Here is a 40980-nt window from a genome sequence, read left to right as displayed (position 1 = left end):
GGAACTCTGAGGGATAGGGCTTGGGCACTGTGACATCCTTCCAGGCCGCCCGCAGGCAAGCCAGAGTAGATGTCACCTACCGGTGCAGCAGACCCGTAGGTCCTTAGAAGCCTGAAAAGCATCATAGCCAAGAGCTCTATACCGACCTAGATGTGGCTTGGCGATCCACAGGATCCTCCAAGGGTTCTTTAGTCTGAAAGGACCGCACAACGTTTGCAGCTATCAACGCGCCGACGAGAAGGCCGAGGAGCGTCGACGTTGGACGGCCATTAGCGATGGGGGCGACGAATGAAGCCGCCATCAGCCCGGCAACCGTGGCCGCAAGGACAAGCTGCTTGGCCGGTGGTCTATCGAGCGACCGGACGACCGGGAAAATGCACACTACGACGAAAAGTATGAGTCCCACAGCACCCGTCTTGACGAGTAACCACAAGTAGTAATTGTGCGCGTAGTAAGGGGCCCGCTCGGCGGTGAAGCTCCCTGGTGGACCGTGTGCGGCTTTGTAGGCGTACCCGAAGCCGTGCCCCACCCCTGGAGAATCGGCGATTGCGGGGCGAAGGAAGACTCCTTCGGCAGTTTCACGGAATTGTGTCGACCCGTCCCGGCTCTGAACCGTAGGATCAAGACCGGTTAGAACACGATTCTGGAATCCTTCCACCTGGACATTCACCCATTGACCCGCGCTTGTCTGCTCAAGACTCGGTGCGGCGGCGTTCAGCAAGAGACCTCCGCAGACGAGCGTTGCCGCGAGCGCCATCGCTGTAGCGAACGCCTTGACACTCCGACTGGCAATTATCGCGAACAGGACAGCAACCCCGATCGCCAGAATGCTATTGCGGGAGAAGCCCAGAGTGACGATGAGGATAGCTGGAAATAGGTAAGACAGAGTTGCCACACTGAGCTTCGCGTGTCGACCGATTAGTAGGGCCACGACTATGCAGATCACAGCAACTGCAAGAAAGTTTGTTTGGGTGAGCAAGCGCGTGGCTTCACTCGAAGTGCCACTTGTATAGAGCGTTGCCTGCTCGCTGCGCCCTTCGAGGGGAAGGCCTGTGGCGCTAGATAGGACCATCATCGAAGCAGAGAACCAGAGAATCCAAGGTATTAGACGCATAGCTCGATCCGCTTTGGCGGACCCAAAGACGAGACCGCTGGTAATGACGGCGCAAATGAGCCAGACAAGTGGTCGCACATCAGTCACGATCTCGCCCAAGGGGTTGTTGCTCAGCAACCCGACCGAGACGCCCAACGCTAGTATTGCGAAGAGAAGAAGGCCGGACCGAAGCACGGCTTTGCGTTGTGGGGGGCGAAGAGTGGCCACTGCCCAGAACGTAGCCACCAGTAGCGTAGGTTCGTAGGCTGCGAAGCTGATCGAGCTGACACTGAAGTTCGTAGGGACCGCAGAAGGGAATGCAGTGAATGCAAGAATCATGGTGGCATAGAGCGCAACTGCCGGCAGTCTCAGCAGAGTTAAGACTGCCGCTAGCGCGAGGATGATCCCCAGGCTGAGGGCAGGACCTGCGGCAACTACCAGGCAGAATGTCAGGACTGTCGCGGCTATCACCATCGGCCAACCCGCCGCTATCCCCTTCATGGCCTCGAGCTGGTTCGGGAGTCGCGTCACCGCGAGCGACTCGTTCCCTGCGAGATCAGCCCGCGGAGCTGTTCAATTCGCGATTCCTGTTCGACGAGCTTTTTATCTTTTAACAACTCCATTCTTTCGGCTAGAGCTTTTCGATTCCTAAGTGCCTCAGTGACACGTTCCGAGAGTTCCCCTGATGTCGGCTCAGCAGCGACGTACAACGCGGCGTCCCCGAAATAGGATCTCAGGTCACCCATATCGCTCGTGATGAGTGGAAGCCCTCGCTCAATGGCTTCGTAGCCTGCGCGTTGCATCGTAAATGGACGGTTTGTCAGACCGACGACGACACCAGCGCTAGAAAGTAGCTCTTCGTAGCGCTCTCGGCTTACGAATCCGGGGAACTCTACATTCGATGGCGCCCGCTTTTTCAGTTCCTCAGGAGCCCGACCGGTCAAGACGAACGTTGTGTCGGATGCCAACCTTGCCGCTCCGATTATCTGGTCAATTGGCTCGTCATTCGCGTACGTGACGGGAAAGAGCGCGTAGCTACCGGGATCGCCCGCTTCTAGGTCCCCGAGTGGATCGTGCAACTCCAGGACTTCCGACAGACCGAACTGCCGGCATCGCGCTGCCAGCGAGTCATTCGTGACGACAGCCGTTACATCGTTCGCACGCATTCGCTTCATCGTGAAAGGTAGGAATCGTCGCCATTTGGGATCTTCAAACACGCCCGTGTGGAGATCAGCGATCACATTCTTCACCCGCCCACTCTTCTTGAGGGAGATGCACGCCAACAGAGCGGGCAGGGGTGGCATCATCACTACTACCGTGTCGTAGTTGTTGACGGCAACGGTGTGAATGGTCTTGCGGTACTGCCGGAGATAGCGAAGGGCAAGGTTCCCTTTTTCCTCGATGAAGACGGCATCCGCTCCTACGCGCTCTGCGATTGCAGCGCTGCGCCCGTGGTACCCGAGCCATGAGACGACGACGGTTGGGTTGTGTTCCTCACTCATGGACGCGCTCCCCGGCTAGTGTTTCAGATGTTATTTCTGGCACTTGAAGTACTTTTAACAGCCCTCGACGCTCGAACTCCTTCGCGATCTGCAACTGATGGCTGTCCACGTGCTCATTATGTGTAGCGCGACGTGGAACCGCGATAACCTCGGCACCGGACTCGAGAAGAGCGATGAGCGACCCGACGCCCGCATGTGAGATCACGACGTCTGCAGCGTGGACCTCCCGCGCAAATGCAGCGCCGTCGAGGTGTTCATACACGGTACCGCGCGATGGTCGCGCAGTAGTGACACCTGTCTGCCACACAATTTCCGCATCTGGCGGGAGGTGTTGGTCGAGCGCTTCCACTAGTGCACCGAATTCGTAGGGTCGAATCGTGCCGAGCGTGACGAAGAAGCGCTTTGCTTCGGCAAGATGACGTTGGGATTCCACTGGTTCGAAAGTGTCTAGGATCGAGAACTCCTGCCTCCATCCGCGGCGCGTACGGCCCCAGGTGTGCTGGGAGAATCTCGTCACGCCTGGCATCCGCTCGAGGATAAGTCCAGATAGGGAAGGCCCTTCGACCCGCGACACCGACTCAATGTAGACGGGTCGGCTTCCGGACAGTGCGAGATGCGGATGGCTCGCGAGTGCGATACCCGCCCCAGTGCTGACTACGACATCAAAGTCTTCTTCTTTGAGAATCCCCCGGATGGTCCGAGACGCTTTGAATATCTGCTTCCAGCCACGAGGTGGAATGTAGTCGACATACTCGACACGCTTGCCGTCGAGCAGCGAGATTGACTGTGGATTCTCGAAGGTCACCCATTTGGAGTCTGAGGCAGGCTCCGCCGATCTCGATAAGCGATGGAGCTGAGCGAGGTGGCCACCGGTTGAGGCCACAAGAAGCGCCTTTTTTCCGTGTAGAAGGCTATTTAGCACTTCCATTTAAGATACTGCTCCTTTATCCGGAGGCATTACCCGCCTGCTACTGAGGGAATTGCCGGGGGTTGCCGTAGAGGTTTCGGGCTCCGAACCGAACCTTGCGGCACGGTGGTTCAAACGTAACCCACGCAGACGAGTGGCGCGAAGTTGAAGTGACTGGTGAACCTAAGATCTTCTCGACTTGGTAATGCAAGCCGACGGGGGATCGAGAACCATCCACGTCGAGTACTAGCGTCGAGAAGGGCTCTCACAGAAGTATGATCGGCGGAACTTAGGTGTGTGCCAGCGACGCTCACTAGGACAGATACGAGTTGAGCATCTCAAACTGGTCTGCCGCGGAGAAACCCGTGGCCTCGAGTTTATCGAGGTGCAATGCGCTATGCGTGGGTCGTGGGGCGGCCATATCATTCCCCGCGAAAAAGTCTGCGGTCGTGACCGATTTCACACTAGTTGACTCGCGACCGGTCAATTCAAACACCCTTTTTGCTACATCTGACCAGCTCACGACATCTCCAGAGTTGGTCACGTTATAGGTCCCGAATTTCGCGCCACTCGTGAGGAGATGGTCAATGGCTCGTGCAATCTCCGATGCGAAGGTGAGCCTGCCGAATTGGTCGTCGACGACTGAGGGGCTGATTCCCCGGTCTGCCAGCGATGCCATAGTGTGTACAAAATTTTTGCCTTCACCGATGACCCATGACGTTCGCAGAATGTAGTGCCGTCGGGTTGTGCTCACGGCGTGGTCACCTGCGGCTTTGGACTGGCCGTAAACCCCGAGTGGGGTGAAGGGCTCGTTTTCGCTGTGCACGTCAATTGTCCCGTCGAAGACGTAATCCGTGGAGATGTGCACCAACGTCAGGTTGTGCTCTGAGGCCAGTCGCGCCAGATGAGATGGCCCCGCAGCGTTTGCGGACCAAGCTTGAGCGCGTCCTACGGCCGTTTCCGCCTCATCCACAGCTGTGTACGCAGCCGCATTCACGATGGTGCGGTAAGCCTGCCAGTTGATGGCCTCGAGCGTCTCCGGTCGCGCCAAATCGACAACGTCGCGCCCGATAAACTCCACGTCCGTTCGTCCAGACCACAGCTCAGTCAAAGCTCGGCCGAGTTGACCCTTTGCGCCGATGACCAGTGTCTTGAGAGGGGGCATCGGTGTGACGTTCTCGAGTCTTGGATGGGCGAGGTCCTTCTGGGACAGTTCACCATCGTCCAGGTCCAATGGCCACGGAATGGAGGCTGTCTCGTCTGCCAGGTTCAGGAAGGTGTACTCGCTCTGCGCCTCCGCTGACCAATGGTCATTGACGAGATATGTGTAGGCAGTGTTCTCTTCCAGAGCTTGGAAAGCATTGCCGACGCCGCGCGGAACGAAGACTGCCACGGATGGATCGATTTCGCACCAGTAGGTTGCTCCGAATGAGTCGCCCTCCCTCAAGTCAACCCAAGCGCCGAAAACGCGGCCCGTGGCCACGGAAATGTACTTGTCCCACGGCTCGCCGTGAATGCCTCGGGTGACTCCTAGTGAGGCGTTGAAGGAGATGTTGTTCTGGACTGGGCCAAAGTCTGGAAGACCGAGAGCGAGCATCTTCTGACGCTGCCAATTCTCCTTGAACCAACCCCGATTGTCTCCGTGGAGTGGAAGGTCGATCACCTTGAAGCCGGGGATGGGGGTCTCTCGGACGGACAGGGTCTTAGGCGTGGGCGATTGAGTCATGTCGTGGACGCTTCCGTTCAGCTCTGGCGGGGTCAATGGCCTGTGTTCGCGTACTTGGCCTCTGCGGCAGCTTTCTGCTCTCGCCACCAGGATTCGTTGTTGCGATACCACTCGATCGTGTCCCTGAGGCCTGCTTCGAAGTCAGTAAACTCCGGCCTCCAGGCGAGCTCATCTCGAAGTTTGCTGGCATCGATCGCATACCGAAGGTCATGTCCTGGACGGTCCGCAACATGGTCGTAGGCATCGGCGTCCTCTCCCATTTCGGAGAGGATGGCTCGGATGACCTCCATATTGCTCTTTTCACCGTCTGCGCCGATGAGATATGTCTCGCCCGTGTTCCCGTGCTCGAGGATTCTGAGGACTGCAGAAGAGTGGTCGTCAGCGTGGATCCAGTCACGGACATTTTTCCCTTGGCCGTAGAGCCGAGGGCGCACGTCGTCGATGATGTTGGTGATCTGACGGGGGATGAACTTCTCGACGTGTTGCCGTGGTCCATAGTTGTTGGAGCAGTTTGAGATGGTCGCTTCCAGCCCGAATGACCTGACCCACGCGCGCACCAATAAGTCCGAGCCAGCTTTGGTGGAGGAGTACGGTGACGACGGGTTGTACGGCGTCTCCGCCGTGAACTTAGCGGGATCATCAAGAGGCAAGTCCCCGTAGACCTCGTCGGTGGAGATGTGGTGGAAGCGGGTCCCATGGAGTCGCGCCGCCTCAAGCAGCGTGTACGTCCCTACGACGTTGGTTTGGAGGAAGGGCGAGGGGTCAATCAATGAGTTGTCATTGTGTGTCTCGGCAGCATAGTGGACCACTGCATCCGCCGTAGCTACGAGGTCTCCTACGAGACTGGCGTCATTGATGTCCCCGACAACCAATTCAACCCGATCAGAGGGCAGATCCTGAAGTGAGGACTCTGAACTTGCATAGGTGAGCTTATCGAGGACGACCACGCGATGACTGGTGTGATTTACGACGTAGTGGACGAAGCTCGAACCTATGAATCCGGCACCGCCGGTGACCAATAGTGTGCTCATGTTATCCACCCTAAGGTGCTTGAGGAGGGTTCTAGGTCCAACACATCGTCGACGGACCGAAGTAGCATGTGATCGTTGGTGGTGAAAGCAATTTTTGGGGGAAGCAAGCGACATGACGCGCAAAGGCATAATACTCGCGGGAGGTTCCGGAACCCGACTGCACCCAGTGACGAGGGGCGTTTCGAAGCAGCTTCTGCCGGTGTACGACAAGCCTATGATCTACCACCCAATATCGGTGCTGATGTTGGCGGGTATTCGTGAGATTTTGATCATCTCGACTCCCGAAGATATGCCGCAATACAAGAAGCTGCTCGGTACCGGTGAAGATTTTGGAATCCACCTCGAGTACGCGGTGCAGCCGAGTCCTGACGGATTGGCGCAGGCATTTCTCATCGGAGAAGAGTTCATCGGAGACGACCCGGTCTGCCTCGTCCTCGGCGACAACATCTTCCATGGGCAGCACTTCTCCGAACAGCTGAGTCGAGCTTCCGCCCGGAAATCCGGCGCCACAGTTTTCGGGTACCTCGTCAAGGACCCGGAGCGCTTCGGTGTTGTCGAGTTCGATCAGCATGGTCGGGCCTTGTCGATCGAAGAGAAGCCCACCTCACCCAAGTCGCCCTACGCGGTGACAGGGCTGTACTTCTACGACAATGACGTGGTTGAGATTGCTAAAGGTGTGGAGCCCTCCGCTCGGGGAGAGCTTGAAATCACCAGCGTCAACAATGCCTACCTGGAGCGAGGCGAACTCACCGTGGAACGCCTTGGGCGAGGGTTCGCCTGGCTGGACACCGGTACGCACGACAGCCTGATCGAGGCGGGGCAGTACGTTCAAACGGTCGAGCACCGGCAGGGGCTCAAGATCGCCTGCTTGGAAGAGATCGGATGGCAACAGGGCTGGCTGACTCGTGACCAGTTGCGGGCCGCAGGAGAAGCGCTGAAAAAGACCGATTATGGACAGTATCTGATCGAGCGTGCTGACGGGCCGACCTTCTGACACCTGGTCGCTGTGGTGGCGACCGCTAGGTGTATCATCATCCAAGCGTGGGGCAGTATCCCTAACACTGTGCTCGTCAGCACGTGGGGCATCGTCGCCTCGCCGGACACAGAGGCCTGGATCCAGGCGGAGAGACTCGCGATGACATCGCTGTACCCTCTGTCGCGAAAGGCTCCTCCATGGAGATCTCCCCCCTGATCTGGACCGTCACGCTGGCGCTGATCATCGGCCTGCTGCTCTTTGACTTCGTCTTCCACGTGCGCAAAGCCCACACCCCCACCATCAAAGAGGCCGCCCTCTGGTCCGCCTTCTACGTGGGTGTCGCGTTGCTGTTCGGGCTCGGCTTCTTCGCCCTGGGCCACCCGGAGATGGCCACCGAGTACTACGCCGGCTACGTCACCGAGAAGGCGCTCTCGGTGGACAACCTGTTCGTCTTCCTGGTCATCATCGGCAGCTTCAATGTGCCTCGCGAATACCAGCAGAAGGTGCTGCTCTTCGGCATCGTGTTCGCGCTGATCGCGCGCAGCGGGTTCATCTTCATCGGCGCCGGGCTGATCAACCTCTGGAGCGATGTCTTCTACCTCTTCGGCATCATCCTGCTGATGACCGCGGGCCAGCTGCTCAAGAAGGAGCTCGCCGGGGACACCGGGGGAGACGAGGCGAACAACTTCTTCATCCGCTTCGCCCGCAAGCATCTGAACACCACCGAGGAATACCACGGGGACAAGATCACCACCACGGTGAACGGCAAGCGTATGTTCACTCCCATGCTGCTGGTGATGCTCGCCATCGGCGGCACCGACCTGCTCTTTGCGGTGGACTCGATCCCGGCCATCTACGGGCTCACCCAGGAGCCGTTCATCGTCTTTGCCGCCACCGCGTTCTCCCTGATGGGTCTGCGTCAGCTCTACTTCCTCATCGACGGCCTGCTGGACCGGCTCATCTACCTCTCCTACGGCCTGGCCCTCATCCTGGGCTTCATCGGCGTCAAGCTGATGATCCACGCCCTGCACGAGAACAACCTGTTCTTCATCAACGATGGCGAAGACGTCTCCGTGGTGGAGATCGAGACCGGCTTCTCGCTGCTGGTGATCGTGGGCGTGCTGATCTTCACCGTGGTCTCCTCCCTGCTGGCCCCCAAGGGCCGGGCGCTGCGGGCCATCCAGAACGCCGAGAAGTACTCCCAGCGCTACGTGGACCTCTCCGAGAAGGCCCCCGAGGACCGTGAGTTCAATCTGATCCACACCGCAGAGAAGTACGACTACTGGGCCGCGAAGGTCGCGAAGGTCCCGGAGAAGTACCAGGCGGACCTGATCGAGCACCGTGGCCAGTACCTCGCTCTGCTGGAGAAGGCGCGCGGGCTGCGCTCCGGCGTCCGCTGAGCCTCGGTTCCGAGGCCTGCCACGCACACTGGCCGGGCCCGCTGACGTGACGTCAGCCGGGCCTGGCCACCTGCGTGTCGCTCAGGTGCGTTTCAGCAGCTCAGCGAAGACCCGGGCGCCGTCGTCGCCCAGGCCGTCGTGGTGAAACTCGGAGGTCTCCCACACGCTGATCCCGCCGACCAGGTCCGCGGTCTCCCAGGAGAGCTCCCGCGCGACATACACGTCATCGGTGTAGAGCGCCGCGGCGGTGGGGACCCGGTTGCGGCGCAGCTGCGTCAGGTCATAGAGCGGCTCCCAGTCCTCGACTGCGGCCAGCAGATCCGCGACCTCCACCAGGTCGTGGAGGGTCGGGTCCAGGAGCAGGTGCTCGCGCAGGATCATCTCGCCCAGCAGCAGGGGAGAGGCGCCCGCGGCGTCGAACTCGGGGAACTCAGCACCCACTCGCTGCGCCGCCCAGCCGGTGGCGGCCCGCCCTTCGGTCAGCTCCGCGGGCTGGCCGTAGATGGACTCATGCATCACCGCGTACATCGGGTTCCCCGCGAAGGAGAGCTGCTGCCCCACGGTGGCCAGGAACGTGTCTGAGAGCGCGGTCTGGTCCGGACCGGTGAACGCCTCCTGGAGCAAGTAGTGCAGCGAGTCGGCTCGGGTGTTGCCGCCCAACAGCATCCCCACCAGCTGGAGTCGGGCGGGGGTCAGCGCAGAGCCGTCGAGCAGTGCCACCTGGTGGGCGCGCAGGTGCGCGAAGACCGCATCGAGGATCTCGCGGTCCTGCGGGAACCGGGCGAAGTGCTCATAGTTCCGCGCCCGCATCTTGGGGTAGGTGGCGCGATAGACCCGGTCCGCGTGGCCCTGCAGCGGGGCCAGCCCTCCGGTGATCAACGCCCGGTCCAGGGACTCCGGAGCGAAGGAGAGGTAGCTCAGTGTGGCGAACCCGCCGAAGCTCTGCCCCAGCACGCTCCAGGACCTCAGGCCCAGCGCACGCCGGAACGCCTCCGCATCCTTGACGATCGAATCGGCGCGGAAATGGCGCATATGTGCGGCCTGGGCAGCCGGGTCGCCCTTGGCGGCGAGGGAGTCCCGGGTGAGCGGCGCGGAGAGTCCGGTGCCGCGCTGATCCAGCATCAGGATCCGGAAGGCGGCTCCGGCCTCGCTCATCCACCCGCCGAGCTTCGCCGGACGGCTGCCCTTCCCGCCGGGCCCACCCTGCAGGAACAGCAGCCACGGAAGTGACTCCACGTGCTCCCGACCCTGCCGGACGGCCTCTGCGGCGACGAACTCTCGGGCGTAGAGGCTGATCGTTTCGCCCTCGGCCGCCGCGTGATCCAGCGGGGCCTGGTGGTCCCGCGGCACCTGGTGGTCCAGCGGCACACCGAGCCGATGATCGGTGATCTGGGTGCCGTCGATCAGCGTGGACCGGGTGCCGGCGGTCTCGGTCCGGGCGGGCCTCACCCCAGTTCGCCGACCCGGTCCATGATCACCACGGGCGCCCCGGTCTCATCCGAGGCGGTGAGGTCGATCCAGGCGTGGATGCCCCAGTCGTGGTGGCCTTCCGGGTCATCCAAGACCTGCACGGCCCGCCAATACCGGCGCTCCGGGTCCGGAGTGTCCTTCGGGGCCACCTCGATCCGGACCAGGGACGGCCCGCGGGACTGCGCATCGGTGTAGAGGTCCTCGTAGGCGTTGAAGTAGCCGTCCAGCGCCTGGCCCCAGCGGTCCTTGTCCCAGCCGTGCTCGGCGTCGAGCTCTGCCAGCTTCGCCTCCTTCTCCTGCGCGAAGAGTTCCGCGCGCAGGAACAGCGCGTTGCGCACCATGACCTTGAAGGCCCGCGGATTGGACGTGACCCGATCCGGGTGGTCCAGCGCGGAGATGTCGGCCTCCATGGCGGCGAGCTCGGCCAGCTTCTCCGGGTCATCGCCGGCCTGCAGCCGCTCCCATTCCTCCAGCAGCGAGCTGTCGGTCTGCCGCACCACTTCGCCCAGCCAGGCCAGCAGGTCCTCGAGCTCCTCGGTGAGCCGGTTCTCCGGGACCGTCTGCTTCAGCGCCTTATAGGCGTCGCTGAGGTAGCGCAGCAACACCCCCTCGGAGCGGGCGATCTGGTAGTGATTGACCATCGTGGTGAAATCGAAGGCGCGCTCGAGCATGTCCCGGACCACCGATTTCGGCTGCAGCGCGTGGTCCGAGACCCAGGGCGCTCCGGTCCGGTAGATCTCGAACTGCTGGGTCAGCAGCTCGGCGAGCGGCTGCGGGTGGGTGAGCTCGTCGAGGATCCGCATCCGGTCCACATAGTCCACCCCCTCGGCCTTGAGCTCGCCGATCTTCTCCGACTTCAGCTGCTTCACCTGCGCGCCGGTGATCTGGTGCGGGGTCTCCAGGATGGACTCGATCACGCTGATCACGTCGTGGGCGTAGGACTCGGACTCGGTGTCCAGCAGCTCCACCGCGGCCACGGCGAAGGGGGCCAGCGGCTGGTTCAGCGCGAAGTTGTCCTGCAGGTCCAGCGTCAGGTCCACGGTGCGGCCGTCTTCATCGGGGCGTTCCAGACGCTCCAGCACCCCGGCGGTGAGCAGCTCGCGCAGGATCTGCAGCGCTTGGCGCTGCAGCTGGGCCTTCCGGGCCGGGGTCTCATCCGCGGCCAGGATCATCCGGCGCATCGCCCGGATCGGGTCCTCCGGCCGTTCCAGCAGGTGCAGCATCATCGAGTAGCTGACCTTCATCCGGGAGACCATCGGCTCCGGGGTCGCGGCGATGATCCGCTCGAAGGTCTTGTCGCTCCAGGAGACGAAGCCCTCGCGGGGCTTCTTCTTCCCGGCCGAGCGGATCGCCTGCGAGACCTTCTTCTCATCATCGCCGTGCTTGGCGCGGGCCTTCTCGATGGACGCGTTGTTCTCGATCACGTGCTCCGGCGCCTGGACCACCACGGTGCCGTGGGTGTCATACCCGGCCCGGCCGGCGCGACCGGCGATCTGATGGAACTCACGGGCGTTGAGCTGCCGGGTGCGGGTGCCGTCATACTTGCTCAGCGCGGTCAGCAGCACCGTGCGGATCGGCACGTTGATCCCGACGCCGAGGGTGTCGGTGCCGCAGATGACCTTCAGCAGACCCTGCTGGGCGAGCTGCTCCACCAGCCGGCGGTACTTGGGCAGCATGCCCGCGTGGTGGACCCCGATCCCGGCGCGCAGCAGCCGGTTCAGCGTCTTGCCGAAGCCCTTGGCGAAGCGGAAGGTCTCCAGCTTCACCCGGATCAGCTCGCGCTCCTCCTTGGAGACCACATTGAGCGAGGCCAGACCGACGGCGCGCTCGGCCGCCTCCCGCTGCGAGAAGTGCACCACATAGACCGGGGCCTGATGTGTGCTGACCAGCTCCTCGAGCTTGGTCTGCAGCGCGGTGGTGGAGTACTCGTAGCTCAGCGGCACCGGGCGCTCGGCGCTGGAGACAGTGACGACGTCGCGTCCGGTCCCTTCGCTGAGCCGGGCCTCGAACCGGGAGGTGTCCCCGAGGGTGGCGGACATCAGCAGGAACTGCGCCCGGCTTCCGGCGGCGCCGCGGCCCGCGGTGCCCGGTTCGGCACGTCCGGTGAGCTCCAGCAGCGGGACCTGCCAGGCCCAGCCGCGCTGCGGATCGGCGTAGAAGTGGAACTCGTCCATGATCACCGGGCCGACGTTCGCGTCGCGGCCGTCGCGCAGCGCCTCATTGGCGAGGATCTCCGCGGTGCAGCACACGATCGGTGCTGCCGCGTTGACCGAGGAGTCACCGGTGACCATGCCGACGTTCTCGGCCCCGAAGATCTCCACCAGGGAGAAGAACTTCTCCGAGACCAGCGCCTTGATCGGGGCGGTGTAGACGCTGCGCTCCCCGCGGGAGAGCGCGAAGAAGTGCGCGGCGGTGGCCACCAGGGACTTGCCGGAGCCGGTGGGGGTGGCCATGATCACGTGCTGGCCGTCGGCCAGCTCCAGGATGGCGTCCTGCTGGGCAGGGTAGAGCGTGAGCCCCTGCGCCTGGGTCCAGGATTCGAAGGCCGCATAGAGCTCCTCCGGCTCGGCGGGGCCTGCGGTCTCGGCGGAGCTTTCCAGCTTGTGCAGCCGCTTGGACGGGCTGAGGGCGGTCACCGCGCTCACCAGCCGCGTTCCCGCCATGCGGGGAGCGAGGCACGTTCCGCGCCCAGCGTGGTGGGGTCACCGTGGCCCGGGTGGATGATCGTGTCATCCTCGTACTCGGCGAAGAGCCGAGCCTCCACGTCATCGATGAGGGAGCTGAAGTCCTCTTTCCCCCAGGTCTTGCCGACCCCGCCGGGGAAGAGCGAGTCTCCGGTGAAGATATGCGTGGGGCCGTCTTCCACCCGGTAGACGAAGGCCACGGACCCGGGGGTGTGGCCGCGCAGGTGGATCACGTTGAGCGCGATGCCGTCATAGGACAGGCTCTCGCCGTGGCTCAGCCGCCGGTCAATGGTGACGTTCTTCTCGGCCTCGATGGTGCCGGCGTCCTCGGCACCCGCCGCGGATTCCGGGCGGGAGGAGATTCCGGCGCCGGATCCGCTGGCGGGGGAGCCGAGCAGCTCCTCCAGGGCCCGGATGTGATCCCAGTGCGAGTGCGTGGTGAGCACCGCGGAGAGCTCCAGCGGGCAGGGCGTGTCCTGGGCGGCTTCAGCGAGCAGGCCCCGGATGGCCCCGGCGTCGTCGGCGGCATCGATCAGCACCTGGACCCCCGACTTCTTGGCGGTGAGCAGATACACGTTGTTGCTCATCTCGGAGACCGAGATGCGGCGCAGCGTGATCGCAGGGAGATCGTAGAGCAGAGAACTGTCAGAGGCCATAGGGGTCAGTCTATGGTCTGGCGACTCCGCGGGGCCACGAAGCGGACGGACCCGGGGGCGTGGGCCTTCTGCGGGGTGGGGTTCAGGATTCCGGCGGAAGCCAGCGCGTCTTCGAGGTGCTCGGCGGTGCTGACGATCGGGTACGCGCCGGCGGCTTCCAGCTCTCCGGCCGGGGCGTAGCCCCAGCGCACCCCGATGCAGCGCAGTCCGTGGTCTGCGGCGCCGTCCACGTCGAAGATCCGGTCACCGACCATGACCACCGAGGCCTCGGGGGAGGTCTCCGCGAGCGGACCGGCTGCGGGGTCCAGGCCGATAGCTTCCAGTGCGGCGCCCAGGATCGGGCCCTTCCCGGCGTGCGGGATCGACTCGTCCTCCGGGGAGCCGTGCACCGCGGCGAAGTGCTCGCGGATGCCCTGGATCTCCAGCAGCCGCTCGGCCAGACCGGTGGGCTTGGAGGTGGCCACCGCGCAGACCACGCCGGCCGTGTTGAGCGTGCCCAGCAGCTTCTCGATCCCGGGGTATACCCGGCTGGCCGCCATTCCCTCGGCCAGGTAGCGCTGCCGGTACTCCTCCACGATGGAGGGGATCAGTGTCTCGGTGACCCCGGGCAGGCTGGCCAGCGAGGTGGCCAGCGGCGGGCCCACGAAGGAGTCCAGCACCTCCTGGTCCGGGATCTCGATGCCGTGGACGTTCAGTGCATGCACGATGCCCAGGGTGATCGCTCCCGCCGGATCCACCAGGGTGCCGTCGAGATCGAAGAGCACCGCCCGGGTATCGGGTGCTGCCACGGCGCTCTCGGCGGGGCGGACGGCGGCGGATGCGGTGGGGGAGTCAGAGTTCACCGCGTCATTCTGACACGGGCCGGTGTGGCGCCGGCGTCGTCGTGATGAACGCCACCCTGCGTTGAGGGGCGGATTCTCCGAACAGTTGGGCCCGAGAACCGCATGAGATGCCCGGAGAATCAGCCCCTCGACGAAACGGCGGCACCCACCCCGCTCTCGCTTCGAACGTTTGTTCGAACCCGTCAGGGGTTCTACACTGAACGACGTGTCAGAACGAGCCGCCGAAACAGCCATCATCGAATCCGTCGACGACTATTACGCCGAGGGTGCGCGAGAGAAGTCCGCCGCCAACGGCACGATCGGCCGTGCCGAGGCCGACCGGATCGTGGTCCAGGGGGCGCGCGAGCACAACCTCAAGGACGTCACCGTCGAGCTGCCGCGCAACTCGTTCATCGTGTTCACCGGCCTCTCCGGCTCCGGCAAGTCCTCGCTCGCGTTCGACACGATCTTCGCCGAGGGCCAGCGCCGCTATGTCGAATCGCTCTCCGCCTACGCCCGCCAGTTCCTCGGCCGGGTGGACAAGCCCGACATCGACTTCATCGAAGGCCTCTCCCCGGCGGTCTCCATCGATCAGAAGTCCACCTCCAAGAACCCCCGCTCCACCGTGGGCACGGTCACCGAGATCCACGACTACCTGCGCCTGCTCTGGGCCCGGATCGGGATCCCGCACTGCCCCACCTGCGGGGAGAAGATCGAACGCCAGACCCCGCAGCAGATCGTCGACCAGGTCCTGGGATTCCCCGAGAAGACCCGGTTCCAGGTGCTGGCCCCGGTGGTCCGCGGCCGCAAGGGCGAGTTCAAGGACCTGTTCCGCGACCTCGCCTCCGAGGGCTTCTCCCGCGCCATCGTCGACGGGGAGATCATCCAGCTCAGCGAGCCGCCCACGCTGGAGAAGACCTATAAGCATCAGATCGAGGTGGTCATCGACCGCCTGGTGATCCGCGAGGGCATGCGCCAGCGGCTCACCGACTCGGTGGAGACCGCCCTGAAGCTCGCCGACGGGCGCCTGGTCATCGACCTGGTCGACCTCGACGAGGACGGCGAACCCACCAACGATCGGGTGCCCGAAGGCCTGAAGGGCCCCAAGCAGCGGCCCTTCTCCGAGAACCTGGCCTGCCCGAACGAGCACCCGCTCGCGCTGGACGAGATCGAGCCGCGCTCCTTCTCCTTCAACAACCCCTTCGGCGCCTGCGAGGTCTGCTCCGGCATCGGCTCCAGCCTCGAGGTGGACATCGACCTGGTCATCCCCGATGACACGCTCTCCCTCGAAGGCGGCGCCATCGCGCCCTGGGCGCTGGGCAAGGCGTCCAAGGACTACTGGCTCCGGCTGATCACCGCGCTGTCCAAGGAACTGGACTTCTCGGTGCGCACCCCCTGGAAGGACCTGCCCAAGAAGGCGCAGAAGGCGCTGCTGCACGGGCGCAACCACAAGGTCGTGGTGCAGTACCGCAACCGCTTCGGTCGGGAACGCACCTACTCCACCGGTTTCGAAGGCGTGCTCTCCTACATCTCGCGCAAGCACCTCGAGGTGGAGTCCGACAACGCCCGGGACCGCTACGCGCAGTACATGCGCCAGGTCCCCTGCCCGGCCTGCAACGGCCAGCGGCTGAACCCGGCCGCGCTCGCGGTCACCGTCCAAGGCGCCTCCATCGCGGAGATCGCCCGGCTCCCGCTGGACAAGTGCGCCGAGTTCTTCTCCACCGTGGAGCTCTCCAGCCGTGACGCCGCCATCGCCGACCAGGTGCTCAAAGAGATCCTGGCCCGGCTGAACTTCCTGCTCGACGTCGGCCTGAGCTACCTGAACCTGGAGCGCGCCGCCGGCACGCTCTCCGGCGGCGAGGCCCAGCGGATCCGGCTCGCCACCCAGATCGGCTCCGGCCTGGTCGGGGTGCTCTACGTCCTGGACGAGCCCTCCATCGGGCTGCACCAGCGCGACAACGCCCGGCTGATCCAGACCCTCACCCGGCTGCGCGACCTCGGCAACACCCTGATCGTGGTGGAGCACGACGAGGACACCATCGCCGAGGCCGACTGGATCGTGGACATCGGCCCCGGCGCCGGTGAGCGCGGCGGCGAGATCGTGCACTCCGGCTCCGTCCAGGGCCTGCGCGAGAACACCCACTCGATCACCGGCGACTACCTCTCCGGACGGCGCAGCATCCCGGTCCCGACCAACCGCCGCCCGGTGGACAAGACCCGGATGCTCAAGGTCATCGAGGCCCAGGAGAACAACCTGGACAAGGTCTCGGTGGAGATCCCGCTGGGGATCTTCCTCTCGGTCACCGGGGTCTCCGGGTCGGGCAAGTCCACGCTGATCAACGAGATCCTCTACAAGTCCCTGGCGAACAAGCTCAACGGCGCCAAGCAGGTCCCCGGTCGGCACCGCCGGATCGACGGGATCGACGATCACCTGGACAAGGTGATCCATGTGGACCAGTCACCGATCGGGCGCACCCCGCGCTCCAACCCGGCCACCTACACCGGGGTCTTCGACCACGTCCGCAAGCTCTTCGCCCAGGCCCCGGAGTCCAAGACCCGCGGCTACCAGCCGGGCAGGTTCTCCTTCAACATCAAGGGCGGCCGCTGCGAATCCTGTTCCGGCGACGGCACGCTGAAGATCGAGATGAACTTCCTGCCCGACGTCTACGTGCCCTGCGAGGTCTGCCACGGTGCCCGGTACAACCGCGAGACCCTCGAGGTGAAGTACAAGAACAAGAACATCGCCGAGGTCCTCGACATGCCGATCGAGGAGGCCGCGGAGTTCTTCGCAGCCTTCGCCCCGATCGCCCGGCACCTCAACACCCTGGTCGAGGTCGGCCTGGGCTATGTGCGGCTCGGCCAGTCCGCCACCACGCTCTCCGGCGGTGAGGCCCAGCGGGTGAAGCTCGCCTCCGAGCTGCAGCGCCGCTCCAACGGGCGCAGCGTGTATGTGCTGGACGAGCCCACCACCGGGCTGCACTTCGAAGACATCCGCAAGCTGCTCCAGGTGCTCCAGGGACTGGTGGAGAAGGGCAACAGCGTGATCACCATCGAGCACAACCTCGACGTGATCAAGTCCTCGGACTGGGTGATCGACCTCGGGCCCGAGGGCGGCAGCGGCGGCGGGCTCGTCGTCGCGCAGGGCACCCCGGAGAAGGTCGCCGCCACGGCGGAGAAGACCGGCTCCCACACGGGCGCATTCCTTGCCGCACTGCTAAAGTGAGTGGGCCAGTTCACAGACCGGCACCCACGTCATCACGCAGGACAACGACGCTGATCAGCGAGTAAGCGGAGGCACATCAGGTGAGCACCACCCCCGAGGCGCAGGGTTCCGAGCGGGTCGCCACCAATGATGCCGTCCGCAAGACCTTCGAGATCGCCGTGAAGCTCTCCTGCCGCCCGGTGATCACCGGTTTGGAGAACACCCCGGCCGAGGGCGGGTTCATCGTCGCGTCGAACCACCTGTCCTTCCTGGACTCCGTGCTGATCCAGGCGCTGTTCCCACGCACCGTGAGCTTCTTCGCCAAGGCCGAGTACTTCAACCAGACCGGGGTGAAGGGCCGCGCCATGAAGCTGTTCTTCGAATCCGTGGGCTCGGTCCCGGTGGAGCGGCAGCGCCAGTCCGCCTCGGTGGAGGCGCTCTTCGAGCTGGGCTCGATCGCCCAGGCCGGCCACGGCGTCGGAATCTACCCCGAGGGCACCCGCAGCCGCGACGGCCGGCTCTACCGCGGCAAGAACGGCGTCGGCTGGCTCGCGGTGGCCACCGGTCTGCCCATCGTCCCGGTCGGGCTGCGCGGCACCGAGGCGCTGCAGAAGCCGGACTCCCGGATGATCCGGCCCACCAAGTTCGAGATGCACGTGGGGGAGCCGCTGCAGTTCGAGCAGCTGGGCAAGAAGCACCCGCTGCCCGCCCGCCGGGCCGCCACCGAGCAGATCATGGACGCCATCGCCGCGCTCAGCGGCCAGGAACGGGTGGCCCGGTACAACGCGCCGCCCGCCGAGGCCGATGGCTGACCCCACCACCTACCGCCCGCGCACCGGAGAGATCCCCACCACCCCCGGGGTCTACCGCTTCATCGACCCGCATGGCCGTGTGGTCTATGTCGGCAAGGCCAAGAACTTGCGCGCCCGGCTGAACTCCTACTTCGCCCGGGTTGCCACGCTGCACCCGAAGACCTACGCCATGGTCCACGCCGCCTCCAGCGTGGAATGGACCGTGGTCGGCTCCGAGCTGGAAGCGATCCAGCTGGAATACACCTGGATCAAGCAGCACACCCCGCGGTTCAACATCATGTACCGCGACGACAAGTCCTACCCCTACCTCGCGGTCACCATGAACGAGAAGTACCCGCGGGTCCAGGTGATGCGGGGGGACAAGAAGCCCGGAGTGAAGTACTTCGGCCCGTTCTACCCGGCCAAGGCGATCCGCGAGACCGTGGACACCATGCTGCGGGTCTTCCCGGTGCGCAGCTGCTCCGCCGGGGTGTTCAAGCGCGCCAAGGCCTCCGGCCGACCCTGCCTGCTGGGCTATATCGGCAAATGCGCCGCGCCCTGCGTCGGGGAGATCAGCGAGGAGGACCACCGGAAGCTCGCCGAGGAGTTCTGCGAGGTGATGGCCGGGCGCCCCGGCCCACAGGTGCGCCGGATCGAGAACGAGATGAAGGCCGCTGTGGCCGAGCTGCGCTATGAGGACGCCGGCCGGCACCGCGACGACCTCGAAGCCATCCGCCGGGTGTTCGAACGCAACTCCGTGGTGCTCTCCGAGGACACCGAGGCCGATATCTTCGCCTTCGCCGAGGATGAGCTCGAGGCCGCCGCCCAGGTCTTCCACGTCCGGCAGGGCCGGATCCGCGGCCAGCGCGGCTGGGTGGTGGAGAAGGTCGAGGACACCGACGCCGGCGCGATGGTCGAGCAGCTGCTGATGCAGGTCTACGGCTCCATGGCGGACACCGAACGTATCCCGCCCGAGGTGTTGGTCCCGGCGCTGCCGGACAACGCCGAGGAGATGACCGCCTGGCTGCGCCAGCTGCGCAGCGACTCCGGTGAGGGCCGGGCGCAGATCAGCCTGCGCGTGCCCCAGCGCGGGGACAAGGCCGCCCTGCTGGGCACCGTGCAGGAGAACGCCTCCCAGGCGCTGGCGCTGCACAAGGCCCGGCGCAACTCCGACATCACCACCCGCTCGGCGGCGCTGCGCGACCTGCAGGAGGCGCTCGGCGCGGCCGAGCCGCTGCTGCGCATCGAATGCTTCGACATCTCGCACACCTCCGGCACCAACGTGGTCGCCTCGATGGTGGTGCTCGAGGACGGGCTCGCCAAGAAGCGCGACTACCGGCGGTTCTCGGTCAAGGGCGACGCCGCCCGGGATGACACCTCGGCGATGTACGACGTGATCAGCCGCCGCTTCGCCCGGCACCTGAAGGACCAGGCCCGGTCCGAGGCCGCAGTGCCCGAGCTTGCTGAGGGTGTGGGGGCTGAGGCTGCAGTGACTGAGGCTCCGGTGACCGAGGCTGCAGAACTCGCGGCGGGGGAGACCAAGGACTCCACCGTGGTCGAGCGTGAGGCCGAACGCTTCGCCTACCCGCCCAGCCTGGTCGTGGTCGACGGCGGCCAGCCGCAGGTCAACGTGGCCCGGCAGGCGCTGGATGACCTCGGGATCACCGACCTGCCCGTCGTCGGACTGGCCAAGCGGCTCGAGGAGGTCTGGCTGCCCGGGGACGACTTCCCGCTGGTGCTCCCGCGCTCCTCCGAGGCGCTCTACATGCTGCAGCGGATCCGCGACGAGGCCCACCGCTTCGCCATCGCCTACCACCGCTCCAAGCGGTCCAAGGCGATGACCGCCTCGGCGCTCGATGAGGTGCCGGGCCTGGGGCCGGCCCGCCGCGCCGCCGTCGTCGCGCACTTCGGCTCGGTGGCGAACCTGAAGAAGGCCACCCTGGAGGAGATCATCGAGGTCCCTGGCCTGGGCCGCGACACCGCGACCAAGATCCTGGATCATCTGCGCGCCGAGGCCGCCGCGCCGGCGCCGGAACCCGCCGGTGCGGCGGCGAAAGACCCAGTCTGAACTCCGGTCTGAACCCCGGCCTGAACCAGAGCTTCACCCTTGTCATACCGGGCAGATAAGCTCTGAGACATGGATGTTGGTCTGACCCCGGTGAAGCCGCCCGAGAACGAACTGTTGATTGTCACCGGCATGTCCGGTGCCGGCCGCACCACGGCCGCCCACGCCCTGGAGGACCTGGGCTGGTACGTGGTGGAAGGTCTCCCGCCGGAGCTGATCACCACGATGATCGACATCATCTCCCGGCACCCCGGATCCATGGAGAAGCTCGCCGTGGTGATCGACGTGCGCACCCGCGCGCTGTTCTCCGACATGCTCGGCGCCCTCCAGCAGCTCAAGGCCACCGGGGTGACCTACCGGATGCTGTTCCTGGACTCCTCCGACGCGCTGCTGGTCCGCCGCTTCGAGCAGGGCCGCCGCCCGCACCCGCTGCAGGGCTCGGGCCGGATCCTCGACGGGATCACCGCCGAGCGCGATCTGCTCAAGGAGGTCAAGGCCGCCGCGGAGATCGTGCTCGACACCACCGACCTCAATGTCCACGGCCTGGCCAAGGAGATCACCGAGATCTTCAACGCGGACGGCCCGGTCCAGCTCCGGCTCAACGTGATGAGCTTCGGCTTCAAATACGGGGTCCCCGCCGATGCCAACTTCATCGCCGATATGCGCTTCATCCCCAACCCGCACTGGGTGCCCGAGCTGCGCCCCTACACCGGCCTGGACGCCCAGGTCAGCGAGTACGTGCTGGGCAATGAGGGCACCGGAGACTTCCTGAAGAACTACGTGGAATCGCTGCGCCCGGTGATCGAGGGCTACCGGCGGGAGAACAAGCACTACGCCAACATCTCGGTGGGCTGCACCGGCGGCAAGCACCGCTCCGTGGCGGTCTCCGAAGAGCTGGCCCGCCGGCTGGGCCAGCTGCCCAACGTCACGGTGAACACCATCCACCGTGATCTGGGACGTGAGTAGTCGTGACCCAGATCGGTCCGCCGCCCGCGGGCGGCTCCTCTCGCGGCTCCTCCCGCGGCTCGTTCCGGGTCTCCGCCCTGGGCGGGGGCCACGGGCTCTCCGTCACGCTCTCCGCTCTGCGGGTCATCGCCGCTGAGCACCTGACCGCCATCGTCACCGTGGCCGACGACGGCGGCTCCTCCGGCCGCCTGCGCGAAGACATGGACGTGCTGCCCCCCGGGGACCTGCGGATGGCGCTGGCCGCGCTGTGCGACGACACCGAATGGGGCCGCACCTGGGCCCAGGTGATGCAGCACCGGTTCCGCTCCCGCGAGGGGGTCACCGGCAGCCTGGATGACCATGCGATGGGCAACCTGCTCATCGTCGCGCTCTGGGAGCTCATCGGCGACTCCGTGGAGGGTCTGCGCTGGGCCGGGACGCTGCTCGGCGCCCGCGGCCAGGTGCTGCCGATGTCCCGGCAGCCGCTGACCATGTCCGGCGTCGTGGAACCCCTGCAGGGCCCGGACGGGTTCGAGCCGCCGGCCAACAGCGGGGATCGGCTCTCCTCCCAGGTCGCCCTGGCCAAGGCCGGGAGCCTCGGGCGGCTGCGCGACGTCGCGCTGCACCCGGCCGAGGCCGCGGCCTGCGCCGAGGCGCTCACCGCCATCGAGCTCAGTGACTGGGTGGTGTTAGGTCCTGGCTCCTGGTACACCTCGGTGCTGCCGCATCTGCTGCTGCCGCAGCTCCGGGACGCGCTCTATGAGACCGAGGCCCGGCGGTGTATCGTGATGAACCTCACACCGCACACCGACGAGACGGCGGGCATGAGTCCCGCCGAACACCTGCGAGTCCTACATCACTACGCCCCAGGAATGCACGTTCACCGCATCATCGCGGATCCCACCTCGGTGCCGGTCCAGGAGCGCGCGGAGTTCGCCCAGGCGGCCGAGCTGCTCGGCGCTGAGGTGCGCTATCACGACGTCGCCAAGGCGGGGCAGCCCGAGGTCCACGACCCGCTGCGGCTGGCCATCGCCTTCAGCGAGGTCTTCAGCGACTGAGCCGGAGCCCCCGGGGTATTGGGTACGATGACCGAGCTGCATCAGACGAAGACCAGAGGACAACACATATGGCGCTGACCGAGTCGGTCAAAGAAGAGCTCTCCCGCCAACACGTCAAGACCACATCCGAGCGCAAGGCCGAGGTCTCGGCCATGCTCCGCTTCGCCGGGGGACTGCACATCATCTCTGGTCGGATCGTGATCGAGGCCGAGCTGGACCATGCCGCCACGGCGCGACGGCTCAAGACCACCGTCACCGAGGTCTACGGACACAACCCCGAGGTCATCGTGGTCTCCGGCAACGGACTCAAGCGCGGCTCCCGCTACGTGGTGCGTGTGGTCCGCGACGGCGAGGCGCTGGCCCGCCAGACCGGGCTGCTCGACGCCCGCGGCCGCCCGGTGCGCGGCCTGCCCTCCGTCGTGGTCAACGGGTCCATGGCCGATGCGGTCTCCGCCTGGCGCGGCGCCTTCCTGGCTCACGGCTCGCTCACCGAACCCGGACGCTCCTCCTCCCTGGAGGTCACCTGCCCCGGCCCCGAGGCGGCGCTGGCCCTGGTCGGCTCCGCGCGCCGGCTCGGCATCCCGGCCAAGGCCCGCGAGGTGCGCAGCGTGGACCGCGTCGTCATCCGCGACGGGGACTCCATCGCGAAGCTGCTCACCCTGATGGGGGCGCATCAGACCCTGCTGGTCTGGGAGGAGCGCCGGATGCGCAAAGAGGTCCGCGCCACCGCCAACCGGCTGGCCAACTTCGACGACGCCAACCTGCGCCGCTCGGCCCAGGCCGCCGTCGCCGCCGGCGCCCGGGTGCAGCGCGCCCTGGAGATCCTCGGCAAGGACGCCCCGCCGCATCTGAAGTACGCCGGAGAGCTCCGACTGGCGCATAAGCAGGCCTCGCTGGACGAGCTGGGCCGGCTCGCGGACCCGCCGATGACCAAGGACGCCATCGCCGGGCGGATCCGCCGGCTGCTGGCCATGGCGGACAAGCAGGCCTCCGAGCTGAAGATCCCCGGCACCGAGTCCAGCGTCACCCCGGACATGCTCGAGAGCTGAGCTGCGGCCCGCAGGAGTTTCTCCTGTGGTGAACACTGCACGTCACGGGCGTCATCCCTCTTTCTGGTGTGGAACTCACCGCATAGGATGAGGACCGAGCCGAGGTGCAGCTGGCCTCGACGAATCCCCGTGTCTAGGAGGACATTTTGACTGACTTCACGCTTCCTGAATTGGACTACGACTACTCCGCGCTCGAGCCGCACATCTCGGCCCGCATCATGGAGCTGCACCACTCCAAGCACCACCAGACCTACGTCACCGGCGCGAACACCGCGCTGGAGAAGCTGGCCGAGGCTCGTGAGAAGGGCGACTACGCCACGACTCCAAAGCTGCTCAAGGACCTGCAGTTCAACCTCGGCGGACACACCAACCACTCGATCTTCTGGAAGAACCTCTCCCCGGAGGGCCAGGAGCGGCCCGAGGGCGAGCTGGCAGCCGCCATCGACGAGTACTTCGGCTCCTTCGAGGCCTTCCAGGCCCAGTTCACCTCCGCCGCGCTGACCATCCAGGGCTCCGGCTGGGCGATCCTTGCCTACGAGCCCATCGGCGGCAACGTGGTCATCGAGCAGTTCTACGACCAGCAGAACGGCGTGCCCGTGGGCACCATCCCGCTGCTGATGCTGGACATGTGGGAGCACGCCTTCTACCTGGACTACCAGAACGTCAAGCCCGACTACGTGAAGGCGTTCTGGAACATCATCAACTGGACCGACGTCGCCGCACGTCTGGAGGCCGCCCGCACGGGCGCCGCCAAGCTGCTCACTCCCTGAGCTTCCCGGCGCTCAGGCGCTGAGACTCCCGGACCCTTGCGGGACCGGTAGTCCGCCCAGGGAGAACCGGCCCCTCAATGTTGGGGCCAGCCCGGGCGACATGGTTGAATGATGTACAAGAAAACTGAAAATCACGTTCTGCAGACAGCCTGATGGACAACGATGTTGTTGGGGGTCAGCGGTTCGACTACGGTCGAGCTGCTGATCCCCAACGTGTGTCTAAGGGCCTTTTTCCCTGGTTTCCAAGCGCCAGGGCGGACTGCGCAAGAACGGCTCCAAGGCCCGCAGGAACTGCGGTCCCATGCTCAAGAGAGGAACCTCATGGCGACAAAAATCGCGATCAATGGTTTTGGACGTATCGGCCGCAACGTGCTGCGCGTGCTGGAGAACACCGGCCGCACCGACCTCGAGCTCGTGGCGATCAACGACCTCACCGACCCCGCCCAGCTGGTGAACCTGACCAAGTACGACTCCGTCATGGGTCGCTTCCCGGCACCGGTCTCCCTGGACGGCGACACCCTCGTCGCCGGTGACCGCCGGATCAAGCTCTTCTCCGACAAGGACCCGGCGAACCTGCCCTGGGGCGAGCTCGGCGTGGACGTCGTGCTCGAGTGCACCGGCTTCTTCACCACCAAGGAGACCGCCGGCAAGCACCTCGAAGCCGGCGCCAAGAAGGTCATCGTCTCGGCACCGGGCAAGGGCGTCGACGCGACCCTGGTCATGGGCATCAACGAGAACACCTATGACCGCGAGAACCACACCGTGGTCTCCAACGCCTCCTGCACCACCAACTGCCTGGCTCCCATGGTCAAGGTGCTCAACGACGAGTTCGGTCTCGTCGAGGGCCTGATGACCACGGTCCACGCCTACACCGGCGACCAGCGCCTGCACGACGCCCCGCACGGCGATCCCCGTCGCGCCCGCGCCGCCGCAGTGAACATGGTCCCGACCTCCACCGGTGCGGCCGCCGCCATCGGTGCGGTCATCCCCGAGGTGGACGGCAAGCTCGACGGCTACGCCCTGCGCGTCCCGGTCATCACCGGGTCCGGCACCGACCTCACCGTGGCCATCGAGAAGGAGGGCGTGACCGCCGAGCAGGTCAACGCCGCCTTCAAGAAGGCCGCCGAGGGCCCGCTCAAGGGCATCCTGGCCTACAACGAGGATCCGCTGGTCTCCTCCGACATCGTCGGGGACCCGCACTCCACGATCTTCGACGCCCCGCTGACCAAGGTCATCGGCAAGACCGTGAAGGTCTTCGGCTGGTACGACAACGAGTACGGCTACTCCTCCCGCCTGGTGGACATGACCGCACACGTCGGCGGCTGATCCAGCTCGCATGACAGCAAGGGCCCCGGCTCGACGAATCCTCGTCGGGACCGGGGCCTCTGCCGTGAGGCACCGGCCGGCACGGCGCGTGCGGCACAGCCCGGCGTCGTCGTCCTGGCCTTTCCGAGCTGCCCACCGGGCGCCCGTCGGCTCCTGAGTCCCTCCCTTCCAGCGATTGGTACCCTGATCCCATGACTGCAGCCACCCTTGACGCCCTGCTCTCCGAAGGCCTGAACGGCCGCCGAGTGCTCGTCCGCTCCGACCTCAACGTGCCGCTCTCCGACGGGGTGGTGACCGACGACGGCCGCATCCGCGCCTCGCTGCCGGTGCTGGAGAAGCTCGCCGCCGCCGGTGCCCGCGTCCTGGTCGCCGCCCACCTGGGCCGGCCCAAGGGCGAGCCCGAGCCGAAGTACTCACTCGCCCCGGTGGCCGCGCGGATGGCGGAGCTCACCGAAGTGAGCGTGCTGCGCGCGGATGACCTCGTCGGTCCCAGCGCGCAGGAACAGGCCGCCGCACTGGAGCCCGGACAGATCCTGCTGCTGGAGAACGTCCGGTTCGATCCGCGCGAGACCTCCAAGGACGACGCCGAGCGGGACAGCCTCGCGGCCGAGCTCGCCGCGCTGACCGGTGGGCAGGGCGCGTACGTGAACGACGCCTTCGGCGCTGTGCACCGCCGGCACGCCTCGGTGGCCGATATCACCACGAAGCTGCCCGCCTACCAGGGCGACCTGGTCCGCGACGAGCTGCTGGTGCTGCAGCGCCTCACCGAGACCCCGCAGCGCCCCTACACGGTGGTGTTGGGCGGGTCCAAGGTCTCCGACAAGCTCGCGGTGATCGAGAACCTGATGAGCCGCGCCGACACGCTCCTGGTGGGCGGCGGCATGGTCTTCACCTTCCTCAAGGCCCAGGGCCACGGCATCGGCAAATCCCTGGTCGAAGACGACAAGCTCGACACCGTCAAGGGCTTCCTGGAGGCCGCCGAACGGCAGAACTGCCGGATCGTGCTGCCCACCGACATCGTGATGGCCTCGGCCTTCGCCGCCGACGCTGAGGTCGAGGTGCTCCCGGTGGATGCGCTGGAGTCCGGCCCGGCCGGTGCCGAGGCGCTCGGCCTGGACATCGGACCCGACACCTCCAAGGCGTTCGCCGCCGAGATCGCCCAGGCCAAGACGGTCTTCTGGAACGGGCCGATGGGCGTGTTCGAGATGGAGGCCTTCGCCAAGGGCACCGCCGCGGTGGCCGAGGCGCTGACCACCACCGAGGCGTTCACCGTGGTCGGCGGCGGGGACTCCGCCTCTGCGGTGCGCGCGCTGGGCTATGACGAGGACAGCTTCGGCCACATCTCCACCGGCGGCGGCGCCAGCCTGGAGTACCTCGAGGGCAAGTCGCTGCCCGGCATCGACGCGCTCGAGGGCTGAGCGTCGCGCTGCATCACTGCGCTGCACTGTACGCCGCACTGAACCATTGCTGTGACGCCGTCCCGGTGACCTCACAGCTGACCTGACCGTTGACCTGACCACCGTTGAAAGGGAACTCCTCTCCATGACTACTCAGAAGAATGGCGCCTTCGTGCGTCGCCCGCTGATCGCCGGCAACTGGAAGATGAACATCGACCACATGGAGGCGATCGCGCTGGTCCAGAAGCTGGCCTGGACGCTGAACGACGCCGGCCACGACTACGACCGCGTGCAGGTCTCGGTTTTCCCGCCGTTCACCGACCTGCGCGGCGTGCAGACCCTGGTCACCGGGGACAAGCTCGGCGTCGACTACGGCGCCCAGGACCTCTCCGATCAGGACTCCGGCGCCTTCACCGGTGACATCTCCGGGGCCTTCCTGAAGAAGCTCGGCTGCTCCCAGGTGCTGATCGGGCACTCCGAGCGCCGCGAGGTCCACGGCGAGACCGATGCACAGCTCAACGCCAAGCTCTCCGCCGCGCTGCGCCACGGGCTCGCCCCGGTGCTGTGCGTCGGTGAGGGCCTTCAGGTCCGCGAGGCCGGGAACCACGTGGCGCACACCCTGGCCCAGCTCGAGGGCGCCCTGGCCGGGCGCACCGCCGAGGAGCTCACCGAGCTCGTCGTCGCCTATGAGCCGGTCTGGGCCATCGGCACCGGAAAGGTCGCCGGACCCGAGGACGCCCAGGAGATGTCCGCCGCGATCCGCGCGAAGCTCGCTGAGCTGTACTCGGAGGGCTTCGCCGAGACCGTCCGGGTGCTCTACGGCGGTTCGGTGAAGTCCAAGAACGTCGCCTCGATCCTCGCGGGCCCGGATGTGGACGGCGCCCTGGTCGGCGGCGCGAGCCTGGACACCGAGGAGTTCAGCAAGATCGCCTCCTTCGAGAAGCACGTCGACACCGGCGCGCAGGCCTGAGCAACCACCGGAGGCCAGGGTTGCGCCCGTTCCGGGCTATCCTGGTAGCTGATTCGCCCACGTTCCATCACGAAAGGTCGCTGTGTCTGCACTGACCATCACACTTCAGGTGCTCCTGGCACTGATCAGCCTGCTGCTGATCCTGCTCATCCTGCTGCACAAAGGCCGCGGCGGAGGCATGTCGGACATGTTCGGCGGCGGCGTGACCTCCTCGCTGGGGTCCTCCGGCGTGGCTGAACGCAACCTGAACCGGCTGACCATCACCCTGGCCCTGAGCTGGGGTCTGATCATCGTCGCCCTCGGGCTCATAGTTCCCTTGGGCGCCGACATCTAGCGCGACCGCCCACAAGGAAAGCCCAGCGCGACCACCACGGTCGAGCTGGGCTTTCCTCTTCTCTGGGGCTTTTTGAACTGCCCCTGCGGGGTCAGCTGAGTTTGCTGGCGGCGGCGTGGTCCAGGTGCCAGATGGTCTCCCGGGCGCCGCGGGCCTCCACCGCGGGGATCTCGGTGACCTCGGTGCCCGGGGCGAGCGCCTTCGCCGCGGCCTCGGCCTTGTCCGCACCGGAGACCACCATCCAGACCCGCTCGGCGGTCTGGATCGCGGGGAAGGTCAGCGTGATCCGCTGCAGCGGCGGCTTCGGTGACTCATCCTCACTGGTGGTCGTCTTCTCGGTGACGTGCAGCGAGGCCTTGCCCGGGAACAGGCTGGCGACGTGGCCGTCCGGGCCGACGCCGAGCAGCAGCACGTCGAAGCGGGGGAGCGCCAGGCCGGAGCGGCCGTTCTCCTCGGCGTGGGCCTGCAGCTCGGTCGCGTAGATCTCCGCGCCGATCTCTGGATCCGCTGCGTCCTCGGAGACCGGCATCTGGTGCACATTGGACTCCGGCAGCCCGTGCTGCTCGATCAGCACGTCGAGCAGCGCCTCATGGGCCTGCTGGGCGTTGCGCTCCGGGTCGTCGCTGGGCAGCAGCCGCTCGTCGCCCCACCAGAAGTGCACCTTGTGCCAGGGCGGGGTCTCGGTGCCGGGTTGCGCGAGGAGGTCGGCGACCTTCGCCAGGACCGCGACGCCGGCGCTGCCGCCGGTGAGCACCGCATGGGCGTCTCCCTGGTGGCGTGCGGCGTCGACCAGGACGGCGAGCAGCCTCTCGGCGACCACCGTGACCAGCTGGTCCTTCTCGGCGTAGACCTCGGTGCGCGGCGCCGCCAGTGCGGGCTGCTGAGGTGAATCTGTCATGAGGGTGCATCCTTCCGCCGCATCGTCACTGATGCTGCGAGCTTAGTGGGTCTGAGTTCGGGACGGGTGAATCAGTTCGACGCCGCGTTGGCGCCTGAGAGATCGGTGTTCGGCAGCGCCTTGGTGAGCACCTCACCGAAGACCTCATCGGAGTCCAGCCGGCGCAGCTCCTCGGCCAGGCAGACCTGCAGGGTGCGCACCGGCAACGGCACGCCCTGAACCAGCCCGTCTGCGGAGCGCAGCTCCGCGATCTCCTCGCCGCGCGGCCGGGAGAGGCTCACGTCCCCGCCGGCGCGGTGGAAGGTGACCGCGGTCAGGGTCAGCGGCAGCTCCGACTCCGCGGGGGCCACCGTCGAGACCAGGCTGACCGGGATCCCCAGCGCCTGCTGCAGCCAGGCGGCGAGCAGCGCCGCGCTGGGCAGGTCCGCGGCCGCCTCCACGGTCACGGCGCTGATGTCTGCAGGATCCAGAGTGTCCAAGATGCTGGCCAGCTGGATCCGCCAGTGCGTGAGCCGGGTCCATGCCAGATCGGTGTCACCCTCCACATAGTGCGCGGAGATCCGCTGCAGCGCCTCCAGCGGGCGCGGGTCCATCGCCGAATCGGTGATCCGGCGGTGCGCGATCCTCCCGATCGGGGTGGAGCTGACGTTGTCCGGCAGCTCGTCGGCCCACCAGGCCACGATCGGAGCGTCGGGCAGCAGCAGCGCCGAGACCATCGCCTCGTTCTGCTCGGCCAGTTCGCCCGAGGCCTCCAGCACGATCACCTCGGAGGCGCCGGCGTCGCCACCGACCCGGATCTGAGCGTCCAGCCGGGTCTCATCCGAGATCGGGCCGGAGGCCAGCACGATGATCCGGCAGGGATGCTCACGGGAGGCCAGGTTCGCCGCGGCGATGGCAGGTTCGGCGTTGTCCTTCGAGGTCAGGATGACCAGGGTCAGCACCCGGGTCAGCGCGACGACGCCGCCGTCCTCGCGCAGCCTCCGCAGCTTCTTGGAGACCTTGGAGGTGGTGGTGTTCTCGATTTCGACGATCACTGGGGTTCTCCTTCTACGGCCTGCGCCAGGTGCGGCCGTCGCGGGCCAGCAGATCATGGGCGGAGGGTGGTCCCCAGCCGCCCGGGGCATAGGGCTCGGGCTGGAGCTGCTGGGCGGCCCAGTGCTCCTCGAAGGGGTCCAGGATCTTCCAGGAGAGCTCGACCTCCTCGTGGCGCGGGAACAGCGGCGGCTCCCCGAGCAGCACGTCGAGGATCAGCCGCTCGTAGGCCTCGGGGCTGGCCTCGGTGAAGGCATGGCCGTAGCCGAAGTCCATGGTGACGTCGCGGACCTCCATCTGGGTGCCCGGCACCTTGGAGGCGAACCGGATGGTGGCGCCCTCATCGGGTTGGACCCGGATCACGACGGCGTTCTGACCGAACTCGTGGTCGTCGTGGTCCTGGAAGAGCAGGTTCGGGGCGCGCTTGAAGATCACCGCGATCTCGGTGACCCGGCGGCCCAGCCGCTTGCCGGCGCGCAGGTAGAACGGGGCGCCGGCCCAGCGGCGGGTGTTGATGTCCAGGCGCAGCGCCGCGAAGGTCTCGGTGGTGGAGTCGGGGTTGAACCCCTCCTCATCCAGGAATCCGACGACCTTCTCCCCGCCCTGCCAGCCGGAGGTGTATTGTCCGCGGGCCGAGGCGGCGCCGAGGTCCTCGGGCAGCCGGACCGCGGCGAGCACCTTCTCCTTCTCGGCGCGCAGGTGCTGGGCGTCGAAGGAGATCGGCTCCTCCATCGCGGTGAGCGCGAGCAGCTGGAGCAGGTGGTTCTGGATCACGTCGCGCGCCGCGCCCACCCCGTCGTAGTAGCTGGCCCGGCCCCCGATGCCGATGTCCTCGGCCATGGTGATCTGCACATGGTCCACGTACTGGGCGTTCCAGAGCGGCTCGAAGAGCTGGTTCGCGAAGCGCAGCGCCAGCAGGTTCTGCACGGTCTCCTTGCCCAGGTAGTGATCGATCCGGAACACCGCGTCCGGCGGGAAGACCGACTCCACCACGGCGTTGAGCTCCCGCGCCGAGGCCAGGTCGTGGCCGAAGGGCTTCTCGATCACCACTCGGCTCCACGGCTCCTCCGCGCTGTTCTGCGGGGTGGCCAGTCCATGGGAGGAGAGCTTCTGGCAGACGATCTCGAAGGAGTTCGGCGGGATCGAGAGGTAGAACGCATGGTTCCCGCGGGTCCCGCGGGACTCCTTGAGCTCCTCCAGGGTCTCTCCGAGCCGGGCGTAGGCCGCGTCCTCGTCGAAGCCTGAGGTGGTCACGAAGCGCAGCCCGGCCGAGAGCTGGTCCCAGACCTGCTGGTCGAAGGGGGTGCGCGCGGAGGCCTTGACCTGCTCGAGCACCTCCGCGGCGAACTGCTCATGGGTCCAGTCGCGCCGACCGAAGCCCACCAGCGAGAAGCTCGGCGGCAGCAGTCCGCGGTTGGCCAGGTCATAGATGGCCGGGAGCAGCTTCTTCCGGGCCAGGTCCCCGGTGACGCCGAACATCACCATCGCCGAGGGCCCGGCGATCCGGTTCAGTCGCCGGTCGCGCGGATCGCGCAGCGGGTTGCCTTGCCGGCTGCGGGCGCCGGCGCTGCGGGCGCCGGCGCTGCGGGCGCCGGCGCTGCGAGGTGCGTTCACAGGGCGTCCACGGTCTCGATGACCTGGGTCAGGCCCGCGGTGCGGTCCTTCAGGTGCACCTGCAGCACCGGCATGTCGTGCCCGGCCAGCACCTGGGCGTCGCCCTCGGCCTGAGCGGCGATCAGCTTGCCCAGCGTGAACGGCCTCTCTGGGACCTGCAGATCGGTGCTGGAGCTGGTGGTCAGCTGCAGGAACGCCCCGATGTGCGGGCCGCCCTTGTGGAACTGTCCGGTGGAGTGCAGGAATCGTGGGCCCCAGCCGAAGGTCACCGGGCGTCCGGAGAGTGCGGAGAGCTGCGCCCGGATGGCCTCGAGCTGGGTCTCGGTGGTCCGGTCCAGGTACGCGGTGACCGCGAGGTAGCCGTCTTCGGGAACGGACTTCACCAGCGCCTGCAGCGCCTCGCTCAGGGTGCTCGGGTTCGCCTCGGTCAGCGCGGCGGACCCGAGGGTCCGGATGGCCACGGCGCCGTCGGTCACGGATTCCCCGGCCTCGGGGGCGGGGGCGTCGAGCAGGCCGCGGGCGGCGGTCTTGGCGGACTCCACATCGGGCTGGTCGAAGGGGTTGATGCTCAGCAGCGCGCCGGCGACCACGGTGGCGACCTCCCAGAGCATGAACTGCGCGCCGAGGCTGCCGCCGGTGCGCACCTTGTGCGGGCTGACCACCAGGTCGGCGTCGTCGTTGTCCACCGAGGCGCCATCTTCGGTCTCGGCGTCGATGATCTGGGTGATCAGCACGTCGGCGTCCTCGCGGTGCAGCTCGGGCTCGCCGTCGGCGACGATCACCGGCAGCAGGCCGGTGCCGTTCTTGCCGGTGGACTCGGCGATCAGCTGTTCGATCCAGTTGCCCAGCCCGATCAGCGGTGAACCGGCGTCGACGAGCACCAGCTTGTTGCGCAGCGGGACGGTGCCGCCGATCGCGGAGCCCAGGCGCAGGCCGGGGTTGTCGGCGTCGTCCTCGGCGAGGATCACGGAGGCGTCCTCGGCGTCCTCGAGCAGGGTCTCCAGGTCGGCGCCGGCCAGGCCGGAGGGGACCAGGCCGAAGGCGGTGAGCGCGGAGTAGCGCCCGCCCACGGTGGGGTCAGCTTCGAAGATCGCGCGGACCCCGGCCTCGGCGGAGGACTGCGCCAGCGGGGAGCCGGGGTCGGTGACGATCACGGTGCGGCTCACGGCGTCGATCCCGGCATCGGTCATCGCCTGCTGCACGATCCGGCGCTGCGAGTCGGTCTCCACGGTGGAGCCGGACTTCGAGGAGACCACGAGCACGGTCTTCTCGATCTCAGCACCGACGACGGCGGCCACATGCTGCGGGTCGGTGGAGTCCAGCACCGTGAGCTCCACCCCGGCGGTGGCGCAGATGACCTCTGGTGCCAGCGAGGACCCGCCCATCCCGGCGAGCACCACCCGGGTGAGGCCCTCGGCGGCGAGCTCCTCGCGCAGTGCGGCGATCTTGGGCAGCAGCGCCCGGGAGTCCTCGAAGAGGGAGACCCAGCCGAGCCGCTTGCTGGCCTCGTCCTCGGCGGCCATGCCCCAGAGGGTGTGGTCCTTGGCGGCCAGCCGGGAGGCGAACTCGTGGTCCAGCAGGCCGGGCACCTGGTTCTCGGCGGCCTCACGGGCCGCTCCGGTCAGTGTCAGGGAGAGTGAGCTCATGACGTGCTTCCTTTCTCGACCGAACCGCGGTTCAGCCTGGCCAGCAACTGCGCTTATAGGGGGCCGGTGGGAGTCACACGGCTGTTGACCCTGATCGGCGCCCGGTCGGGGGAGTCTCGGTGCCAGTAGCTGGCTCCCGAGACGCCGCCCGGCCGGGCACCGTACGGAGTGAACAGTCAGCCGCTCGGCTCAGGTTCTGAGCCGACCGGCGTGCAGATTCAGCTGTTGCGCTTGAGCCCATCATCGATGGTGCCCAGCAGGCCGGTCCAGGAGACCTCGAACTTCTGCAGACCCTCGGTCTCCAGGGTGTCGACCACCTCGCGGTAGCTGATCCCGGCGGCGGAGATGCCGTCGAGGACCCGGTTGGCCTCCACATAGGTGCCGCTGAGCGTGTCCTTCTCGATGACGCCGTGATCGGCCAGGGCGAGCATGGTCTTCTCCGGCATGGTGTTGACCACGTCGGACCCGGCCAGCTCGGTCACATACAGCGTGTCCGAGAGGTTCGGGTCCTTGGTGCCGGTGGAGGCCAGCAGCAGCCGCTGCGGGCGTCCACCGCGCTCGGCCAGCAGCTGCCAGCGCTCGGAGGAGAAGGTCTCCACCGCGATCTGGTGCGCCAGCCGGGCGTTGGCCACCGCGGCCTGGGACTTCAGCTTCTCGGTGCCGGGCTTGCCCTCCTCGGCGGCAAGCTCTAGGCGCTTGTCGATCTCGGCGTCCACGCGGGAGACGAAGAAGGAGGCCACCGAGTGGATCTTCGAGATGTCGATCCCGTCCGAGTGGGCCTTCTCCAGGCCGAGCATGAACGCGTTGATCACCGCGCGGTAGCGCTCGAGCGAGAACACCAGGGTCACGTTGACGCTGATCCCCTCGGCGGTCACCGCGGCGATCGCCTCGATGCCCTCGACGGTGGCGGGGATCTTGATCAGCACGTTCTCCCGATCCACCGCCTTGTACAGCTCGCGGGCCTGGGTGATGGTGCCGGCGGCGTCGCGGGCCAGGCGCGGGTCGACCTCGATGGAGACCCGGCCGTCGACCCCGTCGGTGGCCGCGTAGACCCCGGCGAACACGTCGCAGGCCTCGCGCACATCGGCGGTGGTGATGTCGAAGACGGCCTTCTCGGCGTCGGCTCCGGCGGCGGCCAGCTCGGCGAGCTGCGCCTCGTAGGCCTCGCCGTCCTTCAGCGCGGACTCGAAGATGGTCGGGTTGGTGGTGACCCCGACGACGTTGTGCGAATCGATCAGCTTCGCGAGCGAGCCCGAGTTCAGCCGTTCGCGGGAGAGATCGTCGAGCCAGATGGAGACGCCGAGGTCGGAGAGCGCCTGAGTGTTCTTATTAGCAGTCATATCTATTCTCCTGATGCCAGGTGATGGATGAGTCGTGGTGCGCCGGTCGCCTGCAGGAGGCGGTCCCGGAGGGCTGCGCCTCCCGGAAGCGCCGCTGGGCGGTGCCCCCGGGGGAGGCGCTGCGCTCAGGCGGCGGCGATGGATTCCTGGGCGGCCGCGGTGACAGCGGCGGCGGTGATGCCGAACTTCTCGTAGAGCACCTTGTAGTCCGCCGAGGCACCGAAGTGGTCCAGACCGATGATGCGCCCGGCGTCGCCGACGATGTCGCGCCAGCCCATGGAGGCTGCCGCCTCCACCGAGACGCGGGCCTTCACGGCCGCCGGGAGGACGCTCTCGCGGTACTCGGCGCCCTGCTCGAAGAACCATTCGCGGCAGGGCATCGAGACCACGCGGGCGGCGATGTTCTGCTCGGCCAGCGCTTCACGGGCCTCCACGGCCAGCTGGACCTCGGAGCCGGTGCCGATGAGCACGACCTCGGGGGTCACCACGGCGCCGTCGCGGACGGCTTCGGCGAGCACATAGGCTCCCTTGGCCGCGCCCTCGACCGCGCCGAACTCGGTGGCGGTGGCGGCACCGGCGCCGCGGGCGTAGGTGGGGATGTTCTGGCGGGTCAGCGCCAGGCCGGCGGGGCGGTCGTTGCGGCGCAGCACCTCGCGCCAGGCGATGGCCACCTCGTTGGCGTCACCGGGGCGGATCACATCCAGGTTCGGGATGGCTCGCAGGCTGGCGAGCTGCTCCACCGGCTGGTGGGTGGGTCCATCTTCACCCAGTCCGATGGAGTCATGGGTCCAGACGAAGATCGAACCCGTGCCCATCAGCGCGGCCAGCCGGATGGCGGGGCGCTGGTAGTCGGAGAAGATCAGGAAGGTCCCGTTATAGGTGCGCAGCGGGGTCGAGAGCGAGATGCCGTTGGTGATCGCCGCGGCGGCGTGTTCCCGGATGCCGAAGTGCAGGTTGCGCCCGTAGGGGTTGCCGGAGAACTTCTCGGTGGAGTGGGACTCCGGGATGAAGGAGTCGTAGCCCGACATCAGCGTGTTGTTCGAACCCGCGAGGTCCGCGGAGCCGCCCCAGAGCTCGGGGAGCACCTCGGCGATGCCGTTGAGCACCTTGCCGGAGGCCGCTCGGGTCGCGACGTCGTCGCCGGCGGGGAACTCGGGCAGCTGGGACTCCCAGCCCTCGGGCAGCTCGCCGGCGGTCAGCCGGTCCAGCAGCTTGGCCGCATCGGCGTTGGCCTCGCGCCAGGACGCGAACTTGGCGTCCCAGTCCTTGCGGGTCTCCACGCTGCGCTCGAGGATCTTGCGAGCGTGGGTGAGCACCTCGTCCTCCACCGCGAAGTGTGCCTCGGTGTCGAAGTCGAGCAGCTCCTTGAGCGCGACGAGCTCGTCGCTGCCCAGCTTCGAGCCGTGGATCCCGCCGGTGTTCTGCTTCTTCGGCGAGGGGTAGCCGATCACCGTGCGCAGCGCGATCAGCGAGGGCTTGGAGGTCTCGGCCTGAGCCGCCTCGAGTGCGCGGTGCAGCTCGTTGATGTCCTCGTCGTAGTCGCCGGACTTCTTCCAGTCCACGCGCTGCACGTGCCAGCCGTAGGCCTCGTAGCGGGCGGCGACGTCCTCGGTGAACGCGATGTCGGTGTCGTCCTCGATGGAGATCTTGTTGTCATCCCAGATCACCACGAGGTTGCCGAGCTCCTGGTGCCCGGCGAGCGAGGACGCCTCGGAGGTCACGCCCTCCTGCAGGTCGCCGTCAGAGGCGATGACCCAGATGGTGTGGTCGAAGGGGGACTCTCCGGCAGCTGCATCGGGGTCCAGCAGGCCGCGCATCCGGCGCTGGCCGTAGGCGAAGCCGACCGAGGAGGCGAGCCCCTGGCCCAGCGGACCGGTGGTCATCTCAACGCCGGGGGTGTGGCCGTACTCAGGGTGCCCGGGGGTCAGCGAATCCCAGGTGCGCAGAGCGGCCAGGTCCTCGACCTCGAGGCCGTAGCCGGAGAAGTAGAGCTGGAGGTACAGGGTCAGAGAGGTGTGACCGGGGGAGAGGATGAAGCGGTCGCGGCCGATCCACTGAGGATCAGTGGGATCATGCTTCATCATCTTCTGGAAGATCAGGTAGGCGGCTGGAGCCAGCGACATCGCGGTGCCGGGGTGGCCTGAGCCGACCTTTTCCACGGAGTCAGCTGCGAGCACGCGCAGCGTGTCAACTGCCCGCTTGTCCAGATCGGTGAATACGGCATTATCGGTCACTAGGTTTCCTCCAAATGGTGAGGGACGGTGGACAACGAGGGCCGCGCACATCGTTGTGCCGCGCAGGTCCAACCCTACCGGGGTAGAGGCTATTCCTGGCGGATCATCAGAGCATTGCAGAATGCTCACGAGTGATGATCGCGAGTGTGAATTCTTGATGCTGCGACGTCGTCGGGCAGCTGAAGCTCATCTCAGCTCATCCCCAGGGCCAGCGAGATGAGCTCGAAGGAGCGGTGGTCGATCACCAGGTCCGCCTGCTCCGCCAGTGCGGGCTTCGCGCAGAAGGCGATCCCCACTCCGGCGGCCGCCAGCATGTCCAGGTCGTTGGCTCCATCGCCCACGGCGACCACATTGCGGGGGAGCAACCCCTGTGACGCCGACCACTGTTCAAGATACTCTCTCTTGGCCGCTCGGTCGACGACGGCGCCCCGGACGGTGCCCTCCAGGGTTCCCTGCGGCGAGATCGCCAGGTCATTGGCGTGGAAGCCGGTGAGGCCCAGATCCGCGGCCAGCGGCGCCAGCACCTGCAGGAACCCGCCGGAGACGGCGTAGCTGGGCCAGCCGCGCCGGCCCAGCTCTGCCAGCAGCTCGGGCGCGCCCTGGGTGGGGGTGATCGCGGCGAGGGTGGAGTCGATCACGGTGCGGGGCAGCCCGGCGAGCGTCTGGACCCGCTGGTGCAGCGAGGCGGCGAAGTCGAGCTCCCCGCGCATGGCGCGCTCGGTGACCTCCGCGACCTCGGCCTCCCGGCCGGCGTCGCGGGCCAGAAGCTCGATGACCTCCTGGTCGATGAGCGTGGAGTCCACGTCCATGAGCAGCATCAGCCGGCCGTCCTCGGCGTGCAGCTGCGCCCGCCGCTGGGCGGGCAGCACGGTCTGGGTGACCGGGCCCGGAAGCTGGTGGGCGGCGTCTTCGAGCAGCGAGACCGCCAGCTGGGTGCCGTAGGAGTCGTCGGAGTCATCCAGCGTCACGGACCAGCGCACCGCGGAGACCTCCTCGCCCTCGGCCAGCGGGACCTGGCGCAGCTCCACGCTGTGCACGACCCCGCGCCGGGAGAATTCGTGGGTCAAGGACCGGATCAGCGGCCCGTCCAGTGCGGTGGCCGCCAACATGGCCACCGTGCCGTGGGGGAGGTCAGGGGTGGGCAGATCCGGGCTGGGCGGATCGGAATGAGGGTGCGCAGTCATAGCGTGTTCAGCCTATAGCGACTCATCGGGTTCGATAGTGTTGGGCCCATGAGTCCTGTCCTCGATATCCAGAATGTCAGCGTGCGCCGAGGGCGCAAGAAACTCCTGAAGGACGTCTCCTGGACGGTGAACGAGGATGAGCGCTGGGTGATTCTGGGGCCGAACGGGGCGGGCAAGACCACGCTGCTGCAGATCGCCGCCGCCCGGCTGTTCCCGACCACCGGCACCGTGAAGATCCTCGATGAGCAGCTCGGCGCCGTCGACGTCTTCGAGCTGCGCCCGCTGATCGGGTTCAGCTCCAATTCGCTGACCACCACGGTCCCGGCGCAGGAGACGGCGCTGAACGTCGTGGTCACCGCCGCCTACGGGGTCACCGGGCGCTGGCGCGAGGAGTACGAGCAGCTCGATGAGCGCCGGGCCTTCGCGCTGCTCAACGAGTGGGGTGTGGGCACGGTCTTCGATCGGCCCTTCGGCACCCTCTCTGAGGGTGAGCGCAAGCGGGTGCAGATCGCCCGGGCGCTGATGACCGACCCGGAGCTGCTGCTGCTCGACGAGCCCGGCGCCGGACTGGACCTGGGCGGCCGCGAGGCCCTGGTGGAGCGCACCAGCGAGCTGATCAACAGCGAAGAGGCGCCCACCACCGTGCTGGTCACCCATCACCTGGAAGAGATCCCGCCCGGCTTCAGCCACGTGCTGCTGCTGCGCGACGGCGAGACCGTCGCCGCCGGGCCGATCGAGGAGACCATGACCTCGGAGAACCTGTCCCGAACCTTTGACACCGAGCTGGACCTGATCCACCGCGATGGACGCTTCTCGGCGTTCAAGAAGCAGCCCGCAGCTGCCGCCGCGTCGTCGTTCTCATCGGCCTCGCAGGCTCGTGGCTGATGGAGGCGCTCGCTGACTTCTTCCTCACCGATCTGAGCCTCGCACAGCTCCTGCTCATCCTGGTCGCCGGCATCTGGGCCGGCGCGATCAACACCGTGGTCGGCTCTGGCACCCTGGTGACCTTCCCGGTGCTGGTCGCCATGGGCGTGCCGCCGGTCTCCGCCACGGTCTCCAACGCGATGGGACTGATCGCGGGCAACTTCACCGGCGCCTGGGGCTACCGGCGTGAGATCCGGCAGGTGAAGTCGGTGCTGAAGAAGCTGGTGCCGGCGTCGATCCTTGGCGGCGTCATCGGCGCCACGCTGCTGATCACCCTGCCCGAAGAGGTCTTCGGCCGGGTCGCCCCGATCCTGATCGTGGTCTCGCTGGCCTTCGTGATCGCCCAGCCCAGGCTCTCGGCCTGGGTCCGGGCGCGCGCCGCGGCCCGGGAGAAGGACGCCGAGACAGCCGGCTCCGGTGATGCCGCGGACGATGCCACGGATGATTCCGCGGGCGACTCAGCTGAGGGTGGGCCCGGGAAGGCGGCCCAGGCGGGACGGCCCTCGATGCCCACGGTCAGCCTGGTGCTGATGCTGCTGGTCTTCGCGGCCGGCATCTACGGCGGCTACTTCGTCGCCGCCCAGGGAATCCTGCTGATGGGCATCCTGGGAATCTTCCTGATGGCCAACATCCAACAGGCCAACGGCGTGAAGAACCTGCTGGTCGCCGTCGTGAACCTCACCGCCGCGATCAGCTACGTGCTGGTGGACTACCTGCTCCGCGAGCCCGCGGACCGGGTGATCCTCTGGGAGGTGGTGGTGGTGATCGCCGTGGGCTCCACACTGGGTGGTCTGATCGGCGCCTGGGTGGGCCGCCGGCTCTCGCCGCTGGTGCTGCGCCTGATCATCGTGACCCTGGGCCTGGTGGCGCTGTTCGTGATGCTGCGCAACCTCTTCGTCGGCTGACCCCTCATGGGCATCCGCTGCGGACCGGTGCTGGGCCGGGCTGCGGTGGATTTGATATAGTGCTGTGTTGGTCCAAACTCGGCCCACCCTCAGTTCCACGCTTCTGGCAAAATCCAGCGGCAGATGAAAAGGACACACTTCATGAAGTCTGATATCCACCCCAAGTACGAGCCGGTCATCTTCAACGACCTGGCCTCCGGTGAGAAGATCCTCACCCGCTCCACCACCTCCTCGAAGAAGACCATGGAGTGGGAAGACGGCAACACCTACCCGGTCATCGACGTCGAGATCTCCGCAGCCTCGCACCCGTTCTACACGGGCAAGCAGCGCATCATGGACTCCGAGGGTCGCGTCGAGCGCTTCAACGCACGCTTCAAGGGCTTTGGCGGCAAGAAGTAAGCAGTTCACGCTTCTCGCTCCTAGAGCATTCCCGGTAGGGCCGCAGTCCATCGACTGCGGCCCTACTGCTGTCTCATGCGGCTGGTCGGCTGCCAGCACCTCGAGGAGGCTGCCCTGCCCCTTCTCCCAGCTCATGATGATGACCCGCTCGGGTGGCCAATGTCATCGCCTGACCTCCGGTAGTCACCGAGGCCGAGGGCGTCACCCGGGCACAGCAAGTGTGAGGTGCGCGCGCGTACGGAGAGAATCTCCTAAGCGTTCATCTGATTTGAGTTTTTTATTTATTTTTTTCGGGGACCTTTTAAAGTAACGTGTTGCTTGCGTCACCCAGTGGTGGGTAGTCGTCACACACTTGCAAACAGGAGTAACTGAAGATGCATAAATCAAAGTTTTTCGCGGTTCCCACGCTCGCCCTTGGCGCGCTGCTGCTCAGCGCAGCCCCGGCCATGGCCCACTCAGACCACGGCGGAGCCTCCGACGGCGTCGCCACCGCTGACTCCAGCCAGTCCTGGTCCTTCCAGACCAGCCTGGACCCCCTGAACAACTCCGGCACCGTCGGAGACGTCCTGATCGAGGGCCAGGGCAACCAGGCCACCGTCTACATGACCGTCGACGGCGCAGCCGAGACCTT

General features: G+C 66.6%; 32 protein-coding genes and 1 pseudogene. 17 read left to right on the top strand and 16 right to left on the bottom strand.

All coding sequences use genetic code 11. The features are described 5' to 3' along the window. Positions 1-136: 136 nt before the first annotated feature. The 5 genes from EV640_RS13005 to rfbB all read right to left on the bottom strand — a co-directional run bounded on the left by EV640_RS13005 (position 137) and on the right by rfbB (position 6259). Positions 137-1624: an O-antigen ligase family protein gene (locus tag EV640_RS13005; RefSeq protein WP_133726656.1), complete on the bottom strand. Its 1488-nt coding sequence runs from the start codon at positions 1622-1624 to the stop codon at positions 137-139. Then, the gene (locus EV640_RS13000) at positions 1621-2595 is read right to left on the bottom strand and encodes a glycosyltransferase (RefSeq protein ID WP_133726655.1); all 975 of its coding nucleotides are present in this window, start codon (positions 2593-2595) and stop codon (positions 1621-1623) included. Before EV640_RS13000 ends, EV640_RS13005 begins: the two co-directional genes overlap by 4 nt. Further along, on the bottom strand, positions 2588-3400 hold the full coding sequence (locus EV640_RS12995) for a glycosyltransferase (protein WP_166645927.1): 813 nt from the start codon (positions 3398-3400) through the stop codon (positions 2588-2590). Before EV640_RS12995 ends, EV640_RS13000 begins: the two co-directional genes overlap by 8 nt. A 415-nt stretch (positions 3401-3815) precedes the next feature. Continuing rightward, positions 3816-5228, bottom strand: a complete 1413-nt coding sequence (locus EV640_RS12990; protein ID WP_133726653.1) for a sugar nucleotide-binding protein — start codon at positions 5226-5228, stop codon at positions 3816-3818. Between the two features lie 32 nt (positions 5229-5260). Continuing rightward, a complete protein-coding gene (gene rfbB / locus EV640_RS12985) occupies positions 5261-6259 on the bottom strand; it encodes a dTDP-glucose 4,6-dehydratase (RefSeq protein WP_133726652.1) in 999 nt (332 codons plus the stop codon). A 112-nt stretch (positions 6260-6371) separates the two neighbouring features. Here rfbB and rfbA point away from each other — a divergent pair, with 112 nt between their 5' ends. Both rfbA and EV640_RS12975 read left to right on the top strand, forming a co-directional pair. Next, entirely contained in the window at positions 6372-7253 is an 882-nt protein-coding gene (rfbA, locus tag EV640_RS12980; protein ID WP_133726651.1) for a glucose-1-phosphate thymidylyltransferase RfbA, read from the top strand. Positions 7254-7432: 179 nt separating this feature from the next. Further along, a complete protein-coding gene (locus tag EV640_RS12975) occupies positions 7433-8635 on the top strand; it encodes a TerC family protein (RefSeq protein ID WP_133726650.1) in 1203 nt (400 codons plus the stop codon). A gap of 81 nt (positions 8636-8716) precedes the next feature. Here the strand turns inward: EV640_RS12975 and EV640_RS12970 are convergent, their stop codons facing one another. Genes EV640_RS12970 through EV640_RS12955 form a run of 4 tightly spaced genes read right to left on the bottom strand, consistent with a single transcriptional unit; the run spans position 8717 to position 14287 of the window. After that, complete coding sequence (locus EV640_RS12970; RefSeq protein WP_133726649.1) at positions 8717-10084, bottom strand: alpha/beta fold hydrolase; 1368 nt, start codon at positions 10082-10084, stop codon at positions 8717-8719. Beyond that, positions 10081-12768: a DEAD/DEAH box helicase gene (locus EV640_RS12965; RefSeq protein WP_133726648.1), complete on the bottom strand. Its 2688-nt coding sequence runs from the start codon at positions 12766-12768 to the stop codon at positions 10081-10083. Before EV640_RS12965 ends, EV640_RS12970 begins: the two co-directional genes overlap by 4 nt. After that, on the bottom strand, positions 12747-13445 hold the full coding sequence (locus EV640_RS12960; protein ID WP_133726647.1) for an MBL fold metallo-hydrolase: 699 nt from the start codon (positions 13443-13445) through the stop codon (positions 12747-12749). Before EV640_RS12960 ends, EV640_RS12965 begins: the two co-directional genes overlap by 22 nt. 5 nt (positions 13446-13450) lie before the next feature. Then, on the bottom strand, positions 13451-14287 hold the full coding sequence (locus EV640_RS12955) for an HAD hydrolase-like protein (RefSeq protein ID WP_166645926.1): 837 nt from the start codon (positions 14285-14287) through the stop codon (positions 13451-13453). 298 nt (positions 14288-14585) lie between these two features. Here EV640_RS12955 and uvrA point away from each other — a divergent pair, with 298 nt between their 5' ends. From uvrA to secG, 11 genes are all read left to right on the top strand, one after another. Continuing rightward, positions 14586-17489, top strand: coding sequence for an excinuclease ABC subunit UvrA (uvrA, locus tag EV640_RS12950; protein ID WP_243832332.1), 2904 nt, complete (start codon positions 14586-14588; stop codon positions 17487-17489). 80 nt (positions 17490-17569) lie between these two features. Beyond that, complete coding sequence (locus tag EV640_RS12945; protein ID WP_051501039.1) at positions 17570-18280, top strand: lysophospholipid acyltransferase family protein; 711 nt, start codon at positions 17570-17572, stop codon at positions 18278-18280. Further along, positions 18273-20327, top strand: a complete 2055-nt coding sequence (gene uvrC / locus EV640_RS12940) for an excinuclease ABC subunit UvrC (protein ID WP_133726645.1) — start codon at positions 18273-18275, stop codon at positions 20325-20327. Before EV640_RS12945 ends, uvrC begins: the two co-directional genes overlap by 8 nt. Positions 20328-20396: 69 nt before the next feature. Next, positions 20397-21290, top strand: coding sequence for an RNase adapter RapZ (gene rapZ / locus EV640_RS12935; RefSeq protein ID WP_133726644.1), 894 nt, complete (start codon positions 20397-20399; stop codon positions 21288-21290). A gap of 2 nt (positions 21291-21292) precedes the next feature. Further along, entirely contained in the window at positions 21293-22327 is a 1035-nt protein-coding gene (locus EV640_RS12930; RefSeq protein ID WP_133726643.1) for a gluconeogenesis factor YvcK family protein, read from the top strand. A gap of 68 nt (positions 22328-22395) precedes the next feature. Next, a complete protein-coding gene (gene whiA / locus EV640_RS12925) occupies positions 22396-23376 on the top strand; it encodes a DNA-binding protein WhiA (RefSeq protein WP_133726642.1) in 981 nt (326 codons plus the stop codon). Between the two features lie 146 nt (positions 23377-23522). Further along, entirely contained in the window at positions 23523-24146 is a 624-nt protein-coding gene (locus EV640_RS12920) for a superoxide dismutase (protein WP_036474729.1), read from the top strand. A 321-nt stretch (positions 24147-24467) separates the two neighbouring features. Next, positions 24468-25472: a type I glyceraldehyde-3-phosphate dehydrogenase gene (gene gap / locus EV640_RS12915; RefSeq protein WP_133726641.1), complete on the top strand. Its 1005-nt coding sequence runs from the start codon at positions 24468-24470 to the stop codon at positions 25470-25472. A gap of 191 nt (positions 25473-25663) precedes the next feature. Continuing rightward, entirely contained in the window at positions 25664-26890 is a 1227-nt protein-coding gene (locus EV640_RS12910; protein WP_133726640.1) for a phosphoglycerate kinase, read from the top strand. 124 nt (positions 26891-27014) lie between these two features. Further along, the gene (tpiA, locus tag EV640_RS12905) at positions 27015-27839 is read left to right on the top strand and encodes a triose-phosphate isomerase (RefSeq protein ID WP_133726639.1); all 825 of its coding nucleotides are present in this window, start codon (positions 27015-27017) and stop codon (positions 27837-27839) included. Between the two features lie 82 nt (positions 27840-27921). Next, positions 27922-28173 (top strand): preprotein translocase subunit SecG, encoded by a 252-nt coding sequence (gene secG / locus EV640_RS12900; protein WP_036474722.1) that lies wholly within the window; start codon positions 27922-27924, stop codon positions 28171-28173. A 91-nt stretch (positions 28174-28264) separates the two neighbouring features. Here secG and pgl read toward each other — a convergent pair whose 3' ends face one another. From pgl to serB, 7 genes are all read right to left on the bottom strand, one after another. Continuing rightward, complete coding sequence (pgl, locus tag EV640_RS12895) at positions 28265-29071, bottom strand: 6-phosphogluconolactonase (RefSeq protein WP_133726638.1); 807 nt, start codon at positions 29069-29071, stop codon at positions 28265-28267. Between the two features lie 71 nt (positions 29072-29142). Continuing rightward, positions 29143-30105, bottom strand: a complete 963-nt coding sequence (locus tag EV640_RS12890; protein ID WP_036474719.1) for a glucose-6-phosphate dehydrogenase assembly protein OpcA — start codon at positions 30103-30105, stop codon at positions 29143-29145. A gap of 13 nt (positions 30106-30118) precedes the next feature. Then, positions 30119-31588 (bottom strand): glucose-6-phosphate dehydrogenase, encoded by a 1470-nt coding sequence (gene zwf / locus EV640_RS12885; RefSeq protein WP_243832330.1) that lies wholly within the window; start codon positions 31586-31588, stop codon positions 30119-30121. 125 nt (positions 31589-31713) lie between these two features. Beyond that, positions 31714-33363, bottom strand: coding sequence for a glucose-6-phosphate isomerase (locus EV640_RS12880; RefSeq protein ID WP_133726637.1), 1650 nt, complete (start codon positions 33361-33363; stop codon positions 31714-31716). 218 nt (positions 33364-33581) lie between these two features. Continuing rightward, positions 33582-34703: a transaldolase gene (gene tal / locus EV640_RS12875; RefSeq protein ID WP_036474717.1), complete on the bottom strand. Its 1122-nt coding sequence runs from the start codon at positions 34701-34703 to the stop codon at positions 33582-33584. Positions 34704-34828: 125 nt separating this feature from the next. After that, a complete protein-coding gene (gene tkt / locus EV640_RS12870) occupies positions 34829-36988 on the bottom strand; it encodes a transketolase (RefSeq protein ID WP_133726636.1) in 2160 nt (719 codons plus the stop codon). A gap of 140 nt (positions 36989-37128) precedes the next feature. Continuing rightward, positions 37129-38121, bottom strand: coding sequence for a phosphoserine phosphatase SerB (serB, locus tag EV640_RS12865; RefSeq protein ID WP_243832328.1), 993 nt, complete (start codon positions 38119-38121; stop codon positions 37129-37131). A gap of 48 nt (positions 38122-38169) precedes the next feature. Between serB and EV640_RS12860 the strand changes: the two genes are divergently transcribed. The 4 genes and pseudogenes from EV640_RS12860 to EV640_RS12845 all read left to right on the top strand — a co-directional run. Further along, positions 38170-39006, top strand: a complete 837-nt coding sequence (locus EV640_RS12860) for an ABC transporter ATP-binding protein (protein ID WP_133726635.1) — start codon at positions 38170-38172, stop codon at positions 39004-39006. Beyond that, entirely contained in the window at positions 39006-39950 is a 945-nt protein-coding gene (locus EV640_RS12855; protein WP_133726634.1) for a sulfite exporter TauE/SafE family protein, read from the top strand. Before EV640_RS12860 ends, EV640_RS12855 begins: the two co-directional genes overlap by 1 nt. Positions 39951-40091: 141 nt before the next feature. Next, the gene (locus tag EV640_RS12850) at positions 40092-40349 is read left to right on the top strand and encodes a type B 50S ribosomal protein L31 (protein WP_036474713.1); all 258 of its coding nucleotides are present in this window, start codon (positions 40092-40094) and stop codon (positions 40347-40349) included. Positions 40350-40723: 374 nt separating this feature from the next. Then, positions 40724-40980, top strand: a pseudogene (locus EV640_RS12845) (hypothetical protein); the annotation flags it as partial.

It is taken from the genome of Nesterenkonia aurantiaca, from assembly GCF_004364585.1.
In the GTDB taxonomy this organism is placed as follows: domain Bacteria; phylum Actinomycetota; class Actinomycetes; order Actinomycetales; family Micrococcaceae; genus Nesterenkonia; species Nesterenkonia aurantiaca.
Note: the sequence above shows the minus strand (reverse complement) of the source record. Positions and strands in the feature narration are given on the sequence as shown.

Coding starts and splice junctions, on each gene's coding strand:
- EV640_RS13000 (WP_133726655.1), bottom strand. CDS start 2,595: ATGAGTGAGGAACACAACCCAACCGTCGTCGTCTCATGGCTCGGGTAC.
- EV640_RS12990 (WP_133726653.1), bottom strand. CDS start 5,228: ATGACTCAATCGCCCACGCCTAAGACCCTGTCCGTCCGAGAGACCCCC.
- rfbB (WP_133726652.1), bottom strand. CDS start 6,259: ATGAGCACACTATTGGTCACCGGCGGTGCCGGATTCATAGGTTCGAGC.
- rfbA (WP_133726651.1), top strand. CDS start 6,372: ATGACGCGCAAAGGCATAATACTCGCGGGAGGTTCCGGAACCCGACTG.
- EV640_RS12975 (WP_133726650.1), top strand. CDS start 7,433: ATGGAGATCTCCCCCCTGATCTGGACCGTCACGCTGGCGCTGATCATC.
- EV640_RS12965 (WP_133726648.1), bottom strand. CDS start 12,768: ATGGCGGGAACGCGGCTGGTGAGCGCGGTGACCGCCCTCAGCCCGTCC.
- EV640_RS12960 (WP_133726647.1), bottom strand. CDS start 13,445: ATGGCCTCTGACAGTTCTCTGCTCTACGATCTCCCTGCGATCACGCTG.
- uvrC (WP_133726645.1), top strand. CDS start 18,273: ATGGCTGACCCCACCACCTACCGCCCGCGCACCGGAGAGATCCCCACC.
- rapZ (WP_133726644.1), top strand. CDS start 20,397: ATGGATGTTGGTCTGACCCCGGTGAAGCCGCCCGAGAACGAACTGTTG.
- whiA (WP_133726642.1), top strand. CDS start 22,396: ATGGCGCTGACCGAGTCGGTCAAAGAAGAGCTCTCCCGCCAACACGTC.
- gap (WP_133726641.1), top strand. CDS start 24,468: ATGGCGACAAAAATCGCGATCAATGGTTTTGGACGTATCGGCCGCAAC.
- EV640_RS12910 (WP_133726640.1), top strand. CDS start 25,664: ATGACTGCAGCCACCCTTGACGCCCTGCTCTCCGAAGGCCTGAACGGC.
- tpiA (WP_133726639.1), top strand. CDS start 27,015: ATGACTACTCAGAAGAATGGCGCCTTCGTGCGTCGCCCGCTGATCGCC.
- pgl (WP_133726638.1), bottom strand. CDS start 29,071: ATGACAGATTCACCTCAGCAGCCCGCACTGGCGGCGCCGCGCACCGAG.
- zwf (WP_243832330.1), bottom strand. CDS start 31,588: ATGGTGATGTTCGGCGTCACCGGGGACCTGGCCCGGAAGAAGCTGCTC.
- EV640_RS12880 (WP_133726637.1), bottom strand. CDS start 33,363: ATGAGCTCACTCTCCCTGACACTGACCGGAGCGGCCCGTGAGGCCGCC.
- tal (WP_036474717.1), bottom strand. CDS start 34,703: ATGACTGCTAATAAGAACACTCAGGCGCTCTCCGACCTCGGCGTCTCC.
- tkt (WP_133726636.1), bottom strand. CDS start 36,988: ATGTGCGCGGCCCTCGTTGTCCACCGTCCCTCACCATTTGGAGGAAAC.
- serB (WP_243832328.1), bottom strand. CDS start 38,121: ATGACTGCGCACCCTCATTCCGATCCGCCCAGCCCGGATCTGCCCACC.
- EV640_RS12860 (WP_133726635.1), top strand. CDS start 38,170: ATGAGTCCTGTCCTCGATATCCAGAATGTCAGCGTGCGCCGAGGGCGC.
- EV640_RS12855 (WP_133726634.1), top strand. CDS start 39,006: ATGGAGGCGCTCGCTGACTTCTTCCTCACCGATCTGAGCCTCGCACAG.
- EV640_RS12850 (WP_036474713.1), top strand. CDS start 40,092: ATGAAGTCTGATATCCACCCCAAGTACGAGCCGGTCATCTTCAACGAC.